We start from the raw sequence: 43248 nt of genomic DNA, 5'->3' as shown, positions 1-43248 counted from the left end.
TCTTAACACTCTGATAACACAATTCTTAGCTTTTGAGCTTTTTTGCCATTTATGGGATTTTTCGCAGGCACTTGTTGTTTTTCGCAATATCGACAATATACCATACTATATATAGGTAAATTTCACTGGTCTGTTTAACTAGTTTTCAGCTTTTATAAAATCCATTACCTCACCTCAAAGATTATTCACAACGCCACTCTCCTCATATCCTTATTCCCGTCAATCCATTTGATGCAATACCATTTTCAACTATTGTACGGTCGATTTACCTTGTTTATCAATAAAGCAATATTATATACAGCTGCTTCTCGATTGTCAGTATGAAAACGAACATCTATTCTCATCTTTGAATATTATTTCATCACCGCTAAAACTTTCTCCAGTTCAAAAGTGACATCTTTATATATATAAAGATTTATATAAATCAAAATAGATAATCAAAATATTAATCATTTTAGCCAAATCAGTTATTATGCCGATCAATCTGGTTTTTAACCCATATCCAATCTACAATTACACCAAGAGAAGCAACGGAAGTTTCGCCTTTGAGCTTTATTACTTATCTACAAAAGAAAAAGGAAGAAAAAGGAAGAAAAAAAAAATCCAAATCCCAATTTTAAGTTGGGATTTGGACTTTACTATTTTGAATTAATATCGTTTAGTCTAAAATAAAACTTACACTCACGTTTGCAATAACTTCAATCTCTCCAACTGCCAAAGTTTCGTTTGAAGCACCAGCCGAATCCATTGCCATCGATTTCATAGCTGCATACATTGGTTGCGGACGATACACCTGAGTATTATCAGAAATAGTATACGCCTTACCCACTTTTTGTCCTAAAACCGAAACGTAATCTTCTGCTTTTAGTTTAGCATCTTTTATTGCCAATTTACGAGCTTCTGTTTCAATCTGAGCTAATTTAGAAGTTTCAAAAGAAACTCTGTCGATACGGTTGATACCTTGCTCAACCAAGCCTTCCATTAATTCATCATATTTAGATAAATCTTTTAATACAATTTCTATTGTTTGGGTAGCATTGTAACTGGTTTTCTTTTTCTCATAATCGTATTGTGGATTAAGAGCTACTTGTTTTGTTTTGAAATCTGCTGTTGGCACATTCATTTTTTTGATGAATTTTAAAACTGCATCGATTTTTTCGTCATTTTGCTTTTTGACATCTTTAGCATTATTCCCTTTTGTTTCAACAGTTGCTGAAATACAAACCTGATCAGGTGCTACTTTTACTTTCCCTTCCCCGTTTACATTGATTTGAGGAATTTGCTTGGCTTCTTGTGCGTAAGACATAGTCATAAACATGATTGTTAAAAATAATACTACTTTCTTCATTTTTGTTATATTTAAATTTGTTTGATAATCGAATTTCAAAAGTTGTGCCAATATTATAATTTGCCCAATTTTGCCATTACAAAAAGTATTAAAATAGGAATTGCCAATAGTACTACCATCAAACTGTGATCTACAATCAGGGATGGCTCTTTGATCAAAGTAATCAAATATCCTCCTATAGCACCTCCAAAATGTGCTGTGTGTCCAATATTATCATTTTTCGCCCTCATTCCGTAAATTGAATACAATAAATATAAGATTCCAAATAAATACGCCGGCATTGGTATGACAAAAAAGATTCCTAACATCATGTCCGGCTGTAATAATATTGCAGAATACAAAATTCCTGTCACAGCCCCTGAAGCTCCCACAGCTCTATAACTGTAATCATTTTTATGAAAGAGCATCGTAAGCAGGCTTCCAAAAATTAAACTTCCAAAATAAATCAAAACAAAAGAAAAAGTTCCTAACCATTGTATGACTACCGGAGCAAAGAACCACAACGTAAGCATATTAAATGCTAAATGCATAATATCAGCATGCAAAAACCCGGATGAAAGCATTCTAATTTGTTCTCCGGAACGAATACTTCCTACATGAAATTCGTATTTTCTAAAAAAAGCAAGATCATTAAAACCTTTGTAACTAATTACAGCATTAGCTACTATAATCCCTACTAAAATGGTATTCATAAAAAATATTTAATGTGAATTGTAAATATAGTCATTCTTAAACATATGTTAGCTTCAAACCAAAATATCGGTGTTTATTCATTTTTACTTTATATTTGTAAAAAAAAATTACATGCAATTTCTCGTTTATATACTGGCCTATCCTTTACTCTGGCTGATCTCTATACTCCCATTTCGATTATTTTACTGGTTATCAGATTGTGTCTGTTTTATTATCTACCACATCATTGGATACAGGAGAAAAGTAGTTCGTGAAAACCTTGCGCTTACCTTGCCTCACTTAAGTAAAACTGAACAGAAACAAATCGAGAAAAAGTTCTATCACCATATGTGTGATATGTTTTTGGAAACGATTAAAACAATGAGTATTTCGCCAGAAGAAATGGAGAAGCGATTTCGTGTAACGAATATCGAACTTGTAAATGAATATGCTAAAAAAGGCAAAAGTGTCATTCTTGTAGCTTCACATTACGCAAGCTATGAATGGCTTTTGACTATTAACCCAAAAATTGATTTTAAGGGTATTGCTGTTTATAAAAAAGTTGCCAATCCTTATTTTGACAAGTTAGTACGAAGAATTCGTTCAAAATATGACACCGAATTGGTAGAAACAAGAAAAGCGATTCCAACTATGGCACAAAACCAACGTAATGGAATATTGAGTATGTATGGATTAGCGAGTGACCAATCTCCTAAACTGGACCGAATTTTTCATTCAATGAAGTTTATGGGCATTGAAGTTCCTGTGCATACAGGCGCCGAAATGCTGGCAAAAAAATACGATCTGAGTGTGATTTTTGTAAAAGTAAAAAAGGTAGCAAGAGGTTACTATGAAGCAACTTTTGTATCTATTGCTGATAATCCGAATGATTATGAGAACTTTGATATTACAGAAAAATACTTAAGGGAAGTTGAAAAACAAATTTATGAAGCTCCTGAATATTATTTATGGACACATAAGAGATGGAAACATCGTGTTGAATAAATAATCACAAAAAAAAATACCTCTTTCAAAATTAATGAAAGAGGTATTTTTTTTGTAACTGAATTACTAAAAATTAGATTCCGGCAATTGCTTTTATTTCATCTATAATTCGAAGTGCCAAAACATCTGCTTTTTCCTGAGATGGAGCTTCTGTATAAATTCTGATGATTGGTTCTGTATTCGATTTTCTCAAATGCACCCATTCTGTAGCAAAATCAATTTTCACACCATCAATCGTTGTGATGTCTTCATTTTTGTATTTTCCTGTCATTGCAACCAAAATCGCATCAACATCTATCTGAGGCGTTAATTCAATTTTGTTTTTACTCATATAATATTCCGGATAGGAAGCGCGCAAAGCCGAAACCGAGATCTTTTTGTTGGCCAAATGCGTCAGAAACAACGCTACACCTACCAAACTATCTCTTCCGTAATGAGATTCCGGATAGATAATTCCACCATTTCCCTCACCACCAATAATTGCATTATTTTTTTTCATCAGTTCCACAACGTTCACCTCACCGACAGCACTGGCTTCATATTTTCCGCCATGAGCAACTGTTACATCTCTCAAAGCACGTGATGACGACATATTCGAAACTGTATTTCCCGGCGTTTTACCCAAAACATAATCGGCGCAAGCCACTAATGTATATTCTTCTCCAAACATTTCTCCGTCTTCGCAAATAAAAGCCAAACGATCAACATCAGGATCCACCACTACACCCAGATCCGCTTTTTCTTTTACCACCAACTCAGAAATATCAGTTAAGTGTTCTTTTAAAGGTTCCGGATTGTGAGGGAAATGTCCGTTTGGTTCACAGTATAATTTTACAACTTCAACCCCCATTAATTCTAATAACCTAGGAATAATGATTCCTCCGGATGAATTTACACCATCAACAACCACTTTAAATTTTGCCGCTTTTACCGCATCAACATCTACTAAAGACAAATTTAAAACCTCGTCGATATGAATATCCATATAGGCATCATTCACAGTGATTTCGCCTAAACTATCCACATCAGAGAAATCGAAGGCTTCTGCTTCAGCAATTTCTAGAATCTTCGCTCCTTCGTCTCCACTTAAAAACTCTCCTTTTGCGTTCAGTAATTTTAAGGCATTCCATTGTTTTGGATTATGAGAAGCTGTTAAAATAATTCCTCCATCTGCTTTTTCTAACGGAACAGCAACCTCTACAGTTGGCGTTGTAGAAAGACCAAGATCAATTACGTTAATTCCTAAACCTACTAAAGTATTTACAACAAGATTATGAATCATTGGTCCGGAAATTCTGGCATCGCGACCAATTACAACCGTTAATTTTTCTTTTGAAGTATTATTTTTCAGAAAAGTACCGTATGCTGATGCAAATTTTACAGCATCAACAGGAGTCAGGTTATCTCCTACTTTTCCACCAATTGTTCCTCGTATTCCTGATATCGATTTTATTAAAGTCATTTTTGTGAGTTATGGTTACCAGCTACAAATATAGAAAAGTTACTAAGGTTCTTACTTGCTAAGTCTCTAAGATTTTTAAAATATCATAAAAAAATTGCCTGGATTTTAATAATAGTAACATTATAAGGTGCATAATTGCGTAAACCGATATCAAAAAGTTTTCATACTTTTACTAAAATAAACTTAGTGAATTAGATACGTAAAGCCTTAGTAACTGTAAAAACATACTTTTTACTAAAATCAACTTAGGAGCTTTAGTACCTGAAAAGCTTAGCAACTCAAAAAAAAATGAATTTCCTAGCCCACATCTATTTGTCCGGAGATAATGATTTAATCAAAATTGGCAATTTTATGGCTGATGGAATTCGCGGAAAACAATTTGAAAATTTTCCCGAAGAAGTTCAAAAAGGCATTATTTTGCATCGGTCGATAGATACTTACACGGATTCGCATGCTATTTTCAGACAAAGCACCAAACGTTTACATGAAAAATACCATCATTATGCCGGTGTGATTGTAGATATTATCTACGATCATTTTCTGGCTAAAAACTGGGAGAAATATTCAGATGAAAAATTAGAAAAGTTCATTAATCGATTTTACAGATCTTTGCATGAAAACTATCCTGTTTTAAGCGAAAAAACACAAGATTTAATGCCTTATATGATCAAACAAAACTGGCTTTTAAGTTATCAGACTATAGAAGGAATTCGCAATATTTTAACCCAAATGGATCGCAGGTCTAAAAATCTTTCCAAAATGCAGTTTGCAAGTGAAGAATTAGTAGAATTCTATACCGAATTTGAACAGGAATTTACTTTGTTTTTTGAGGATCTCAAACAGCACTCCAAACAAAAATTACTCACTTTATAAAATCTGCCAGATTCTATAAAATAAAATCAAGATACTCTTTATGAAAAAAATAGCGCTTTTATTCGGCTTTATTTCTATTTATAGTTTTGCACAACAAACTACAAAACCAACCGGATTAGTAGCAACAAAAGCCATGGTTGTTTCGGCACGTCAGGAAGCTTCAAAAGTTGGTGCTGAGATTATACAAAAAGGCGGAAATGCTTTTGATGCCATGGTGGCCACTGAACTTGCTCTTGCTGTTGCCTATCCGTACGCAGGAAATCTTGGCGGAGGAGGATTTATGGTCTATAGAAAAGCAAATGGTGAAGTAGGATCTCTAGATTATCGCGAAAAAGCACCATTGGCAGCAACAAAAGATATGTTTCTGGATAAAGAAGGAAATGTTATAAAAGGCAAAAGTACTGAAACAGCTTTAGCAATTGGTGTTCCCGGAACTATTGCCGGAGTATTTGCCGTACACACAAAATTAGGTTCCCTACCTATGTCTGAAATTTTGAAACCTGTGATTGCTTTAGCAGAAAGAGGTGTTATTGTAACCAAAAAACAAGAAAAAAGACTTCAGGATTATCACGATGTTATTGTAAAAATAAATGGTCCAAATACATTATTGGCCGGTAATTTTAAAGAAAATGACACCATCAAATATCCTGCACTTGCCAATACATTGAAACGAATTTCGAAAAACGGAAGAAATGAATTTTATAAAGGTGAAACAGGCAAAACTTTAGTTAAATATATCCAGAAAAAAGGCGGAATTATAACGCTTAAAGATTTGGAGAAATACGAAGCAAAATGGAGAAAACCATTACAGTTTAATTATAAAGATTTAAAAATCACTTCGATGTCACCTCCCAGCAGTGGTGGAATTTGTCTGGCACAGATCATGAAAATGATTGCGCCTTATGATTTATCAAAAATGGGACATAATAGTGAAGAAGCTATTCAGGTAATTGTAGAAGCTGAAAGAAGGGCTTATGCAGACAGAAGTCAGTTTTTAGGTGATCCTGATTTTGTGAAAATCCCAATAAACGGATTGTTATCTGATTCTTATTTAAAGGAAAGAATGTCAAGTTTTGACGTAAAAAAAGCGAGTTTATCATCTGAAATAAAGGAAGGCAAAATAAGTTTTAACGAAAGTACAGAAACCACACATTATTCAATAGTAGATGCACAAGGAAATGCGGTTGCTGCAACCACAACACTTAATGATGGTTACGGATCGAAGTATTATTGTGATGAATTAGGATTTTTCCTAAACAACGAAATGGATGATTTTAGTGCCAAACCGGGATCTCCGAACATGTTTGGCTTAGTAGGAAACGAAGCGAATAGTATTGCTCCGCAAAAAAGAATGTTAAGTTCAATGACGCCAACAATTGTCGAGAAAAACGGAAAACTGTTTATGGTAGTTGGTTCTCCAGGTGGATCGACCATTATTACCAGTGTATTACAAGCTATTCTGAATGTTTACGAATACAACCTTAGTATGCAGGATGCTGTAAACGCGCCGCGTTTTCACCATCAATGGTTACCGGATTTAATTACATTCGAACCAAATGCTTTTGACAAAATCACCATAGATAAACTAAAAGCAAAAGGATATTTGATCAATGAAAAAACGACACCTGTAATTGGTAAGTTAGACTGTATTTTAGTTTTGCCGGACAGCACTCTTGAAGGTGGTGCTGATTTTCGCGGAGACGATACTGCTGTTGGTTTTTAAATTAAAAAAGCAGATTTATCGGTAAATGTCATACAAATTTAAATGTTAAAAGCTAAATTTGCACTATACCTAACTTTTACAACAGAATGCTAAAAAAATATTTTAGAAGACTAGAAAGCATTATTGCTTTGGCTCAATCATTAATGACTCCAAAGCAGTTTATTTTTTTATCAAGTGTTTTAATTGGTGTTTCCTGCTCTTTGGCTGTAATTGTTCTAAAAACTTTTGCCCATAGTGTTTTCTCCTTTGCGACTTATATCAATGGTATTCTGAAATTAAGTTTTATCAACAGTATTCTTCCTATTGTGGGAATCCTACTAACTGTGTTTGTTGTAAAACGAATTCTTAATGGAAGCATCGAAAAAGGGACTTCTCAAATTTTATATGCTGTTGCAAAAAAAGCAAGTATTATTCCGAGAAAACAAATGTATGCGCAAATTGTCACGAGCTCCTTAACAGTAGGTTTAGGAGGTTCAGCAGGTTTAGAGAGTCCTATTGTGATTACTGGTGCCGCATTTGGATCTAATTTTGCTCAAAATTACAAATTACCTTATAAAGACAGAACCTTACTTATTGGCTGTGGTGTTGCCGCCGGAATTTCTGCAGCATTTAATGCTCCCATTGCCGGTGTTCTTTTTGCTATTGAAGTCTTGCTGGTCGATGTCAGCATTTCTGCCTTTACACCAATTATGATTTCTGCCGCCACCGGTGCGTTGGTTTCTGCCATCGTATTAGACGAAAGTATTTTATTGTCTTTCAGAAAACAGGAAGCTTTTAATTATCATAATATTCCGTTTTATGTTTTACTTGGAGTATTGACAGGTTTTATAGCAGTCTATTATGCGAGAAACTTCCAGAGAGTTGAACATTATTTTTCTAACTTAAAAGTTGGTCCTTACAGAAAAGCACTAATTGGTTCTTCATTATTGGCCTTACTTATTTTTATATTTCCAACACTTTTTGGAGAGGGTTATGAAAGTATCAAAACCTTGTCTGAAAGTGATCCCGGAAAACTATTAGACAATACTTTATTTGCTGATTTCAGAGACAATCAATGGGTATTACTTCTGTTTGTTGGATGCACCATGATGGTAAAAGTATTTGCTTCGGGATTGACCCTTGGAAGCGGTGGAAATGGAGGTAATTTTGCTCCGTCTTTATTCTTAGGTTCTTATTTAGGATATTTCTTTTCAAAGTTTATTACTCTTATAGGTTTATCAAAATTGCCTATCAGTAACTTTACCATGGTGGGAATGGCTGGTATTTTGAGCGGCTTGTTTCACGCACCACTTACCGCAATTTTCTTAATTGCTGAAATTACAGGAGGTTATAGTTTAATGATCCCCCTTATGATTGTTTCGTCAATAAGTTTTGCTATTTCTAAACGTTTTGAGAAATACTCTCTTGATGTAAAAGGCCTTGCCAAAAAAGGCCATGCTTTTACAAGTAATAAAGATTCAAACATTCTCTCTACCCTGGATATCGACACTATCATACAAACCGATTATTTAACGGTTCATCCGGAGGAAAACCTGAGTAAACTAGTTGATCTTATCTCACATTCCAATCAGGTTGTTTTTGCCGTGGTTGACAATGATAAGAATCTTGTTGGCATTGTTCATTTTAATGATATTAGGGAAATTATCTTCAACTCATATCAGGTAAAATATACGCTGATCAAAGATGTCATGAAAACGCCATTGGCGACTATTTCATCGAATGATAGTATGGAAATTGTGATGAGTAAATTCGAAAAATCAAAATCAGCCTTTCTTCCTGTTCTGCGAAATGACAAATATTTTGGTTTTATCTCAAAATCTATAGCACTCGAAGCGTATCGAATGAAATTGAGGTCTATGACTATTGAGTAGCTTTAAGTACACCACCAAAGAAGCCATCGAAGAATATATGAATACAAGAAAAAGAAAACGCTAACTCAGGTTAGCGCTATTTTGTTACTAATTGTAACATAAAGTTTTGCTATCGAGCACAAAAAGAACAAATCAAAGTGGTAACTTTGCGTTTTGCTCAAAATTATGTTAGAAAAAGACAATACTATTGAAGTTCTTGGCGCAAGAGTTCATAATCTAAAAAATATAGACATTTCTATTCCGCGTGAAAAACTGGTGGTTATTACCGGTTTATCAGGTTCGGGAAAATCTTCTTTGGCGTTTGACACCATTTATGCCGAAGGACAACGTCGCTATGTAGAAACTTTTTCAGCTTATGCCAGGCAGTTTCTGGGTGGTTTAGAACGACCTGATGTTGACAAAATCGACGGACTTTCGCCGGTAATTGCCATTGAACAGAAAACCACAAGTAAAAGCCCGCGTTCTACTGTTGGTACTATTACTGAAATATATGATTTCCTGAGACTTCTTTACGCTCGTGGTGCTGACGCATATAGTTATAACACCGGCGAGAAAATGGTTTCATATTCTGATGAGCAAATCAAAGATTTGATTATTCAGGATTTTAAAGGAAAACGAATTAACATTCTTGCTCCGGTTATTAGAGCCAGAAAAGGTCATTATGCCGAATTATTCCAGCAAATTACCAAACAAGGATTTCTTAAAGTTCGTGTAAATGGCGAAGTACAGGATTTAGTTTCAGGAATGAAACTGGATCGTTATAAAACCCACGATATCGAGATTGTTGTCGACAGAATGTTGATTGAAGATACGGAAGACAATCAAAAAAGATTATCAGAAAGTATCAATACAGCCATGCATCATGGCGAAAATGTATTGATGATTTTAGATCAGGATACCAATGAAGTTCGCTTTTTTAGTAGAAATTTAATGTGTCCAACAACAGGGATTTCGTATCAAAACCCGGAACCGAATTTGTTTTCTTTCAACTCCCCAAAAGGAGCTTGTCCGCATTGTAACGGATTAGGAACAGTTCATGAAATCAACATCAAAAAGATTATTCCAAATCCTAAATTATCGATTAAAGCCGGAGGTTTTGCTCCGCTTGGTGAATACAAATCGTCCTGGATTTTTAAGCAACTGGAAGTTATTGGAGAAAAATTCAGTTTCAAAATAACCGACCCGATTGAGAAAATTCCGGAAGAAGCCATGATCATGATTCTTCACGGCGGAAAAGATAAATTTGTTGTCAATTCTAAAGAGTTAGGAGTTACCCGCGATTATAAAATAGATTTTGAAGGAATCTCACATTTCATCAAAAATCAATTTGATGAAACTTCTTCTACCACTATAAAACGTTGGGCAAAAGATTTTATGGACGAAGTAAATTGTCCGGTTTGTGATGGCTCCCGTTTGAAAAAAGAAGCTTTATTCTTTAAAATTAATGACAAAAACATTGTTGAATTGTGTGATATGGATATCTCCGATTTAACGGTTTGGTTTCAGGATTTAAACAAACACTTATCAGACAAACAACTTTTGATTGCTTCAGAAGTGGTAAAAGAAATCAAAGACAGATTGAACTTCCTGATGAATGTTGGCTTGAATTATCTGGCTTTAAGCCGAAGTTCAAAATCACTTTCGGGTGGTGAAGCACAACGTATTCGTCTGGCGACACAAATTGGTTCACAGCTGGTTGGTGTTTTATATATTCTGGATGAGCCAAGTATTGGTTTACATCAAAGAGACAATGAGAAGCTAATTCATTCATTGGAACAATTACGTGATATCGGGAATTCGGTTATTGTCGTAGAACACGACAAAGACATGATCGAACGCGCTGATTATGTAATTGATATTGGACCAAAAGCAGGTAAATACGGAGGAGAAATCATCAGTATTGGAACTCCGGCAGAAACTTTGAAATCAAATACAATTACTGCTCAGTATCTGAACGGTAAAATGAAATTGGAGATTCCGAAGGAACGCCGTAAAGGAAATGGAAAATTCCTAAAACTAACCGGAGCAACAGGAAACAACCTTAAAAATGTTTCCATTGAATTGCCTCTCGGAAAAATGATTTGTGTTACCGGAGTTTCAGGAAGTGGAAAATCGACTTTAATAAACGAGACGCTCTACCCTATTTTGAATGCCTATTATTTTAATGGCGTAAAAAAACCGCAGCCCTATAAAAAAATTGAAGGTCTGGAACATATTGACAAAGTAATTGATATTGATCAAAGTCCGATTGGAAGAACGCCACGTTCGAATCCGGCAACTTATACTGAAGTTTTTACCGAAATCAGAAACTTGTTTACCATGACTTCTGAAAGTATGATTCGTGGTTACAAAGCCGGACGTTTTAGTTTTAATGTAAAAGGCGGGCGTTGTGAAACCTGCGAAGGTTCCGGTGTCAGAACGATCGAAATGAACTTTCTTCCGGACGTTTACGTAGAATGCGAAACCTGTCAGGGAAAACGTTTTAACAGGGAAACTTTAGAAATTCGCTATAAAGGAAAATCAATTTCGGATGTACTGAATATGACAGTTGATGAAGCGGTTCCTTTCTTTGAAAACATTCCGAAGATATACAGAAAAGTAAAAACAATTCAGGATGTTGGTTTAGGATATATTACACTTGGTCAGCAAAGTACCACACTTTCTGGTGGTGAAGCGCAGCGTATTAAACTCGCAGGAGAATTATCTAAAAAAGATACCGGAAATACGTTTTATATTTTGGACGAACCTACTACAGGATTGCATTTTGAGGACATTCGTGTGCTGATGGACGTGATCAATAAACTGGTTGATAAAGGAAATACGATCCTGATAATCGAACACAATATGGACGTCATTAAACTTGCGGATTATATTATTGATATTGGACCAGAAGGCGGAAAAGGCGGTGGACAATTAATTGCGAAAGGAACTCCGGAAGAAGTAGCAAAAAATAAAAAAAGCTATACGGCTAAGTTTTTGAAAAAAGAGTTAGAATAGAAATTGATCTTTGTCACAAAAATATTTTGACAAAGATGCATTGATTTAAAAAATTAACAGTAGTAATTTTATATTTTAGCATCAAAAATATAAAAGATGAAATCAATTTTGCCATTCATTATAATAGTATTACTCAGTGCTAAAAGTTTTTCCCAATCACCAAAAGACAGCTTTAGAAATGCTGTAAAAGAAAGACTTAAAAATATTAATGAAAAACAAATTGACAACCCTTACTATTCCAGACAAGAACTAGAAGAGGAATATCTCCTTGAAAACAGTGTTTTTCAAGCTTTGGCTCAGCCTAGCACAGAAAGTGATCTAGCGAATTATTTTAAAATTTATCTGGAACAAAATCTTCTAAAAAAAATTGATTTTAGTAAACTTAAAACGTCTTCTTACTACAAAGGTATTTCTAATAAAAAATACAATTACACTATACGACTTACCTTTGAGATAAATAAGAAGAATAAAGCTTTTAATTTTCGTATTCATACGGGAGACAGTGAGCTCGATAAAAAAGTTATCGAAATTTTTAAAAATTATCCTTTAGAAAAATTAAATTTAAATGATAATGCTAAACTTGGAAAAATTAGTATTCAGCTATTTACAAAAGAAGACAAAAACACCATAATAAAAGCAAGTACATTTGCCGTTGTAGATCAGCTTCCCGTTTTAAAAGGATGCGAAGGTATTGCATACAATTCCGAACTGGGCAGATGTCTTTATGATCAAATATTCGAGTATGTTTTAAAAAATATCTCACTTGAAAACATTGCAAAACAAGGCAAAAGAGGAGAAATCATTATCAATCCGCGTTTTTCTATTGATTCTGATGGAAAAATTTTCCGTGTTAACTCTATTGCTCCAAACAAAATTATCAAGGATGAAATTGACAGGATTATAACATCTTTTAATCAAGTGATAATTCCAGGTAAAAGAAATGACACTCCTAAAAACACCTATTGTGAAACTTTCCGAATGATAACTATCAACAATTTAAAATGATAGACTTTATACAAGTTTAAAAAACACTTTCATAATTCATTGATAATGAATAAACAACTTAAGAGATCATTATCGCTACATTACTTTAAAATTAATAAATACTAATTTCTGTAACAATTCTCGAAAAAAGCAGTAATTTAGTATGCCCATTTTGCCAAAGTTTTTGATTTTGGCAATTTTTTATGGGCTAAAAATAATGTTTCGATTGAAAACCGATGCCCTAGCCCTGATGGCAGCGGCATCCTTTTTCTGGCTGCTGCCAGCCAGGAAAAGATATAGCGGACAGCAGGACACGAGCGTTAGCGACTGACGAAGTAAATAGCTCCTACTTCGACTCCGCTCAGGATGACAATATCATTACGCTCAGGTTGACAATTTAAAACGACACAGCTAGAAATAAAAATATAAATAATTAAAATACCTAAAATGAGATTAGAAGATTTTGATAATGATGAGGATAAAGTAATTCAGGATCGTTTGAAACAAAAAACGTGGAATGAAATTAGGACAAATGACAGCTGGGCGATTTTTAAAATCATGGCTGAGTTTGTAAACGGTTACGAAAGCATGGGACGCATTGGTCCGTGTGTATCTATTTTTGGATCTGCCAGAACAAAACCGGACGATAAGTACTATTTATTGGCAGAAAAAATTGCTTACAAAATCAGTAAAGCTGGTTACGGTGTAATCACAGGAGGTGGTCCCGGAATCATGGAAGCTGGTAATAAAGGCGCACATTTAGGTGGCGGAACTTCAGTTGGTTTAAATATCGAATTGCCTTTTGAACAACACTTTAACCCGTATATCGATCACGATAAAAACCTGAATTTCGATTATTTCTTTGTGAGAAAAGTAATGTTCGTAAAATATTCGCAAGGTTTTGTGGTAATGCCGGGAGGTTTTGGAACTTTAGATGAGATGTTTGAAGCGATTACCCTAATTCAAACCAAAAAAATTGGTAAATTCCCAATTATATTAGTAGGTATAGAATTCTGGTCCGGATTGATCGAATGGGTAAAAACAGTATTAGTAGAAAAAATGCATACCGTAAGCCCCGAAGACTTGAACTTATTTAAGATCGTTGATACTGAAGATGAAGTAGTTGATGTATTAGATAAATTCTATAAGAAATACGACTTAAGTCCTAATTTCTAATGTTTTTTTTTACCATATAAGTAATCTAATTTCATTTAGAAATGCCACATAAAGCATTCAACTTAAATTTTCTTATATTACTTATATCGTGAAATAATCATAAAATCTTACAAAAAATTAAAGCTGTTTTTAAAACAGCTTTTTTTATACTATTTTTACAATAAAACCAGAAAGACTATACCCTCGTAACTTAGATTATATCTCTTAAATTTTTAAGCCATCATTGAAATCATCTTATAAAATTATATTCTTCGTTTTTGTTTTGATGAACCCATTAAAACAGTACGCACAACATCAGTCTAAGATGGAGGTGGCGGTTAATCTCGAGCTGAAAACACTTAACGTAAAACAGGATATTACCTATTATAATACTTCGAATGATTCTTTGATATCGATTGTTTTAAACGATTGGAATAATGCTTTTTCTGATAAAAATACGCCTTTGGCAAGAAGATTTTCTGATGAATTCTACAGAGGTTTTCATTTAGCAAAAACCTCAGAAAGAGGTAATACAACCATTCTGAATCTTACAGACTCTGATAATATGGCGCTCGAATGGGAAAGAACCGCTAAAAACCCTGATTTTATTGTGGTTAGACTGAATCGAAAATTATATCCCGGAGAAAAAATTGATTTACATTTAACTTATATTTCAAAGATTCCAAGCGATAAATTTACGCATTATGGTTTTGACCAAAATGGCGGAATGAATTTAAAAAACTGGTTTTTAAGTCCTGCACGTTTTGAAAATCATCGTTTTATTAAATACAATAATTTCAACTTAGATGATATCGCAAATGCGGCCACAGATTATGAAATTGCTATAAAAATCCCTACTCAATATTCTATTACAACTGACCTGAATTCTGTTTCAGAAGACCTTATGAATCCTTCTTTCAAAACATATTCATATTCCGGAAAAAACAGAACTGATTTTAATTTATTTATCGAAAAGCAAAATAGTTTTGCAAGCTATGAAAATGGTTCCCTGGAGGTACTTACGAATCTTAAAAACAAAAAAATCAGCGAAATCCAAAAAGCAATTATCATCAATAGGGTTGTGAATTTTGCAAGTGCTTTTATCGGGAAATACCCGCATCAAAAAATCACGGTTTCTCAGGTAGATTATGACAGGAATCCGTTTTATGGTCTCAATCAGTTACCCTCTTTTATAAGTCCGTTTCCGGATGATTTTATATTCGAAATCACTTTTCTGAAGACGTACCTTAATAATTATCTTAAAAATAGTTTACGCGTCGATGCGAGAAAAGACAATTGGGTGTATGACGGAATCCAGATTTACAGCATGATGAAATTCATGGAAGAAAATCATCTCGATCAAAAGATGCTGGGAAGGCTTTCAGATATGAAATTATTTAAAAGTTACAACATTACCAATCTGACTTTTAACGAGCAATACAGCTATTACTATATGCTGATGGCCAGGAAGAACCTCGATCAGCCTCTTGGAGACCCAAAAAATACGCTGATAAAATTCAACGAGCAAATTGCCAGTAAATATCGTGCGGGTTTAAGTTTAAGCTATTTAGATGATTACTTAAACCATAATATTGTTCCTGAAAGTGTCCAGGAATTCTATGACCTCAACAAACAAGGGCAAACAAATCGTTATAATTTTGAAAAAATACTCACTAAAAACAGCTCAAAAAATATCGATTGGTTTTTTAATACCATTATAGATTCCCGTGATATTATTGACTATAAATTTTCGAATGTTTCCAGAACAAAAGACAGTGTGCAATTTCAGGTAAAAAATAAAACCAGTAATTTTGTTCCTATTCCGGTTTACGGAATTAAGAAAAATGAGGTCGTCTTTAAAAAATGGATAGAACCTAAAAACAATGATTATATTTATGAATTTGCCAGAGAAAAAGCAGACAAAATCGTACTGAATTATGACAATGAAGTTCCGGAATACAACTTGAGAAACAACTGGAAATCACTCAAAAGTGTCGTAATAACGAATCGTCCAATCAAATTTAATTTTGCAAAAGATCTTGAAGATCCTTATTATAACCAGATTCTATACATTCCAACTCTTACGTATAATTTATATGACGGTTTTACACCCGGAGTTCGATTTCACAATAAAACAATTCTTGACAAACCTTTTACATTCGATATTAATCCCGCCTACTCTATCAAAGCCGGAACGATATCAGGTTCATCATCTTTTATCTGGAATGAATATTACAGAAACAGCACGCTGTATAATATACGATATTCGCTTAGTCAAAATTACTATCATTATGCACCGGATGCCACTTATTTAAGATTGAATCCTATGGTTCAGTTTAGAATTCGGGAAGAAAATTTCAGAGATAACAGAAAACAGCTGATCCTGTTTAGGCAAGTTATTGTAAATCGTGAGGCCAGCAAATATATAACAGACAATTCTAAGCCAAATTACTCGGTATTTAATGCTCGTTATTCAAATACTAAAACTGAATTGATTGACCATTTTAGTTTCATGAATGATCTGCAGTTTGCCGGAGATTTCGGGAAGATTGCCGGAGAGGTTGAATACCGAAGATTATTCGAAAACAATCACAAGCTAAACATACGATTGTATGCAGGAAGTTTTTTGTATAATACAACAAATTCAGATTATTTTAGTTTTGGTTTAGACCGTCCTACTGATTATATGTTTGATTATAATTTTTACGGACGATCAGAGAATACAGGATTTTTCAGCCAGCAATTCGTGATGGCAGAGGGAGGTTTTAAATCAAAATTAGAACCAGCGTACGCCAATCAGTGGATGACGACATTAAACGCCAGTTATTCGATCTGGAACTGGATTGAAGTTTATGGCGACATGGGATTTCTTAAGAGTAAACATCAAAGTGAGCATTTTGTTTACGATAGTGGTATCCGATTGAATCTGGTACCGGATTATTTTGAACTCTATTTTCCTGTTTACTCTAATAATGGGTGGGAAATCTCTCAAAATAAATACAACGAAAAAATTCGATTTGTGATCACTCTTTCGCCAAAAACATTAGTTAATCTTTTTACTCGAAAATGGTTTTAATTGAATAAATTTTAAACAAAAACATGCGTTATTATCATTAAATTACATTTTTACATCAATATAAATCAAAAAATATACCTGATTTTTTGATTTTAAATACATATAATTAAATTATATTTATTTTAAAGAATTATGATTATTGATTGTTTTTAAGTAATTTCGCAGTCTAACATGACCCTTCAAGATTATGATAAAAGAAAAAAGCAATACTACACTAACATTTGAAGATTTCAAAACTGAGGTATTGAACGACTACAGAATTGCAGTAACCAGCCGCGAATGTAGCCTTTTAGGTCGTAAAGAGGTATTAACAGGAAAAGCCAAATTTGGAATTTTTGGTGACGGAAAAGAGGTACCACAGCTTGCTATGGCAAAATCCTTTAAAAACGGGGATTTCCGTTCCGGATACTATCGCGATCAAACTTTTATGATGGCTATTGGAGAATTATCTCCAAAACAATTTTTCGCAGGTTTATATGGTCACACTGATTTAGACTTTGATCCAATGTCTGCCGGAAGACAAATGGGCGGACACTTTGTCACCCACAGTTTAAACGAAGACGGATCCTGGAAAGACTTAACAAAACAAAAAAATTCAAGCGCAGATATATCACCTACAGCAGGTCAAATGCCAAGATTACTGGGATTGGCACAGGCATCAAAAATTTACAGAAATGTTGACGGAATCAAAACCAAAGACAAATTCTCTGTAAATGGAAATGAAATTGCCTGGGGAACTATAGGAAACGCAAGTACCTCAGAAGGTTTGTTTTTCGAAACCATAAATGCTGCCGGAGTGCTACAAGTACCAATGGTAATGAGTGTTTGGGATGATGAATACGGGATTTCTGTACATGCAAAACATCAAACTACTAAAGAGAATATTTCAGAAATTCTGAAAGGATACCAACGTGATGAAGATTCGAACGGATATGAAATTTTCAGAGTAAAAGGATGGGATTACGCAGAGCTGGTATCAACTTATGAAAGAGCCGCTGCTATTGCGCGAGAAAAACATATTCCGGTTTTAATTCACGTAAACGAATTAACACAACCGCAAGGTCACTCGACTTCAGGTTCTCATGAGCGTTATAAAAACGCAGAAAGACTGTCTTGGGAAAAAGACTTCGATTGTATTCGTCAGATGCGTTTGTGGATGATTGCCATCAACATTGCATCACCTGAAGAACTGGCTGAAATTGAAGCTGAATTGAAAAAAGAAGTTCTGGATGCCAAAAAAGAAGCATGGAATTCTTTTATCAATCCAATTATCGAAGACCAAAAAAACCTTATGATTTTATTGGAACAGATTTCTGCTGCCAGTATCAATCACAAAGATAAAATACAAAAATACATTTCTGAAATCAGCGTTATAAAGTCTCCTTTAAAAAAGGAAATGCTGGTAATCGCCAGAAAAATATTGCGTTTTATAGAAATTCCAAATAGCAAAGTATTATTGTCTAATTGGATTAAAAACTATATCGAAATTACCCAGCCAAGATTCAGCAGCCATCTGCACTCAGATTCAGATCAAAATGTTTTTTCAGTAGAAAAAGTACTTCCTGAATATGCAGATAATGCAAAAGCGGATCAGGATGGCCGAATGATTATTCGTGACAACTTTGATGCGTTGTTTACCAAATACCCTGAAACACTAATTTTTGGTGAAGATGTAGGAAACATTGGCGACGTAAATCAAGGTCTGGAAGGCATGCAGGAAAAATACGGAGAACTTCGTGTTGCTGATGTGGGTATTCGTGAAGCTACAATTATCGGACAAGGAATCGGGATGGCCTTACGAGGTTTGCGACCAATTGCCGAGATCCAATATTTAGATTATTTACTATATGCGATTCAAATCATGAGCGATGATTTGGCAACTTTACAATACAGAACTGTTGGTAAACAAAAAGCACCGTTAATCATCAGAACCCGCGGACACCGTCTTGAAGGCATCTGGCATTCCGGTTCTCCAATGGGAATGATTATCAACGCCATTCGCGGAATCCATGTTTTGGTACCAAGAAACATGACTCAAGCGGCAGGTTTCTACAATGCTCTTTTAGAGACTGACGAACCGGCTTTAGTAATCGAATGTTTGAATGGATACCGTTTAAAAGAAAAAACGCCGTTAAATTATGGTGAATTCAAAACGCCAATTGGTGTCATTGAAACCCTAAAAGAAGGTACAGATATAACATTAGTTTCTTACGGATCAACTTTAAGACTGGTACAGCAAGCTGCAACTGAATTATTAGATTTAGGAATTGACTGTGAGGTAATCGATATTCAGTCCTTACTTCCGTTTGACATTAATAAGGATATTGTAAAAAGTATTGCCAAAACAAATCGTCTTTTAATCATTGACGAAGATGTTCCTGGAGGAGCCTCAGCTTTTATCCTGCAGCAAATTCTTGAAGAACAAGACGCTTATATACATCTTGACAGTAAACCACAAACTCTTGCTGCAAAAGCACACAGACCAGCTTACGGAACTGATGGTGACTATTTCTCAAAACCTTCTGCCGAAGATATTTTCGAAAAAGTCTATGCAATGATGAATGAGGTTAATCCTTCTAAATATCCAAATTTGTATCAATAAATTTAGATTTACATATTTAAAAAAAGCTCCAATATTTGGAGCTTTTTTTATATCTAATTTTTTAAGATTCTAATATCTTTTTTACTTCCTTATAATTAAGTATATCCTTAAAAAAAGTAAACGGAGCTCTTCGTGCTGGTAAAGTATTTATCAATATTTTTTGTTTTGCAACCTTAACTATTGTGACCTTTTGCCCCCAAGAAAATGAAGATCCACCGGTATAAAATTCTAAAGTTCCATCCCCTTTACGAATTAAGGTCCACTTATTTTTTTGCAGCAATTTTCCTATTTCATCTGTCGAATAATCTTTTACTAAAATTAACTCTTTGAAACGGCGCTCAGTTTCAATTCTTACAACAAAAACAATCAAAATTATTAATCCCCATGACATAAGAAAAGGCCCATCTCTTTCATAATTAGTTATACCAGCATAAATCAATAAAACTGGCATAAATAAAACAAGATAATTTTCTAGATAATCAAAATAACTAATAGGCCATTTCAATTTTCGAATCACATATTGTTTTGTGTTTTTTTTCATTAAAATCCGTTTTTTATCCGTGCTTTCGCGCAAGCGAATCCGTGTCATCCGTGTGCCATTACGCAAACTAAACTCCTAAAATAGCACGAGCCTTTTCTAAATCCTCAGCAGTATCAATCCCAATTCCAACATGAGTAGTCTCAACCATTTTAATACGTTTTCCGAACTCCAAATATCTTAGTTGCTCGAGTTTCTCAGAAGCTTCTAAAGATTTCATAGGAAGGCTGTAAAAATCTAATAAGGCCTGTTTTCTAAAAGCATAAATTCCAATATGCTGAAAGTAACGAACACCAACACCTTTATCCCTTTGATACGGAATAACCGAACGGGAAAAATACAACGCAAACTGCGATTGGTCAACCACGACTTTTACATTGTTAGGATTATTGATTTCGTCTTCATTCGTAATCTCACGCATTAGAGAAGCCAAATCAATCTTGCGATCTTCATCATCTTTAAAAACAGATAAAACCTGTTCTAAAGGCCCAGCTTCTGTAAAAGGTTCATCACCTTGTACATTAACTACAATATCAACATCAAGGCTAAATATAGCTTCAGCAATACGATCACTTCCTGATTCGTGTTCTTTGATGCTCATAATCGCTTTACCTCCATTCGAAACGATCTCATCAAATATCAAATCCGAGTCGGTTACTACAAATACATCATCAAACAACTTTGTTTCAACCGTTGCTTCATAAGTTCTCAGAATTACAGTTTTACCTCCAAGATCCTGCATTAATTTAGCAGGAAAACGCGTTGAAGCATATCGTGCCGGAATTACAGCTATTATTTTCATTTAAATTTATTTTTATTTTTTTATTCTTTGCGAGTCTCTGTGAAATCTTTGCGCAACTTTGTGTAATAACTTTTACACAGAGAATCACGAAATATTTTTACATAATTTTTACTGACGTCATACTCAAAGAACCGGCTAACAATTTATCATTGAACAAACTCAGTTCTTCTGATTTTTCTTTTAAACCTAAAGTATACAATAAAGGCAAATAATGATCCGGAGTTGGAATCGCCAATTGTATCGCTTTATTCATTTTTTCGAAATCAATTAAAGGCTGAAAATTTTCGTCGAGCAAATAATTATTGATGGTTTCGCGTGCTTCGATAGCCCAATCAAAACCGTAATTGTCTTTATCAAAATTCCTGAAATCAACCAAACGAAGATTGTGAACAATATTCCCGCTTCCGATAATTAAAACTCCTTTACGGCGCAAAGATTGAAGTTTCCTGGCTAGCTCAAAATGATATTGCCCTGATTTGGTATAATCAATACTCAACTGAATTACGGGAACATTTGCCTCAGGATATAAGTGTTTAATTACACTCCACGCGCCATGATCTAAACCCCAATGTTCGTCTAAATCGACATTTACGGGTTCTAATATTTTCTTAGTTTCAACAGCCAGTTCCGGACTTCCTTTCGCAGGATATTGCACATCAAAAAGTGCTTGCGGAAATCCTCCAAAATCATGGATCGTTCTTGGCATTTGCATGGCAGTAACTTTGGTTCCGTTGGTAAACCAATGTGCCGAAATGCACAAAATCGCATTGGGCTGAGGCAATGTTTTAGCCAGATTGCGAAAACCCGCCACAAACTGATTTTCTTCAATTGCATTCATCGGGCTGCCGTGCCCCAAAAACAAAACCGGCATTTTATCTGTATTCGAAAACGAAGACGAAATCGAATGTAAGTCGTTTAGTGTTGTCATTGTAAATAATTATAAACACGAATTTCACAGATTTTCACTAATGCTAAATCTAAAAAAAAATATTTCGTGCTAATTCGTGAAATTAGGTTTTACTCCTCAAAACTCTCGTCTTTAAAGCCTATCAAATATAATTTATTTTTGGCACGCGTCATAGCGGTATACAACCACCTGATATAATCACGATCGATTCCGTTAGGTAAGTACGGCTGTTCTATAAAAACGGTATTCCATTGTCCACCTTGCGATTTGTGACACGTTATGGCGTAGGAGAATTTTACCTGTAATCCGTTGAAATACTCGTTCTCTTTTACTTTCTGAAATTTCTTGTATTTCGTGGTTTCATTTTCATAATCTTTCATCACCTCTTCATACAAACGATTTGATTCTTCATACGTCAAAGACGGAGACTCACTTTTTATAGTATCCAATAACAAAACGGTTTCAAAAGGTTTCTGATCCGGATAATCGACCATTCTGATTTTTACTTTTGCAAAATTGAATCCGTACAATTCTTTGATTCCGAAGAGTTCCAAAACTTCAATGATATCACCGTTGGCAATGAATCCGGCTTCATCTGTTTCTTTCAACCAGAAATAATTATTCTTTACCACCATCAGAAAATCACCAACCGAAAGTTCACTTTCCTTAAATAAAATTCGGGTTCTGATCTGTTCATTATACTGATTCGCCCTTTTATTCGAACGTACAATAAAAGCAGTGTCCTCAATACTGTAATTGCTGTATGCCGAGTTTATAGCGTCCTGAATATCGTAACCATCAGTAAGACGAACAATGTCTTTGAACTTTTTTACATTAAACTTAAACTCCGTAATAAAAGTATCTTTTAGCAATTCACGTAATTCAGTGGCATTAAACAAAATACCGGAACTTTCTTCCTGACGCATTACTTCATCGAGTTCGATATGTTCGATTTCTTTGTCATAATGAATACCCAGAGTCTGAACATCTAATGCAGGACTTATATCTAAATTCACCGGTGGCAACTGCGCTGTATCTCCCAGAAGGATCATTTTGCAGTTAGTTCCGGAATATACATATTGAATCAGATCATCCAGAAGCGATCCGTTATCATACAATTTCGAATCTGAATTACTGTCTGAAATCATCGAAGCCTCATCGACGATAAAAATAGTGTTTTTATGTTTGTTTAACTGCTTGGTAAAAGCCACGCCTCCACCAGCTGATTTTTTAGGGAAATATATTTTTTTATGAATTGTAAATGCGGGCGTATTCGAATAATTAGCAATCACTTTTGCTGCGCGGCCTGTTGGCGCAAGCAAGACAAACTTTTTATTGATATCTCCAAGATTGTTTACGATCGTCGAGATCACAGTCGTTTTTCCGGTTCCTGCATATCCTTTCAAGACAAAAATAGTGTCGTTATGTGTATCTGTTAGGAAAATAGCGATTTTTTGAAAAAAAATATCCTGTTTGTAAGTGGGCGCAAAAGGAAATTGTTTTTGCAAAACGCCGTAAAAAAGTGATGAATTCATAAGGAAAAATTGAGATACAAAGAACGGGCTTTTAAATGGCAATGTCAATGTCAATTACAAAAATCAATTACAATTGAAACGTTTATAAACCATATAAGTAATGTAAGGAATTTAAGTTTTACTTTTATTACGCTCAATTAACATGAACTTAAATCCCTTACATGGTAAAGAAAATTTAACCGTATTTTAAAATCCAATTAAAACTGTTTTTCGAAATTGCAATTATAATTGTTCCTTTTTAATTTGTAAGTTTGTGGTCGCCTTAAATTCTTTCTTGTAAAACAGGTAACGAATTGTAAATCAATATGTCATTGCAAAATACTAACATCACTTCCAAAAATTACAAAAAGCTTTCTATTCAGGTTTCATTGAATGGATTCTCGTTTTGTTGTTTTGACACCTTAAATAATACGATTACAGCCTTTAATGAAGTCAACTTTGATACCACACAAAAAACATCAAAAATTGAAGAATTATATAGTGCTGCTTTCAAAAACTATCCGGAATTAAAAGATACTTACGACGAAATTCTCGTAATTCACAATAACAATCTTTCGACTTTTGTACCTAGTGCTTTATTCGACGAAAATTTCTTGGGAAGTTATTTACAGTACAATACAAAGGTTTTCGAAACCGATTTTTTTACTTTTGATAAAATTTCAAATTACGAAATGAACTCGGTTTACATTCCGTATATCAACATCAATAACTTTTTAATTGATACTGTTGGTTCTTTCGATTACAAACATGTCAACAGTATTTTGGTCGAGAAAATTCTGGAAAGTTCAAAAAACAACGACGAGAAAAAAATGGTCGTGAATTTCAATGCTAATCATTTTGAAGTTATTGTAGTTCAAAATCAAAAATTGTTATTGTTCAATTCTTTTGAATACCAGACTCCGGAAGATTTTCTTTATTATATTCTTTTTACAGCCGAACAATTGAGTTTAAACCCGGAAAGTTTTCAACTTGAATTATTAGGTACCATACATCAAAACGATCCGTTTTATGCGATTGCATACAAATACATTCGTCATATTTCATTTTTGGATGTAAGCGCATTACAACAAAAAAACAGCTACTCAACTGCACAAAATCAAAAACATTATATCTTATTTCAATCATGAGAATCATTTCAGGAAAATACAAAGGACGCCGCATTTTTCCGCCAAAAAACCTTCCTGTAAGACCAACGACCGACATGAGTAAAGAAGCATTATTTAATGTTCTGAACAATCATTTTAGTTTTGAAGGCTTAAAGGTTTTGGATTTATTTGCCGGAACAGGAAATATTAGTTTTGAATTCGCTTCACGCGGAAGCGCTCCAATCACATCCGTTGATGGTGATTTTGGCTGTGTAAAATTCATCAAACAAGTTGCATCAGAATATGATTTTGACATCGCCGCCACAAAAAGTGATGTGTATAAATTTCTGGACAACTCCAGAACCTCTTACGACATTATTTTTGCCGATCCGCCTTACGGATTAGATCAGGCTGCATTTGAGAAAATTGTTCTGACGGTTTTCGAGAGAGAATTACTGAACGAAGACGGAATGATGATCATCGAACATTCTAAATATACCAAAATGGAACATTTAAGTAATTTCTCTTTTCAGAAAAATTACGGAGGTTCGTTTTTTAGTTTTTTCGAACTCAACTCAACCGATGATGAGGAAGAATTGAGCATCAAATTAAACAAAGCTACAGAAGACGACGAAGGTTAATTTTCGTTTGAATATAATAAGCTCAAATGGAGCGAAATCGAGATTTATTTAAATTTTCGATTTCGCTCCATTTTTTCAATAATTTAAGCTCTAAACTTTAATTTTAACACATAGAAACATAGATTTTTTTTATGCATCTAAAAGAATTCCAAAAAAAATAAATAAATTTCTTTCTCATAGCCCGCTCTGTGTATTTGAAATAAGTGAATTTCGTCTTGTGCATATCCTGACAACGAAAGCAAGAACAAAAAGAGAATTAAAAAAAGTTTAAATAGCAAATTAAAGTTCATTTTTAGCTAGGTTTAAAGTTGTAATCCTGCAAAAATGCTTCTAAAAAAAGGTTCCGTAGGTTAATTGAAGGTTAATGCGCAGTTAATGCGTTTATTATATCATAAAAGCATTATTTTTGAATTGGGAATAGCCCATAGATTTTACGGATTAAACTGGTTTACACAGGTCAACTATTTTAGAAAACCCACAAAATCTTTGACCTGCGTCACACACAGTAAAAATCCGTGTAAACCTGTTTGATACGCGTCATCAGTGTGCCATAACAAAAAACAGCTAATGAAACAAAGAATCAATTTACTAATAGCCTTTTCTGTCATCGCCTTGATTGTTTTATCGACAGTACAATGCTATTTGGTCAAAACTACTTACGATTATAAAGTGGCGCAGTTTCATACTGAAATCAAAAATACAATTGCCCGGATCTCTAATAATTACAGTGATATCGATTCTGTAATTGTTGCCAGGAAAGAAGCACTTTACAAACAATTATCCGAAAACTACATTCAGGGAAAAAACAACAAATCTGAGGTTAAAACCTATATTCTCGAAAATGAATATAACGATGTTTTAACACAGAAAATCCAACGTAAGTTTCAAAGGGAGTTACCCAACCTGAAAATAGATTTTGCCATTGTACTGAACAAATTTGTACTGTATCAAAACGCAAAAAAAATCGATACTATTTTCTCTGAAAAACCTTTTATTCAAAACAAATTATACGGAAATCTGATTTCTTTAAATCATGCTTTTTTAGTTCGCAGTTATGTTGGCACTACAAACGGAACCTACGCCAATCAAGATTATAAACTATTGACCGAAGACTCGATGTATGTTTCTGTAATCGACTGGGAAATGATTATTTTAGGACGAATGACGTTCGTTTTAATCTTGTCTTTACTTTCTATACTAACACTGATAACGCTTTTTGTTATTGCTATAAAAGCTTTAATAAAACAGAAAAAAGTAAACGATATCAAAACTGATTTTATCAATAATATCACGCACGAGCTTAAAACGCCTTTGACCACTTTAGGTATTTCGACCAGAATATTAGAGCGAAAAGACATCAGGGATAATGATGAAAATTTTAATGCAATTGTCGACACGATTTCACGTCAAAACAATCGTTTGCAAAATTTAATCGATCAGGTGATGGCAAATTCACTGGCCGAAAACGGAATAGAATTACAAAAAGAAAAAACAGAAACCGAAGATTTTCTGCTTTCAATCATACATGATTTTAAAATTACATTCCCAAAAGTCAATCTTCAAACTGATTTTCAAACACAGAAAACCATTTTAGTTTTAGATAAATTCCATCTGACCACGGCCTTTTTAAATGTTCTGGAAAATGCTGTAAAATATGGTTCTCATAAGATTCTTATAAAAACAAGAATAGTCCAAAATCAATTCTCCATTAGTATTGAAGATGACGGAATTGGAATTGAAAAGAACAAACAATCTCTTCTATTTGAAAAATTCTATCGCGTAGAGCAAGGAAATCTTCATGATACAAAAGGCTTAGGTTTAGGGTTGTATTATGTCGATCAGATTATAAAAGCGCATCAGGGCTCTGTGAGCGTTGTGAGTGATTTAGGAAAAGGAACCCAGTTTACTATTTTATTAAAAGTTTAATATTACATTATTTTGAAAAAATTACTTTTAGCTGAAGACGATTTTGATTTTGCGGGAATTTTAAAAAAATATTTAGAATTACATCAATTTGAAGTTACCTGGGCACAAAATGGAGAAATAGCTTTAGACTATTTTAAAAACCAGACTTTTGACATTTGCATTTTTGATGTCATGATGCCAAAATTGGATGGATTTTCACTGGCCGAAAAAATAATCACTATCAATCCTGAGATTCCATTTATTTTTCTAACGGCAAGAAAGTTAAAAGAAGACAAAATCATTGGATTAAAACTAGGCGCAGACGACTATATCATAAAACCTTTTGAAGTCGACGAACTTATTTTGCGTCTGCAGAATATTTTAAAGAGAATCGAACAAAAGAGAACTTTGAACGGAGAGAATATAATCGAGATTGGTTCTTATATTTTTGATAATGAAAGATTAACCCTAAATAATAAAAATCACGTTCAGCAACTCACAGAAATGGAAGCTACTCTTATTGAATATTTATATCTGAACCATAACCAGTTATTAAAAAGGGACCAAATTTTAATGTCTGTCTGGAAAAAAGATGATTATTTCTCCGGACGAAGTATGGATGTTTTTATCAGCAGGCTTAGAAAATATTTTAACTCAGATCCAAATATTAAAATCGAAAGCACTCGAAATATCGGATTAGAATTTAAAATAACACCATAACTTATTTACTGTAAATGATATAAGTTTTAGTTTCAATTGTATAACGCCACACACAAATTGCGTAATACATTTGTAATGAAACATTTAAAACCAAACATCATGAACCTAAAAAGATTTTTCGGTGGATTACTTACAATCCTCGGAATAGTTGGTTTGATTTACACTGCTGTAATATTTGCAGGTACTTCAGGCGAAACAAGAGACATTAAATCATTAATTATTTACGGCATACTTGGCATTGTCTTTTTCATGTCCGGAATTAGCTTAGTTCGTGCTACAAAAGACGAAGCTTAAACTTTTTTACGACAATAAAACAGTACTTATTTTTTCGTACAGAGGAGTTTTTACGCCCTATTTTAAACCTTCTTCGACCACAAATTTTGTCAGCGAAGTTGCCTCTATTTTATTACCTGCCCAATAATCTCTGTGCATAGATGAAGTCGCTTTTTTAGGCGATTTTTCTAGTTTTAAGATATTCTGATCTACAATATCTTCGGGGGATTGCAGACCTTTAACTTTAGCTACCAATTCAATTTCTTTAAGTAATTCGTTTCATAATCAGTAAATAAATGCCATAAAGGTGCTAAGACACAAATAAAAAAACTATATAATTACGGCTGGAAGAAACAAAAACTTAGTGTCTTTGAGTCTTGTAGCAAAACCATTTAAACAACAAAAAAATTCGCCTAAATTCACGCTTTCGCGAAAGCGAATCCGTGTCATATGCCTGCCATCAGGTAAAACAGTTAATTAGAAAAAATTTTGGATTGGTTATTTGTGAAAGCTGGTTAGAGTGTTTCACAAATATAAAAAAATGCAGACCTATAAGCCGGATTCTGTCCCTGATAAATCAGAGCCTTATCATTTATCTAGACTTACAATTACTCATAAGTTCGAGCTACCTACCCTTCAACAACGGACGAGAAGCCCTTAAATGCTGATATACTTGGTATTTCACCGCATAGAGTTTACCTGGTTTCACTACAGCATTACCTGTACATACTTTCTGTTGCACTTGTCCTTGCGCTATTTCTAACGCCGACGGGTGTTACCCGCTATGCTTCTCTCTGGTGTCCGGACTTTCCTCCCTCCCGATAAATCAGGACGACGATAAGGCGGTCTGCGGCGCAAAAATAGGCATTTATACACTAACAATAATGATTTTAAATTTTAGTTTTTCGACTTACTTTCATAACATTTTAATTTTAAATTAGTTATCTTTAAAATCCATAATTTTAAAATTCAATTATCATGATTAGAATGTATCACTACGCAACTGTTTCAAAAGCTTTAGATCAATTGAATGAGAAAGGATTTACGTTTGATTTTAATTTAAACTCAGACATGATAAAAAAGAATCCCGAAAAATTTGAAATTGTTCATGTGTATCGATACGAGGGAAATTCAGACCCGGGCGATGAGGCAGTTGTATACGGAATTAAATCAACATCAGGCAAAAAAGGAGTCTATGTATCAGGTTTCTCTGCTGACTCCGATCAGGAAACCGCCAAGTTTCTGAATGATTTGAGTATAAAAGGAAGGTAATTTTCAGGAGCTATTCCTGCTGTCCGCTGTATCTTTTCCCTTCCGCCGCGGCGGTCAGAAAAAGGATGCCGCTTCCATCAGGGCTAAGGATTTAGGTTTCAGAAGAGAGTTTTATGTTTTTACACAATCTGCGTCATTGCCAGAAACGAAGTAACTACTTTATAATTGATTGAGCAAATGAGATTGCTTCGTTCCTCGCAATGACTTAAAAAAATCTGTTTTTATCCGCGTTTACGCAATATCGAATCCGCGTCATCCGTGTGCTATAATTCACCAATAAGCATAAAAAAAGCCCATCATAAGAAGGACTTTTAAAAACAACACTTAAAAAATTATGCTGTTGGTATTTTTATTTTCCAACCCGGCTGAATCAGATCCGGATTTTTAATAATATCTCTGTTGGCTTCAAAAATTGCCTCCCACGAAACACCATGGGCTTTTCCTATTTTCGACAAAGAATCACCACCTTTTATTGTGTATTCTGTTGTGGCACCTTCAGCAACAGTAATGTTTATCACCGCATCTGCTGCTCTAAAATCAGGATCTATTTTTCCGTAAGCACTCCAGATTTTTTCTTTGTCTTCAGCTGATTTTGCTGTACCGTCTATATACAATACATTATCTTGTTCTCTTACCTGCAAATTCGCTATCCCTAAATTAGTAGCCAAATCTGTTAACTCTTTGTATTTATCTAGTAAACTCATAATGTCTTTATTTAATAGTTAACTTATTTTCTACTTTTTTAGGTTTCAATTCCTGCACACTTTTGATCAAATTTTGCAATTGATCTCTTTTGATGTCTCCTGTAAGTGTCACCACACCATCTTTGACTGTAGCACTTACGCCATTATACGTTTTTACTACCTCATTTACCGAAGTATTTAAAACAGCATCAGGGTTAATTTCTACAGGAGCAGTTTCAGTTACAGTTTCCGGTGCCGCAATTTCGCAATTGTTGACTACTGATTTAACTCCTTTAATTCCTTTAATAATACTTTCTGCATTTTGCTTGAAAGCATCATCTTTACAAATACCTGAAATAGTAGCAACACCATCTTTTACAGTAACTTCAACTCCTGGCAGAGCACTCAGTTTGGCAGAAATTTCTTTTTGAATATCTGCATCTTTAGGACCGCAAGCCACTAGTGCTAGAGCAAGGCTCATTCCTAGTAAAATAGATTTAATTTTCATATTAGATATTTTTTAATTAATTAAACATCTAAAGTTAATAAATTAATTATCAAGATTTTACATAATAATATTATAAAATTTATATTTTTTCCAGTTAAGTAATTCAACTATTTGGATTCACTCCTACTCATGCTGCGTTATATCATTATATTGCCAAAGCACATTTATTATTTTCCACTCTCCATTGGTTTTTACAATATGCATATAATCTATCCAGGCATCGGCTAGTAATTTTACTGAAGCGGTTCTTGCAGAAATATCCAGCAGTTTTACTTCTTTTCTTGGATTTCCAGGAAACTTATCTCCTTTTGCATTATAAGTCTCTGCAAGAATAACCATGTTTTCTGCAAAATATTCAGAGATATAATCTTTTTGGGCTGCTTTACTTCTAAAAACCGATCTTTTTACCAATCGCGGATGCAAAGCACTTTCCATCAATTTAGGATTGGGGTTATGCTGTGCTTCGATATAAGCCAGCGTCACTCGTTTGATATCAATTGTATCCTGCGCAGTTTGTGCGTGAATCTGAAAAGTGTAAAATGCAATTGTGATTACTAACAGGTATTTTTTCATATCGTGCGGGGTTTATAAATGGAAATCCCAAATTAACTTACGTTTCTAATCAATCTTTATTATACTAAAACTGGGTCTAAAATACGCAATAATGCTTTAATCTCATCTATTGGCATTTTTACAACTGATTCCATTTGAGCATTTTCAGAGCTAATAACTAAAACGGCTTCATTATCTTCTTCATACCCAACTGATTTAAAAGAATAGGCCGGAGACGTAATTTCCATTTCTGTTCTTCCTCCTTTAAACCAACCATAATTGGCTTCATAAATGATTTTATTTTCTAATATCTCAATAGTTTCATTGCCGTAAGTATTCCATAGAAAAACTCGTAGTACATAAAATCCAATCGCATAAAATACGCCAACTCCAATAAAATGCCCAATATTTAAACTTCCTCCAAAAGCAATATCAAAAATCACTCCTATTACTGGTAAAACAAAAAAAGCAGAAGCACAAAAGAAGATTATAGCTCTAAAAATTAATGGTGCTTTTTTGACTTTTAGACGTAGGATATTATTTTTAAAATTGTACTGGTTCATAAATAAAATAATTATTTTTAAATTTCTGCTTTATATTTTTTATAAAAATACTTGTTTTTTTATTCCAAAGACATTTAATTTTATCCAATTAAATCCCTTACTTCCTCACATTCAAATCACTTAAAATCCCCTCAAATTTTTATGAATTTCAGATTTGTGATTTGGCAAATTTCAGCCTATCTTTGCTATCGAATAAAATAGAATATGGAACAATTTGTAGTATCGGCCCGTAAGTATCGCCCACAAACCTTTAAGGATGTTGTAGGTCAGAAAGCCATTACCAACACTTTGCTGAATGCCATAGACAGCAATCATCTTGCTTCTGCTCTTTTATTTACAGGACCACGTGGAGTTGGTAAAACGACTTGCGCGCGTATTTTGGCTCGTAAAATAAACCAGCCCGGATACGATGATCCTAACGAAGATTTCGCTTTTAACGTTTTTGAGTTAGATGCAGCTTCAAACAACTCGGTTGATGATATTCGTAGTCTGATTGATCAGGTTAGAATCCCGCCACAAACCGGGCAATATAAAGTCTATATTATTGACGAGGTTCATATGTTGTCTTCGGCTGCTTTTAATGCTTTTTTGAAAACATTGGAAGAACCGCCAAAACATGCTATTTTTATTTTAGCAACAACAGAGAAACACAAGATTATTCCAACGATTTTATCTCGTTGCCAGATATTTGATTTCAAGAGAATTACCGTAAAAGATGCTAAAGAACATTTGGCTGAAGTTGCCAAAAGTCAGGGAATCAATTTTGAAGACGATGCTTTGCACATTATTGCTCAAAAGGCCGATGGTGCAATGCGTGACGCTTTATCTATTTTTGACCGTGTGGTTTCGTACTGCGGCACCAACTTAACGCGTCAGGCCGTAACTGAAAACCTAAACGTTTTAGATTACGAAACGTATATCACTATTACTGATTTACTTTTAGAAAACAAGATTCCGGATCTTTTACTGGCTTACAATGATATTCTCGCAAAAGGTTTTGACGGACATCATTTTATTGCCGGTCTGGCTTCGCATTTCAGAGATTTATTAGTAAGTAAAACTCCTGCTACAATCGCTTTGCTGGAAGTAGGTGAACAAGCACAGCAAATGTATGGTGTTCAGGCACAAAAATGCTCTCAGGAATTTTTACTAAAAGGAATTGACCTTGCGAACGACTGTGATTTAAAATATAAATTGAGTCAGAATCAACGTCTTTTGGTCGAACTATGTTTGATGCAATTGGCCTCTATCAGCTTTGATGGAGAAAAAAAAAAGTTGAGCAATTCATAATTCCCCCTACTTATTATAAAAATAGCGGTTATTCTATTGTGGAAGTTAAGACTCCAAAAGAAGAAACTGCTAATACAGCTGCACCTAATGTTGAAACTTCTATAAACAAAGAAACAACTGAAGCTCCAAAAGCAGAAACCCCAAAACCTGAAGTTAGCAACGAACCTAAAATTTCTGCTTTTTCATTGTCCAGTATTCGCAAGAAAAAAGAACTGGAAGCTAACAAACAATCTTATGTAAAACCTACTTCTATAATGCCAACGGAAGATTTTACCGAGACTGAAATGTTAGTACAATGGAATAAATATGCGCAACGTCTGGGTGACAAAGGTTTAAGAATCATGGAATCGTTATTATTAATTAACGACCCAACCTTAAACGGAACCACCATTACACTTGAATTACCTAATGAAGGCTCTAAATTAGATTTCGAAAGTCAGATTAATGGCCTTTTAGGACATTTAAAAGGACATTTGCACAATCATGATATTAAGATCGAGATCATTGTAAATGAAGCCATCGAAATGAAAAGAAGTCTTAACGATCAGGATAAATACAACCGTTTAATGGAGATTAACCCAAATATCGATCTTTTGCGTACTACATTTGGCCTGGATCTGCATACTTAAGATTTGATACCGAAATTGCACTAATTTTTATTTTAAAATTTCAGAAATTAATTCCTAAAAATTAGTGCAATTTGAGGAATCCTTATTTATTTCTCCAACCAAAACCGAATACTTTTTCAAGCCATTTTTTCCTTTGTTCCTCGTCAGCCGTTTTTATAATTCCAATATAACTGACTTTTACAGGTTTTACTCCGCAGAACTCTAAAGTAGATTTTTTTAACTGATTGACGCTTGGTCTCCCATAAAAGAATCGATAGTACCAACCCGGCTGATCTAATGTTGTGATAATATGAGCGGTTTTTCCTTTAAGCAATTTATCCCACCAAACTGAGTTTTCGCGGTATTGAAACGCCATTCCGGGTAAAAATAAACGATCTATAAATCCTTTTGTAATTGCAGGTAAACCGCCCCACCAAACGGGATGAATCCAGACTAAATGATCGGCTCTCTGAATTTTTTCCCAAGCTTCTAATAAGTCCGGTTCTAATTCAGTACGTTTTTGATAACCAAATTTGAGATTTGGATTAAAATTTAATTCAGCAATAACTATCGTCTCGACCTGAGCATTCGACTGAATTGCTCCTTTTTTATAACTATCAGTTAGTGCAAAATTGAAGCTGGAAGGATTTGGATGTCCGTTTATAATCAATATTTTTTTCATCTACTATTCGATTATTTTAAGATTAATGCTGCTATAATTATTTAATGCTTCGTAAACTTCATTCGCCGAATGAATTTGATGGCTAAAGTAAATACCACTTAATAACGTCTCACTTAACATCTTTTCGATATGGAGAACTGTAGAAAAAGCAGTTAATTCGGCCTGGCCTTTACTACTTTGCAAGCTAACTCTTTTTATTGTATCAGCAGTTTTAACAATGACTTCAAAAATGGTTTGATCGCCATTTCCACTTGAACCAAAAAGCAATTGTCTTTCTCGTAAAAACATGATATTAAAAATCTTAAGCGACTGAAAGTATCCCATTAAACTGGTTATAAACTTAGAATTATAAGTCATCTTAACTGAAACGGTAGGTATTTTTTCGATCTGATTTAAAATAAACAAATCGGGAACATCAAGGTTATAAACCTGTCGTTTTCCAATTCCGAATGAAAAATCAAATTTTTCAGAATTTAAAAAATGTTTTACTTTTTGTGGCTTGTTATTTTTATAAACAATAAATGGCTTACATACATTTTCGGCTAAAAAATTCGCTGAACTTTTCCCTGCCAGATCTTTTACAGAATAATAGATAAAAATATTGGTTTCCTGAATTTTATGTTTGTCAGGTTCTATAAAATCAACCAGACTGCCCACGATACCTCCCATCCAACCGGAACTAAAAACAATTCGGCTATTTATTTTCTGTTTATTTGCCCTGGCTAAATCATACGCAATAGTGAGATCTGGTGTTGGCTTTGTAATATCGATGTAATCCAGTTTATTTTTTATCGCAAACTGCAAAATTTCATTATTACTGTCTTTTGTACACAATACAATCAGGTCAATTTTATTTTGAGCAATACAATCAAACGTTTTTGGATTGGTAACATCAATAACTAAATCATTATTGGTTTTTCCTAACTGGCGACTTCCAACAAACAGGTTATGGTTAGGATTTCTAGACTGAAGAATTCGTAATATGACTTTACCCACTAAACCGGTTCCGCCAATTATTAAAATATTTTTTCTCATCATTATATATTGTTTTCAGCAAAAATAATGATGCAATATGTTTCGATAACCGGACAAATGTCCTATAAAATCGCTTTACGAATCCGGCTTAGATGCCTTGGCGTAACGCCTAAATAAGATGCCAAATATTGAAGTGGAATCAACTGAAGGTATTTTTGATGATTCTGATAAAGTTCTTCATAACGCTGTGTACCTGACAACTTCTGAAAAGAAATCATCCTTTTTTGAAGTGTCACATATTCCATCTCCGTTAGTTTACGGCCTATTTCCTGCCAATGAGTCCCTAAACCATATAGTTTCTGAAGGTTTTCACGGCTTATTACCTCCAACTCTGTATCTGCCAATGCCTGAATATTTTCTTCGGCAACATTTTGCGTTATAAAACTGGAAAACGAAGCCATGAATTCATTTTCGAAAGCAAAACAATTCGTGATTTCATCTCCCTGATGATTGAAGAAAAAGGATCGTAAAATTCCCTTTTTGATAAAAACAATTTCATTACAAATCTGATTTTCTTTCAATAGCAATTCTCCTTTTTTGAGCTGTCGAAAAGTAATCAAACCCTCTAAAAGTGCTAATTCATCATGAGATAAATTCTGAATGGACTGAAAAACTGATTTCATTATGTATGCGGAATAAATTAATTTTTAGAAGTAAAAACTCTTTCAATTCTTTTATCCGGAATAAGCCATAACAAGGCTACTGCCAAATAAGCCACACCAGAAATCCATTGGTTATAAAATGAAAAAACTATTCCCACAATATACAAAACAGACGAAGCGCGTCCTTTTACATCTCTGCCAATCGCTTTTGCCAATACTGAATTTTCTCCTTCATTAATGATGATAATGCGCTGCAAAATAAAATAGGCTACTGAAGATAAAAACAATACAACTCCATACAAAGTCATAGAAGCTTTTTCAAAATTATGTTCTCCCATCCATCCGGTTGCAACAGGAATCAGAGAAAGCCAAAAAAGTAAATGCAAATTGGCCCAAAGGATTTTTCCGTTGATTTTGGTCATCCCGTGAATTAAATAATGGTGATTGTTCCAGTAAATTCCAACATAAATAAAACTCAGGACATAACTTAGAAACTTAGGAATAAGTGGCTTTAAATCAGCAAACTCATGCCCCTCAGGTACTTTAATTTCTAAAATCATAATCGTTATAATAATAGCTAAAACACCATCACTAAAAGCTTCAAGTCTTGTTTTGTTCATTTATCTGTAAGTTTGGTATTATTATGATAAGTTTAAATCTTAAAAAAAAGTTGCCACTAATTTCACAAATTTACACTAATTTTTTATTCTTGTTATAAAAAATGATTCGTGCTAATTCGTGAAATTCGTGGCAAAAAATATTTAAAAAATTAAATCTTACCGTAATACATTGCTTTTACGATTCCGTCAGAAAGTCCAATTTTCGGAACGTAGATTTGGCGTGCTCCACTCCATTTCATCGCATTCAGATAAATTCTTGTTGCGTGAATAATAACGTCGGCACGATCTGAATTCAATCCCAGCTCAGCAATTCTTTGTTCGTAAGTCAAGGAATTCAAAAATGCATATTGCGAATTGATGTAAATGTATGAAAGCGGCTTTTCCTGCTGTTTTCCGGACATCTTAAACAATTTATTGATGTTTCCTCCGGAACCTATCAATGTTACTTCTTCATAATCTGCCGTATTGGTTTTGATCCATTTTTCGATTTCATCCCAAACTACATCGTGCACCATATTATTCAATAAACGAACTGTTCCGGCTTTGAATGATCTTGAATTAATTAGCTTTCCGTCAGAAAACAAAGTAAACTCCGTACTTCCGCCACCAACATCTACAAAAAGATAGGTTTCGTCTGTTTTTAATAAATGATGTAAATCGGTCGAAGCAATAATAGCGGCTTCTTTTTTACCATCGATAATTTCGATTTTTATGTCGGCTTTTTTCTTAATCAAAGCCACAACCTCTTTGGCATTATAAGCTTCACGCATTGCCGAAGTGGCAAATGCCATATAACGTTCTACTTTATGTACTTTCATCAAAAGATTAAATGCTTTCATGGCATCAACCATTCGATCTATATTTTCTTCTGAAATCTCTCCTACGGTAAAGGCATCTTGTCCCAAACGAATTGGCACACGAACAAGCGAACTCTTATTAAACTGAGGTTCTTTGCCTTCTTGTTCTACAACATTCGATATCAGAAGCCTCATGGCATTTGAACCAATATCTATTGCTGCAAGTTTCTTTATATTAATCATGCTCACTTATGATTTGAAAATTATTCTTTGTTTTATTAATTTATTTCTGCGAAACGGCTTCTAACATTGAAACTTTATTTTGGTAATATTTATAAGTTTCAAATTGAGCTCTAAATGGGGCATGGTGGTTTCGCGGCTTGTATTTGTTATCTAATTTATAGGAATGATATCTTACTTTAACATTTCCTTTCCAGGCAATATTGAAGTTATCTATTAATTCTTTCTTTATTTCAAGATCATAAATTGGGCAGGTTACTTCGACTCTTCCATCAAGGTTTCGGGTCATAAAATCAGCGGATGAAATATAAACTTCGGTTAAACCGGCATTTCCAAAAATATAAACTCTGGAATGTTCCAGATAATTATCTACAATACTTATAGCTTCAATATTCTCACTCATTCCGGGAATTCCAGGAATAAGCGAACAAATCCCTCTTACCTGTAATTGAATTTTTACGCCGGCATTACTGGCTTCATATAACTTGTCGATCATTTTAAAATCTGACAAGCTATTCATTTTAAGTTTTATATGGGTTTTTCTTCCGGCTAGTGCATGCAAAATCTCACGATCTATTAGTTTGATGAATTTTGTTCGTGTATAGTGTGGCGACACGATTAAATGCTTGTATCTGTGCACTCTGTAATTAATATCGAAAAATTCGAATATTTTCGATATATCTTTCAGAATTCCCTGATGACAGGTGAAAAGTGTTACATCAGTATAAATTTTTGCTGTCGATTCATTAAAATTTCCAGTTGAGATAAATCCGTAACGACGTGCTTTTCCGTCTTCGATTCTTTCTATGACACATATTTTACTGTGTACTTTTAAACCTTTTATTCCAAAAATAAGATCGATACCTTCCGTTTGCATTTGTTCTGCATACGAGATATTTGAAGCTTCATCAAAACGTGCCTGAAGCTCGATCTGAACGGTTACTTTTTTACCATTCTTGGCCGCATTAATCAGGGAACTAATGATTTGCGAATTCTTTGCTAAACGGTATAAAGTGATTTTGATGCTCATCACTTTTGGATCGAGGGCCGCTTCACGCAAAAACTTCGTCAGATAAGAAAAGGACTGATATGGTGCGTGTAACAAATAATCTTTTTTACTGATTTTTTCCAGAATACTTCCTCCAAGGCTTAAGCCCGGAATTGGTAATGGTTCATTGGGTTTGTAAAGCAAATCATATCTACCGAGGTTTGGAAAACTCATATAATCACGACGATTGTGATATCTTCCTCCGGGAATAATACTATCTGTTTCTACAATTTTCATTTTATCCAGAAAGAAATGCAGTGTATCGTTTTCGATTAAGTTATCGTAAATAAAACGTACCGGCTCTCCTATTCGCCTGTCTTTTACTGATGTTGCAATTTTTTCGAGCATACTTTTACTCAAATCACTGTCGATATCTAACTGGGCGTCACGGGTAATTTTGATCATGTGTGCCGAAACACTTTTATAATCGAAAATATTGAATATGTTTTTCAGATTATAACGAATAACATCATCAATTAGAATCACATAATGTTTATCATCATGTGATGGCAAAACCACAAATCTGTTTATCGTTTTTGGAATTTCAATAACAGCATAACGAACTTCATCGTTTGTATTCATCTCTAAACGAACTGCCAAATAACCTAAGGTATCTTTTAGTATAGGGAATTCTGCTAAATCATTTAAAATGATAGTTACCAGTTCCGGGCTTAATTTTTGAGCAAAAAAGTCTTTAAGAAAAATTTTCTGATCATCAGTAATCTGATCTTCGTTGATAATAAAGATATTTTCGGATTCAAGCTCTGCTTCAATATTACCTAAAATACGTAAACTTTCAGACTGTTGCTGAATTACAATTTCGGTAATGTCTTTAATTAACTGATGGGCAGAAACACCGCCTAAGTATTTTTCACCAGAAATTCCGGAAAGGCTCAATCTTCGAATTGCAGCGTAACGGACTCTGAAAAATTCATCTAAATTGTTCGAAAAAATTCCAACAAAACGCAGTCTGTCTAAAAGCGGCACTGTATTATCTCCTGCTTCCTGAAGTACTCTTGCATTAAACGCTAACCAACTTTTTTCTCTATCGATATATTTCTGTTCGTACACTATTTTATCTATTTTAAATCTTTGGGGAAAATTGTTTTATGAGTTTTACCTTTATCTATAGTATTCCAACTTTCTGCATCAAACTGTAATGATACAAAGCCAGAAGTGGGAACGTTTTCGATAAAAACATCCCCAAATTTATTAACAAAATTTGTAATAGCCTCGTTATGTCCAAAAAGAATAACGCTTTCGAAACTATTATCACATGATTTGATAATCTTTTCTAATTGTTTATCATCAAAAGTATAAAGATCGTCTTTATAAACTATACTTTCTATAGGATACGAAATGTTTTGTGCAAAAATTAATGCGGTTTCTGATGCCCGGGCGGCAGTACTGCTCCACATTATATATGTTTTAGGAAGAAATTTTGAAATATTTGAGGAAACTTCATGAGCATCTAATATTCCTTTTTTCATTAAGGGCCTATCAAAATCTTTCAGAGGTGCTTCCCAACTTGATTTAGCATGACGTATTAAAATTAAATTTTTCATAAGCGACAGGTTTAGAAACCTCTTAAGAGGTTAATATTTTTATTGAACTTCTAATTTACAAAAGAAATATCAAACCTTCTCTTTTTTTTATTTCTGTTAACATTTAATGCAAATTTTAACAAGAATAAATGGTAGGCAAAAATCTGAAAATTATAAAAATCCGAAAAACATAATTTGCCAAAATGTGCTCTTCATCTATTAAACCCAACAGTTGGTCGATTTATGAATATGTGCAAAAAATTAACTAAATACTTGATTATTAATAATTTATAATATTCAGAAAAACAGTATTTTAATCAAAAAACCAAAAAAAATACGTTTTTTTATTTGTTAAAAATGACAAATAAAAATGCTTTTTTGAGCTTTATGTAACAAAAATTTTACACTTAAACGAGTTTTTAGGTTAGTTATGGACAAAAAAAATCAAAATTAATCACTGTATATAACTTTGATTCTGTTAAAATTTGATAAATATCACAAACCTAAATACTAAGTTATGAGAACAAAAACTACTCTCGAAAAAACGCTGAAATTTGTTCATAATTGTAAGTTTATTTTTTCTTTTAAAAATAACATTTTTCAGAAAAATCTATTTGCGATACTCTTTTGTTTAATCAGTGGCGTTTCATTTGCTCAATCTGGTTCCTGCAATTCAGAAGTAATTATTAAAGGAGATAATGAACAAAAGTTTAATGGCTTTGAAACTTCATTTTTAATTCAAATTAAAAACACAGGAACTACTACAGATAGTTATCAATTATCTGCAGAGAACTTTTCGGACTTTGAAGAAAACCCCGATGGAAGTTCTTCACAAAACAACGTCTTGTTAAATAACAAGTTAGAAAGTAAAAATAATTCTACTCTTAATAAAACAATTACCCTCGCTCCGGAAGAATCTGTAGAGTTCTATGTAAAATTAAGCTTAGTTGATATTAATAAACTTGACCAATGGAATGGTACTAAAGTCATTGCAACTTCTTCCTCTTGCCCGGAAAATAAAAGTCAGGTCATTATCTACACTTACATTCCTCCGAAAAAAACAATGGGGATTGGCTATAATAAACACTCTTTAGATTTTAAAAACACAATGATTTTAAGAAAATCTTCTGTTTTATCACTGCAAAATATAGTTGTAGTTCGTTTTTAATCCCAGCCGAAATATCATATCACTATTAAATTTTTTAATATGCGAAACTTTACTTTTAAAATCAGAATAAAAATCCTTCTAAGTTTTATGTTAAGCTCCCTTTTCATAAATGTTTATGGCGGCGAAGGTACTAAACAAACGACTCCGGATATTACTCACCGAGCATCACTGTGTATAAATCATGATGAATTTGGTAATTTCGGAAAATATGGTTCTACTGACATACAAAGATTGTACATCAGAATTCAAAACCCAAATAGCGAAAAAGTATACTTAGGTTTTACTAAAGCCAGAAGAACAGCTCCTGATAATAGCAATAGCGAAGTCGATTCGAAATTCAGAATCCTAAAACCTGACGGAACTGTAGCCTATACTAATAATTTAACTACTGGTACATCAAATATAACCGGTACAGAAGCGCAACGCCTGAGCAGAGCTCAAAATGGCCCAAATGGTGTTGACGGAATTACAACGACAGGGTATGCTCCTATTGTTTTTGATCCAACGGGTATGCCGGCAGGTGATTATTGGATTGAATTTGAAAGCAATAACTCAAGTTATTCAACTATCTTTTATAACTACTACGATATTACAGTTGCTAATAATAGTACTAAAAAATCGATCCCTGGACGTCTTTATTCTAAACGTTGGGCACTTGCAATGGACGATGAAGATACTGACTTTAATGGTGCTTTCTTTGTTTTTGCTCCTGACAACGGTTCTACAACCGGAGCTGTTACTCAAAATGGCTTTGTCAATAAAATTAATTTTAATGGTGCCGGTTTTAGACCTTGGTACTTTAATGTTGCTTTTAATAATACCGGACCTGGTAACACAGGAAATACAGCAAATGATCAAAAGAGTGTATGGAATGCTACCGATGCAACCAAAATGAGTCCGAAATATGAAGTTTTTCTTTCTGATCCCGATATTAATATCTGGAAAAATGGAACATATAACGGAAACATCCAAATAAACGGAATTACCAACTGTGGTATTGGAGAAAGTAACATCAATATTAGTGTTTTTAAAAGCGGAACTATCGAAATACTTCTTGATTTTAACAATGGCGATGGTATTTACACTCCTGGAACTAAAGATGTATTAACAACACAAAGTGTATCCGGATCAGGAAATCCTCCTTATGCCGTTAGCGTACCATGGAATGGTAAAGATGGATTAGGAAACGTTATAGCTCAAGGTACTACTATACCAATTGTAGTTTCTTTTGGACAAGCTGCCTTCCATTTTCCGATGTATGATATAGAAGAAAATCAATATGGTTTTTCATGTACAACTGTGAGACCTGCTGCTCCGGCAGGATATGTGTTAAAATTTTACTGGGATGATAGTAATATTACTTATACAGGAGGTACCAACGGTGTTAAAGTAAACCTAACGGGCTGTACTCCGAGTAACGTCCCTCCGAGTGGCTGTCATACCTGGAATGGTTTTAGTAGCAATAATAATAGTTCACCTCAGTATGGAAATAAAAATACCATAAATTCGTGGTGGTATGCAAATCGGGATTTTGTAACTTCTAATATTACTTTGCCTCCTTTTTACACAATAGCATTGGGACCAACAACTAATGTAACTTGTTTTGGTGGTAACGATGGTAAAATTCAAGTGAATGTTACAAACGGAACTGCTCCATTTACCTATTACATTAATGGAGGAACAACTCCAAATACCCTACAGAGTTTAGCTGCCGGCACTTATAACATAAAAGTAGTTGATGCAAATGGCTGTTCTGCAAATTTAAATGGAATTATTATTACACAGCCTACTGCGGCTTTAACCCTTGCTGCTTCTTCTAAAACGGATATTACTTGTTTTGGAGCAAGCACAGGAAGCGTAAC

Annotated in this window: 37 protein-coding genes, 1 other RNA gene and 1 pseudogene; 19 read left to right on the top strand and 20 right to left on the bottom strand. The window is 33.9% G+C overall.

Annotation, left to right across the window (positions count from 1 at the left end; translation table 11 throughout):
* Positions 1 to 658: 658 nt before the first annotated feature.
* Together B0A67_RS23755 and B0A67_RS23750 are read right to left on the bottom strand one after the other, a co-directional pair.
* Positions 659 to 1348, bottom strand: a complete 690-nt coding sequence (locus tag B0A67_RS23755) for an SIMPL domain-containing protein (RefSeq protein WP_072964951.1) — start codon at positions 1346 to 1348, stop codon at positions 659 to 661.
* A gap of 53 nt (positions 1349 to 1401) precedes the next feature.
* The gene (locus tag B0A67_RS23750) at positions 1402 to 2040 is read right to left on the bottom strand and encodes a rhomboid family intramembrane serine protease (protein ID WP_072964898.1); all 639 of its coding nucleotides are present in this window, start codon (positions 2038 to 2040) and stop codon (positions 1402 to 1404) included.
* Between the two features lie 112 nt (positions 2041 to 2152).
* Here B0A67_RS23750 and B0A67_RS23745 point away from each other — a divergent pair, with 112 nt between their 5' ends.
* Positions 2153 to 3025 carry a lysophospholipid acyltransferase family protein gene (locus B0A67_RS23745; RefSeq protein ID WP_072964899.1) on the top strand — a complete coding sequence of 291 codons (873 nt, stop codon included), beginning with the start codon at positions 2153 to 2155 and terminating at the stop codon, positions 3023 to 3025.
* Between the two features lie 73 nt (positions 3026 to 3098).
* On the opposite strand, the gene glmM is transcribed toward B0A67_RS23745, so the two are convergent.
* Positions 3099 to 4487 carry a phosphoglucosamine mutase gene (gene glmM / locus B0A67_RS23740; protein ID WP_072964900.1) on the bottom strand — a complete coding sequence of 463 codons (1389 nt, stop codon included), beginning with the start codon at positions 4485 to 4487 and terminating at the stop codon, positions 3099 to 3101.
* Between the two features lie 288 nt (positions 4488 to 4775).
* Between glmM and B0A67_RS23735 the strand changes: the two genes are divergently transcribed.
* The 8 genes from B0A67_RS23735 to B0A67_RS23700 all read left to right on the top strand — a co-directional run bounded on the left by B0A67_RS23735 (position 4776) and on the right by B0A67_RS23700 (position 19768).
* Complete coding sequence (locus B0A67_RS23735; protein ID WP_072964901.1) at positions 4776 to 5360, top strand: acyl carrier protein phosphodiesterase; 585 nt, start codon at positions 4776 to 4778, stop codon at positions 5358 to 5360.
* Positions 5361 to 5400: 40 nt separating this feature from the next.
* Positions 5401 to 7083, top strand: coding sequence for a gamma-glutamyltransferase (gene ggt / locus B0A67_RS23730; RefSeq protein ID WP_072964902.1), 1683 nt, complete (start codon positions 5401 to 5403; stop codon positions 7081 to 7083).
* A gap of 86 nt (positions 7084 to 7169) precedes the next feature.
* Positions 7170 to 8954, top strand: coding sequence for a chloride channel protein (locus B0A67_RS23725; RefSeq protein ID WP_072964903.1), 1785 nt, complete (start codon positions 7170 to 7172; stop codon positions 8952 to 8954).
* Positions 8955 to 9119: 165 nt separating this feature from the next.
* The gene (gene uvrA, locus B0A67_RS23720; RefSeq protein ID WP_072964904.1) at positions 9120 to 11951 is read left to right on the top strand and encodes an excinuclease ABC subunit UvrA; all 2832 of its coding nucleotides are present in this window, start codon (positions 9120 to 9122) and stop codon (positions 11949 to 11951) included.
* A 96-nt stretch (positions 11952 to 12047) separates the two neighbouring features.
* Positions 12048 to 12956, top strand: coding sequence for a hypothetical protein (locus tag B0A67_RS23715; RefSeq protein WP_072964905.1), 909 nt, complete (start codon positions 12048 to 12050; stop codon positions 12954 to 12956).
* A gap of 426 nt (positions 12957 to 13382) precedes the next feature.
* A complete protein-coding gene (locus B0A67_RS23710; protein WP_072964906.1) occupies positions 13383 to 14111 on the top strand; it encodes an LOG family protein in 729 nt (242 codons plus the stop codon).
* Between the two features lie 304 nt (positions 14112 to 14415).
* Positions 14416 to 17166, top strand: a complete 2751-nt coding sequence (locus tag B0A67_RS23705) for a gluzincin family metallopeptidase (protein WP_072964952.1) — start codon at positions 14416 to 14418, stop codon at positions 17164 to 17166.
* Between the two features lie 187 nt (positions 17167 to 17353).
* Positions 17354 to 19768, top strand: coding sequence for an alpha-ketoacid dehydrogenase subunit alpha/beta (locus tag B0A67_RS23700; protein WP_072964907.1), 2415 nt, complete (start codon positions 17354 to 17356; stop codon positions 19766 to 19768).
* Positions 19769 to 19829: 61 nt separating this feature from the next.
* Here the strand turns inward: B0A67_RS23700 and B0A67_RS23695 are convergent, their stop codons facing one another.
* The 4 genes from B0A67_RS23695 to B0A67_RS23680 all read right to left on the bottom strand — a co-directional run bounded on the left by B0A67_RS23695 (position 19830) and on the right by B0A67_RS23680 (position 23550).
* Positions 19830 to 20309 carry a hypothetical protein gene (locus tag B0A67_RS23695; protein WP_089069582.1) on the bottom strand — a complete coding sequence of 160 codons (480 nt, stop codon included), beginning with the start codon at positions 20307 to 20309 and terminating at the stop codon, positions 19830 to 19832.
* A 67-nt stretch (positions 20310 to 20376) separates the two neighbouring features.
* On the bottom strand, positions 20377 to 21108 hold the full coding sequence (gene kdsB / locus B0A67_RS23690; protein WP_072964909.1) for a 3-deoxy-manno-octulosonate cytidylyltransferase: 732 nt from the start codon (positions 21106 to 21108) through the stop codon (positions 20377 to 20379).
* Between the two features lie 97 nt (positions 21109 to 21205).
* Positions 21206 to 22036: a 4,5-DOPA-extradiol-dioxygenase gene (gene ygiD, locus B0A67_RS23685; RefSeq protein ID WP_072964910.1), complete on the bottom strand. Its 831-nt coding sequence runs from the start codon at positions 22034 to 22036 to the stop codon at positions 21206 to 21208.
* Between the two features lie 89 nt (positions 22037 to 22125).
* Positions 22126 to 23550, bottom strand: coding sequence for an ATP-dependent DNA helicase (locus B0A67_RS23680; RefSeq protein ID WP_072964911.1), 1425 nt, complete (start codon positions 23548 to 23550; stop codon positions 22126 to 22128).
* A gap of 305 nt (positions 23551 to 23855) precedes the next feature.
* Between B0A67_RS23680 and B0A67_RS23675 the strand changes: the two genes are divergently transcribed.
* From B0A67_RS23675 to B0A67_RS23655, 5 genes are all read left to right on the top strand, one after another.
* Positions 23856 to 24677: a DUF3822 family protein gene (locus tag B0A67_RS23675; RefSeq protein ID WP_072964912.1), complete on the top strand. Its 822-nt coding sequence runs from the start codon at positions 23856 to 23858 to the stop codon at positions 24675 to 24677.
* A complete protein-coding gene (locus B0A67_RS23670) occupies positions 24674 to 25276 on the top strand; it encodes an RsmD family RNA methyltransferase (RefSeq protein WP_072964913.1) in 603 nt (200 codons plus the stop codon). The genes B0A67_RS23675 and B0A67_RS23670 overlap by 4 nt, the downstream gene beginning before the upstream one ends.
* Positions 25277 to 25843: 567 nt before the next feature.
* A complete protein-coding gene (locus B0A67_RS23665) occupies positions 25844 to 27202 on the top strand; it encodes a sensor histidine kinase (RefSeq protein ID WP_072964914.1) in 1359 nt (452 codons plus the stop codon).
* 12 nt (positions 27203 to 27214) lie between these two features.
* On the top strand, positions 27215 to 27901 hold the full coding sequence (locus B0A67_RS23660) for a response regulator transcription factor (protein WP_072964915.1): 687 nt from the start codon (positions 27215 to 27217) through the stop codon (positions 27899 to 27901).
* 99 nt (positions 27902 to 28000) lie between these two features.
* Positions 28001 to 28195, top strand: coding sequence for a hypothetical protein (locus B0A67_RS23655; RefSeq protein WP_055096600.1), 195 nt, complete (start codon positions 28001 to 28003; stop codon positions 28193 to 28195).
* 57 nt (positions 28196 to 28252) lie between these two features.
* Here B0A67_RS23655 and B0A67_RS23650 read toward each other — a convergent pair.
* Both B0A67_RS23650 and rnpB read right to left on the bottom strand, forming a co-directional pair.
* A pseudogene (locus tag B0A67_RS23650) lies at positions 28253 to 28438 on the bottom strand (ketopantoate reductase family protein); the annotation flags it as partial.
* Between the two features lie 272 nt (positions 28439 to 28710).
* Positions 28711 to 29028: RNase P RNA component class A (gene rnpB / locus B0A67_RS23645), an RNA gene on the bottom strand.
* A gap of 124 nt (positions 29029 to 29152) precedes the next feature.
* Between rnpB and B0A67_RS23640 the strand changes: the two genes are divergently transcribed.
* Entirely contained in the window at positions 29153 to 29446 is a 294-nt protein-coding gene (locus B0A67_RS23640; protein ID WP_072964916.1) for an SH3 domain-containing protein, read from the top strand.
* 332 nt (positions 29447 to 29778) lie between these two features.
* Here B0A67_RS23640 and B0A67_RS23635 read toward each other — a convergent pair whose 3' ends face one another.
* The 4 genes from B0A67_RS23635 to B0A67_RS23620 all read right to left on the bottom strand — a co-directional run bounded on the left by B0A67_RS23635 (position 29779) and on the right by B0A67_RS23620 (position 31752).
* Positions 29779 to 30150 carry a LysM peptidoglycan-binding domain-containing protein gene (locus B0A67_RS23635; RefSeq protein WP_072964917.1) on the bottom strand — a complete coding sequence of 124 codons (372 nt, stop codon included), beginning with the start codon at positions 30148 to 30150 and terminating at the stop codon, positions 29779 to 29781.
* A gap of 7 nt (positions 30151 to 30157) precedes the next feature.
* Positions 30158 to 30637: a BON domain-containing protein gene (locus B0A67_RS23630; RefSeq protein ID WP_072964918.1), complete on the bottom strand. Its 480-nt coding sequence runs from the start codon at positions 30635 to 30637 to the stop codon at positions 30158 to 30160.
* A 123-nt stretch (positions 30638 to 30760) separates the two neighbouring features.
* The gene (locus B0A67_RS23625) at positions 30761 to 31210 is read right to left on the bottom strand and encodes a nuclear transport factor 2 family protein (protein ID WP_072964919.1); all 450 of its coding nucleotides are present in this window, start codon (positions 31208 to 31210) and stop codon (positions 30761 to 30763) included.
* Between the two features lie 59 nt (positions 31211 to 31269).
* Positions 31270 to 31752 (bottom strand): hypothetical protein, encoded by a 483-nt coding sequence (locus B0A67_RS23620; protein ID WP_072964920.1) that lies wholly within the window; start codon positions 31750 to 31752, stop codon positions 31270 to 31272.
* Between the two features lie 204 nt (positions 31753 to 31956).
* On the opposite strand from B0A67_RS23620, the gene dnaX reads away from it, so the two are divergent.
* Positions 31957 to 33042, top strand: coding sequence for a DNA polymerase III subunit gamma/tau (gene dnaX / locus B0A67_RS23615; RefSeq protein ID WP_072964921.1), 1086 nt, complete (start codon positions 31957 to 31959; stop codon positions 33040 to 33042).
* Positions 33043 to 33080: 38 nt separating this feature from the next.
* Positions 33081 to 33671, top strand: a complete 591-nt coding sequence (locus B0A67_RS25255; protein ID WP_242671015.1) for a DNA polymerase III subunit gamma/tau — start codon at positions 33081 to 33083, stop codon at positions 33669 to 33671.
* Positions 33672 to 33753: 82 nt separating this feature from the next.
* Here B0A67_RS25255 and B0A67_RS23605 read toward each other — a convergent pair whose 3' ends face one another.
* The 7 genes from B0A67_RS23605 to B0A67_RS23575 form a co-directional block, all read right to left on the bottom strand.
* Positions 33754 to 34332: an NAD(P)H-dependent oxidoreductase gene (locus B0A67_RS23605; RefSeq protein ID WP_072964922.1), complete on the bottom strand. Its 579-nt coding sequence runs from the start codon at positions 34330 to 34332 to the stop codon at positions 33754 to 33756.
* A 3-nt stretch (positions 34333 to 34335) separates the two neighbouring features.
* The gene (locus B0A67_RS23600; protein WP_089069581.1) at positions 34336 to 35370 is read right to left on the bottom strand and encodes a saccharopine dehydrogenase family protein; all 1035 of its coding nucleotides are present in this window, start codon (positions 35368 to 35370) and stop codon (positions 34336 to 34338) included.
* Between the two features lie 59 nt (positions 35371 to 35429).
* A complete protein-coding gene (locus tag B0A67_RS23595) occupies positions 35430 to 35990 on the bottom strand; it encodes a Crp/Fnr family transcriptional regulator (protein WP_072964924.1) in 561 nt (186 codons plus the stop codon).
* A gap of 17 nt (positions 35991 to 36007) precedes the next feature.
* On the bottom strand, positions 36008 to 36589 hold the full coding sequence (locus B0A67_RS23590; protein WP_072964925.1) for a TMEM175 family protein: 582 nt from the start codon (positions 36587 to 36589) through the stop codon (positions 36008 to 36010).
* A 149-nt stretch (positions 36590 to 36738) separates the two neighbouring features.
* Entirely contained in the window at positions 36739 to 37629 is an 891-nt protein-coding gene (locus B0A67_RS23585) for a Ppx/GppA phosphatase family protein (RefSeq protein ID WP_072964926.1), read from the bottom strand.
* A gap of 40 nt (positions 37630 to 37669) precedes the next feature.
* Complete coding sequence (gene ppk1, locus B0A67_RS23580) at positions 37670 to 39745, bottom strand: polyphosphate kinase 1 (protein WP_072964927.1); 2076 nt, start codon at positions 39743 to 39745, stop codon at positions 37670 to 37672.
* An 8-nt stretch (positions 39746 to 39753) separates the two neighbouring features.
* On the bottom strand, positions 39754 to 40239 hold the full coding sequence (locus B0A67_RS23575; RefSeq protein WP_072964928.1) for a SixA phosphatase family protein: 486 nt from the start codon (positions 40237 to 40239) through the stop codon (positions 39754 to 39756).
* Between the two features lie 496 nt (positions 40240 to 40735).
* On the opposite strand from B0A67_RS23575, the gene B0A67_RS23570 reads away from it, so the two are divergent.
* The gene (locus tag B0A67_RS23570) at positions 40736 to 41386 is read left to right on the top strand and encodes a hypothetical protein (RefSeq protein WP_072964929.1); all 651 of its coding nucleotides are present in this window, start codon (positions 40736 to 40738) and stop codon (positions 41384 to 41386) included.
* Between the two features lie 87 nt (positions 41387 to 41473).
* On the top strand, positions 41474 to 43248 hold a 1775-nt coding region (locus tag B0A67_RS23565; RefSeq protein ID WP_207557382.1), incomplete at its 3' end, for a SprB repeat-containing protein.

It is taken from the genome of Flavobacterium aquidurense (genome assembly GCF_002217195.1).
GTDB classification, from domain to species: Bacteria; Bacteroidota; Bacteroidia; order Flavobacteriales; family Flavobacteriaceae; genus Flavobacterium; species Flavobacterium frigidimaris.
The sequence above is the reverse complement of the archived record's forward strand: the minus strand, read 5'-3'. Positions and strand labels throughout refer to the sequence as shown.

What these genes read in the sequence shown, in the direction of transcription:
- B0A67_RS23755 (WP_072964951.1), bottom strand. Translation starts at nt 1,348, where the DNA reads ATGAAGAAAGTAGTATTATTTTTAACAATCATGTTTATGACTATGTCT.
- B0A67_RS23750 (WP_072964898.1), bottom strand. Translation starts at nt 2,040, where the DNA reads ATGAATACCATTTTAGTAGGGATTATAGTAGCTAATGCTGTAATTAGT.
- B0A67_RS23745 (WP_072964899.1), top strand. Translation starts at nt 2,153, where the DNA reads ATGCAATTTCTCGTTTATATACTGGCCTATCCTTTACTCTGGCTGATC.
- glmM (WP_072964900.1), bottom strand. Translation starts at nt 4,487, where the DNA reads ATGACTTTAATAAAATCGATATCAGGAATACGAGGAACAATTGGTGGA.
- B0A67_RS23735 (WP_072964901.1), top strand. Translation starts at nt 4,776, where the DNA reads ATGAATTTCCTAGCCCACATCTATTTGTCCGGAGATAATGATTTAATC.
- ggt (WP_072964902.1), top strand. Translation starts at nt 5,401, where the DNA reads ATGAAAAAAATAGCGCTTTTATTCGGCTTTATTTCTATTTATAGTTTT.
- B0A67_RS23725 (WP_072964903.1), top strand. Translation starts at nt 7,170, where the DNA reads ATGCTAAAAAAATATTTTAGAAGACTAGAAAGCATTATTGCTTTGGCT.
- uvrA (WP_072964904.1), top strand. Translation starts at nt 9,120, where the DNA reads ATGTTAGAAAAAGACAATACTATTGAAGTTCTTGGCGCAAGAGTTCAT.
- B0A67_RS23715 (WP_072964905.1), top strand. Translation starts at nt 12,048, where the DNA reads ATGAAATCAATTTTGCCATTCATTATAATAGTATTACTCAGTGCTAAA.
- B0A67_RS23710 (WP_072964906.1), top strand. Translation starts at nt 13,383, where the DNA reads ATGAGATTAGAAGATTTTGATAATGATGAGGATAAAGTAATTCAGGAT.
- B0A67_RS23705 (WP_072964952.1), top strand. Translation starts at nt 14,416, where the DNA reads ATGGAGGTGGCGGTTAATCTCGAGCTGAAAACACTTAACGTAAAACAG.
- B0A67_RS23700 (WP_072964907.1), top strand. Translation starts at nt 17,354, where the DNA reads ATGATAAAAGAAAAAAGCAATACTACACTAACATTTGAAGATTTCAAA.
- B0A67_RS23695 (WP_089069582.1), bottom strand. Translation starts at nt 20,309, where the DNA reads ATGAAAAAAAACACAAAACAATATGTGATTCGAAAATTGAAATGGCCT.
- kdsB (WP_072964909.1), bottom strand. Translation starts at nt 21,108, where the DNA reads ATGAAAATAATAGCTGTAATTCCGGCACGATATGCTTCAACGCGTTTT.
- ygiD (WP_072964910.1), bottom strand. Translation starts at nt 22,036, where the DNA reads ATGACAACACTAAACGACTTACATTCGATTTCGTCTTCGTTTTCGAAT.
- B0A67_RS23680 (WP_072964911.1), bottom strand. Translation starts at nt 23,550, where the DNA reads ATGAATTCATCACTTTTTTACGGCGTTTTGCAAAAACAATTTCCTTTT.
- B0A67_RS23675 (WP_072964912.1), top strand. Translation starts at nt 23,856, where the DNA reads ATGTCATTGCAAAATACTAACATCACTTCCAAAAATTACAAAAAGCTT.
- B0A67_RS23670 (WP_072964913.1), top strand. Translation starts at nt 24,674, where the DNA reads ATGAGAATCATTTCAGGAAAATACAAAGGACGCCGCATTTTTCCGCCA.
- B0A67_RS23665 (WP_072964914.1), top strand. Translation starts at nt 25,844, where the DNA reads ATGAAACAAAGAATCAATTTACTAATAGCCTTTTCTGTCATCGCCTTG.
- B0A67_RS23655 (WP_055096600.1), top strand. Translation starts at nt 28,001, where the DNA reads ATGAACCTAAAAAGATTTTTCGGTGGATTACTTACAATCCTCGGAATA.
- B0A67_RS23640 (WP_072964916.1), top strand. Translation starts at nt 29,153, where the DNA reads ATGATTAGAATGTATCACTACGCAACTGTTTCAAAAGCTTTAGATCAA.
- B0A67_RS23635 (WP_072964917.1), bottom strand. Translation starts at nt 30,150, where the DNA reads ATGAGTTTACTAGATAAATACAAAGAGTTAACAGATTTGGCTACTAAT.
- B0A67_RS23630 (WP_072964918.1), bottom strand. Translation starts at nt 30,637, where the DNA reads ATGAAAATTAAATCTATTTTACTAGGAATGAGCCTTGCTCTAGCACTA.
- B0A67_RS23625 (WP_072964919.1), bottom strand. Translation starts at nt 31,210, where the DNA reads ATGAAAAAATACCTGTTAGTAATCACAATTGCATTTTACACTTTTCAG.
- B0A67_RS23620 (WP_072964920.1), bottom strand. Translation starts at nt 31,752, where the DNA reads ATGAACCAGTACAATTTTAAAAATAATATCCTACGTCTAAAAGTCAAA.
- dnaX (WP_072964921.1), top strand. Translation starts at nt 31,957, where the DNA reads ATGGAACAATTTGTAGTATCGGCCCGTAAGTATCGCCCACAAACCTTT.
- B0A67_RS23605 (WP_072964922.1), bottom strand. Translation starts at nt 34,332, where the DNA reads ATGAAAAAAATATTGATTATAAACGGACATCCAAATCCTTCCAGCTTC.
- B0A67_RS23600 (WP_089069581.1), bottom strand. Translation starts at nt 35,370, where the DNA reads ATGATGAGAAAAAATATTTTAATAATTGGCGGAACCGGTTTAGTGGGT.
- B0A67_RS23595 (WP_072964924.1), bottom strand. Translation starts at nt 35,990, where the DNA reads ATGAAATCAGTTTTTCAGTCCATTCAGAATTTATCTCATGATGAATTA.
- B0A67_RS23590 (WP_072964925.1), bottom strand. Translation starts at nt 36,589, where the DNA reads ATGAACAAAACAAGACTTGAAGCTTTTAGTGATGGTGTTTTAGCTATT.
- B0A67_RS23585 (WP_072964926.1), bottom strand. Translation starts at nt 37,629, where the DNA reads ATGATTAATATAAAGAAACTTGCAGCAATAGATATTGGTTCAAATGCC.
- B0A67_RS23575 (WP_072964928.1), bottom strand. Translation starts at nt 40,239, where the DNA reads ATGAAAAATTTAATTTTAATACGTCATGCTAAATCAAGTTGGGAAGCA.
- B0A67_RS23570 (WP_072964929.1), top strand. Translation starts at nt 40,736, where the DNA reads ATGAGAACAAAAACTACTCTCGAAAAAACGCTGAAATTTGTTCATAAT.